This window comes from Paenibacillus aceti (assembly GCF_003614185.1).
GTDB lineage: Bacteria > Bacillota > Bacilli > Paenibacillales > Paenibacillaceae > Fontibacillus > Fontibacillus aceti.
Map to the genome: position 1 here is coordinate 4357482 of NZ_KZ987724.1, position 52500 is coordinate 4409981.

Consider the following 52500-nt stretch of genomic DNA (forward strand, 5'->3'; position numbering starts at 1 on the left):
TAAGGCTGGGCTGTGATGGGGAGGGAAAATTTACAGTACCGAAGGTCATGATCTCACACTGCCAAGAAAAGCCTCTAGCCAGGTGAAGGTGCCCGTACCGCAAACCGACACAGGTAGGCGAGAAGAGAATTCTAAGGCGCGCGGAAGAACTCTCGTTAAGGAACTCGGCAAAATGACCCCGTAACTTCGGGAGAAGGGGTGCCCCGGTAGTGTGAATAGCACGAGGGGGCCGCAGTGAAAAGGCCCAAGCGACTGTTTAGCAAAAACACAGGTCTGTGCGAAGCCGCAAGGCGAAGTATACGGGCTGACGCCTGCCCGGTGCTGGAAGGTTAAGGGGAGTGGTTAGGGGTAACCCGAAGCTATGAACCGAAGCCCCAGTAAACGGCGGCCGTAACTATAACGGTCCTAAGGTAGCGAAATTCCTTGTCAGGTAAATTCTGACCCGCACGAATGGCGTAACGACTTGGGCGCTGTCTCAACGAGAGATCCGGTGAAATTTTAATACCTGTGAAGATGCAGGTTACCCGCGACAAGACGGAAAGACCCCATGGAGCTTTACTGCAGCTTGATATTGGACTTTGATACGATTTGTACAGGATAGGTGGGAGCCTAGGAAGCCGGAGCGCCAGCTTCGGTGGAGGCGCCGTTGGGATACCACCCTGATCGTGTCGGAGTTCTAACCTAGTACCGTGACCCGGTACGGGGACAGTGTCAGGCGGGCAGTTTGACTGGGGCGGTCGCCTCCTAAAGAGTAACGGAGGCGCCCCAAGGTTCCCTCAGAATGGTTGGAAATCATTCGCAGAGTGCAAAGGCAAAAGGGAGCTTGACTGCGAGACTGACAAGTCGAGCAGGGACGAAAGTCGGGCTTAGTGATCCGGTGGTACCGCATGGAAGGGCCATCGCTCAACGGATAAAAGCTACCCTGGGGATAACAGGCTTATCTCCCCCAAGAGTCCACATCGACGGGGAGGTTTGGCACCTCGATGTCGGCTCATCGCATCCTGGGGCTGAAGTAGGTCCCAAGGGTTGGGCTGTTCGCCCATTAAAGCGGTACGCGAGCTGGGTTCAGAACGTCGTGAGACAGTTCGGTCCCTATCTGTCGTGGGCGTAGGAAATTTGAGAGGAGCTGTCCTTAGTACGAGAGGACCGGGATGGACGCACCGCTGGTGCACCAGTTGTTCCGCCAGGAGCATAGCTGGGTAGCTAAGTGCGGAAGGGATAAGCGCTGAAAGCATCTAAGCGTGAAGCCCCCCTCAAGATGAGATTTCCCAACTAGTAAGACCCCTTGAAGACGACGAGGTTGATAGGCCTGAGGTGGAAGTGCAGCAATGTATGGAGCTGACAGGTACTAATCGGTCGAGGGCTTATCCAAAAAACATCTAAATGCAAATGAAGTTTCGTATCCAGTTTTCAGGTGATCAAACATCTGAATGATTTTGAAGCGAGCTGTGATTCATAGCCAGCACAAAATCCCGTTTGGTGGCGATAGCGGAGGGGTTCCACACGTACCCATCCCGAACACGACCGTTAAGCCCTCTAGCGCCGATGGTACTTGGACCGAAGGGTCCTGGGAGAGTAGGAAGCTGCCAAGCGACAAGAGCCACTGCCGATAATCCGGTGGTGGTTCTTTTTGGTTGTCTCGTAACAGAAACGAGTAACGTTATTCTGGCCCCTATAGTAGCTTGAAGTCCAGATGTAGCTCAAGTAGCGATAAAGCTGCGACTAGAACGGAATTAGCCTTTTTTTGGAGTAAATAGCGGTCTGTTGTTTCGTTAGAGTCAAATCCCCGGCTGTATCCTCTAAAAGCCTGCAAAAATGCAGGAATTCCCCAATCTCCAATCTTAACTTTGCCCAAACGTGCTTACTCTCGGAGAAAGTGAATCGACGGAGGATCTTGGTTCGCATATCACAATAAAGATCCTTAGCTTTAAGCGGCCTTTTTTGTGAGACAGATACTATTCTGCACATAATACCTTGACTGTCATAGTAATGTGATATATATTGTATCTGAGGAGGTGATCCTTACATGAGTGAGAAAATGACGTCGGATTTGCTTCGCGGACACACGGATACGATCATACTTAACTTGCTCTTAAGCGGGGATAAATATGGGTATGAAATAACGAAGCTGATTTTTAAGAATTCCAATGAGCAATATGAACTGAAGGAAGCGACGATGTACTCCAGTCTGAAGCGATTAGAGCAGGACGGGGCGATTACTTCATACTGGGGAGAAGGCTCTCAAGGCGGACGGAGGAAGTATTACCATATTACTGATCGAGGCATACAGATCTATACAGAGAACAAGCATAATTGGGAATATGCGAAGTCAATTATTGATCGATTGATATAGAAAGGATGATTGGAAATGGATCAACAACTGCGTGATCATTTGAATACATTGTTTACTCCTTATGCCAATAGGGAGATGGTGGGAGAACTGAAGGAAGAGCTCTTCGTCAACTTGCAAGAGAAATATTCTGATTTGAAGTCGCAGGGGCTGGATGATCTAACAGCTTTTCAGAAGACGATCGCATCAATCGGCGATATTCAAGAAATATTAGATGGATCGGCGCCGCCGCTTGTGCATATGGATTTCTCCATGAAGAATCTCGCACAGGGAGATTTCAAGGATGTGGCTGTACTGGATGGGAAGTTCAACAGCAGCAATCTGCGAAAGGCTGACTTTAGCGGATCTAACTTAGTGAACAGCTCTTTTAAATCAAGTGATTGTCAGGAAGCCAACTTTGTTGGCGCGAATTTAAGCGGTGCGCTATTTAAAGGCACAAGCTTGAAGAGTGCTGACTTCCGCGAAAGTATCCTGGATAAGACCGAGTTCCGCAACAGCGATCTGAATCATGCAAACTTCGATTATCAGGTGCTCAAGGGGACTGTCTTCCAATACTGCTCTATGAAGCGTACCTCTTTCCGTGGAGCTACCTTTCATCAGGTTACTTTTCAATGCCAGCTGAAGCATACTGATTTTACGGGGGCGATTATGGATAAGCTCACATATGCTCTTTTGAAAGGCAGCAAAGCAGATCTCTCCAATGTGACAGTACGTTAAAAATTGACATTCACAGTTTATACGATAAAATCTAAGCAGAAGATTTCATCATAAATTTTACATCACCGTATCGAATGCGGTGATTTTTTCGTTTATTACTATGTAGGCTCTGTAATCGAGCAAGATAGGTCCTGAAAGATCATCAAACGGTGAGGAAGGTGTGGAGCGAGTGCGTCGAGGAATTGCGATGGAACGGGATCAGAAGGTTGAGGCTAAGGAAGCCTTTCCCGAGTGGATACAGGAGCATCAACAGGCACTGCAGAAATACTGCCGTTCTCTGACCGGCTCGGTCTGGGAAGGGGATGATCTTGCTCAGGAGACCTGGATGAAGGTATGGGCATATGTGCAGGTAAGATCAGCGGCACAACAGACCGATATATCGCGGGCTTTTCTATACCGCACGGCTCGAAATGCTTGGATTGACCAAGGGCGAAGAAAACGATTGGATATGGTCTCGATGCCGATGGAGCCGGAACAAATGCAAATGAATGGCTATCCGCGAGAAGACTCGTACCAGCCGCCTTATGATCATTCTGCTCTTCATCACATCATGGAGCGCTTGATCCAGGGATTCACCCCGGAGCAGAGAACGGTCTTCTTATTGATTGACGGTCTCAAGTTCACATCCAGAGAGGTATCGGGGATGCTGAATATGACAGAAGGCGCAGTAAAAGCTCTGCTGCATCGTTCCCGTGTTAAATTAAGAGCGCTGAAGCCCCTAGTGACCCCTGTGAGCCAAGATGATCCAAAGGGACCAACAAAGGGACCGCACCGTCCCTATCCTGCCTTACAGGTGGATGAGAGCACTGTCTATGCCTATATCAAGGCCTTCAGTGAACAGGATGCGCTCGCCTTGCTCCAGCTGATGAATGAAGGGAGCCATGACGTTCTTCCGGCTATTCAATATGTGCATAATGAGAATTCTAGCCAGGCGAACTCTGCTGAGATGAAGGCGACCGGATTGCTGAGCCATTATGACTTTATGTGCAGCATGGTGGCGTAAATATTGCTGGAGTTTCAGTGCGCGGTGTTTCGCCATATGAAGGCGGTCGACTACAGTGCGAGTCATGCAGGCATCACCTCTCCCCTCGAGAGGATTCCGCGGAATAATAAAGGAGGTCATTTAACATGAGTACAGTAATCCCCTATGTCATAGACCAGACAGCTCATGGCGAGCGGTCGTATGATATTTACTCCAGGCTGCTTAAGGATCGGATCATTTTCCTGGGCTCGGAGATTAATGATACAGTAGCGAATAGTATTGTGGCACAATTGCTATTTCTGGCGGCAGAGGACTCGGAGAAGGACATCTATTTCTATATAAATAGTCCTGGCGGATCGACTTCGGCGGGCTTCGCCATCTATGATACGATGCAGTATGTGAAGCCGGATGTGCAGACGATTTGCTCGGGAATGGCAGCTTCTTATGCAGCCATACTACTGTTAGCCGGAACCAAAGGAAAGAGGTTCGCGCTTCCGAACAGCGAGGTCATGATTCATCAGCCTCATGGAGGCGTACAGGGCCAGGCCAGCGACATAGCGATCAGTGCTAAGCGGATTATTAACATTCGTAGTCGGCTCAATCAAATCGCAGCAGAGCATACCGGACAGCCGCTGGAGCGGATCGAGAAGGATATGGACCGTGACTTCTTCATGACCGCAGAGGAAGCGAAAAGCTACGGGATTATAGACGATATTATTCAAGCACCGCAGAAATAAAAAAGCGCAACATCCTCAAAGAGGGGCTGTCTTAAAAGTCGGATTCTGACTTGAAGACGCCCTTTTTTAGTTTAAACATCGATATCTCTAATTTTGGAGTTATTGTGCGGAAAGGTTCTCTAATGCAGAATCAAATTGGAAGGTTTAGGGCAGTATTATGATCATAAAATGTTCAAATTTAACGATTCTGTGCACTGCTCGTGGACATGCGTATTTACTGGGTAGCCTAAGCCTTATTCCTGATACATTTTCTTGACAGCCTATAGGCGCTTTGCTAAGATTGCAATTAATATATTTTCGTAAGTACGAATTGGCCTTGATTTATAAGGGAATCCGTCGAATGGTAGCTCAAACTAAAGGAGGAAATTTCAAGGTGTGGGAGAGTAAATTTAACAAGGAAGGCTTAACATTTGATGACGTACTACTAATCCCTCGCAAGTCGGAAACATTGCCTAAGGAAGTGGATGTGTCGGCAAGACTTAGCGATAAGGTGAAGTTGAACGTGCCTTTGATCAGTGCAGGCATGGATACGGTCACTGAATCGGCTCTGGCAATTGCGATCGCACGCGAAGGTGGTATTGGTATTATTCATAAAAATATGCCGGTGGAGCAGCAGGCAGAGGAAGTAGATCGGGTGAAACGTTCGGAAAGTGGTGTTATTACGAACCCGTTCTCGCTGACAGCTGGCCATCTTGTCTCCGATGCAGAGGCTGTGATGAGTAAGTTCCGAATTTCCGGTGTACCGATTGTGGATGAAGAGCATAAGCTTGTTGGGATTTTAACGAACCGTGACTTGCGCTTCGTGCATGACTATAGCATTAAAATTAGTGAAGTCATGACCCACGAGAACCTGGTTACCGCACCTGTCGGCACGACCCTCCAAGAGGCAGAGGTTACTCTGCAGAAGCATAAGATTGAGAAGCTTCCATTGGTCGATGACAATAATGTTCTTAAAGGTCTTATTACTATTAAAGATATCGAGAAAGCTATCCAATTTCCGAATGCAGCGAAGGATTCTCAAGGCAGATTGCTAGTAGGCGCGGCTGTAGGGATTTCCAAAGATATGTTCGAACGGACGGAAGCATTGGTTAATGCCGGTGTTGATGCGATCGTGCTCGACTCTGCACATGGTCATCACATTAACATCCTCGAAGCGGTGGCTTCCCTCCGCAAGGAATATCCAGAGCTGACCATCATCGCTGGGAATGTGGCTACCGGTGAAGCGACCCGTGCCTTGATCGAAGCAGGCGCTTCTGTCGTTAAGGTCGGAATCGGACCAGGTTCCATCTGTACGACCCGGGTCATTGCCGGAATCGGTGTACCGCAAATTACAGCGATCTATGACTGTGCGACAGTGGCTCGTGAGTATGGTATTCCGATCATTGCCGATGGCGGTATCAAATACTCTGGTGAGATCACCAAGGCGCTTGCTGCAGGTGGACATGCCGTGATGCTGGGCAGCATGTTCGCAGGTACAGAAGAGAGCCCTGGCGACTCTGAGATTTACCAAGGACGCCGTTACAAAGTGTACAGAGGCATGGGTTCTTTGGCTGCGATGAAGCAAGGCAGCAAGGACCGTTACTTCCAGGATGACGACAAGAAGCTGGTACCGGAAGGAATCGAGGGCCGTGTAGCTTATAAGGGGCCGCTTGCGGATACAATCCATCAATTGATCGGCGGTCTTCGTTCAGGGATGGGCTACTGCGGTGTCAAGAATCTGGAAGAGCTTCGTAACGATACGGAATTCGTACGGATCACAGGCGCAGGACTTCGTGAGAGTCACCCACACGACATCCAAATTACGAAGGAAGCACCTAACTATTCCATTAGCTAATAGACCGGAAATACCCGATTATAGGCAGGCTTGGCGGAAATCGCTGGGCCTGTCTTTTTTTGCGGGGTACCCTGTGATAGAATAGATTAAGCAATAATCGAGATGATGAGGGGAGCTTAAGGGACATTGAAACTGAAAAGAAAACAACGTGCAATTTCGACTTCCAAACAACCTGTGAAACCGCATTTTATTCGTAAAAGTGCTGCTTCTATATTAGTTTTAAATATGTTGTGCTTCTCTCTAGTTCCAGCGATGGCGCTGGCTGAGGGCGGACAGACACAAACACAGCAAACAACGCAGAAGGATTCTGCTACGACGAAATCTACGGCTCCTGCAAAGGCGTCTGCACTGCCATCTGTGGAATCTCTCGACTTGAAAGTAGACTCAGCGATCCTGATGGATGCTGCGACAGGTCAAATTCTGCTTAATGTAAATGGAGACGAGGCGCTTCCGCCAGCTAGTATGACGAAGATGATGTCTGAATATATCGTGGCGGAGTATGTGAAGCAGGGCAAGATTAGCTGGGATGATGTCGTAGAAACGAAGAAGAATGCTTCTTTAACCAAAGGCTCGAGAATTTTTCTGGCCGAAGGGGATAAACATACTGTAAAAGAGTTATATGCAGCGATGGCGATTGGTTCGGCCAATGATGCAACGGTAGCTCTGGCAGAATATGTCGCTGGATCTGAGCAGGAGTTCGTACAATTAATGAATGATGAGGCTCAGCGTATGGGCATGACAACTGCACATTTCGCCAATTCCACAGGCCTTGATATCAAGGATATGCCGGAAGAATTCCGGACACCTGGCGATCAGGAGACGGTGATGTCGGCGAAGGATGCGGCCATTCTGGCTAGATATATCGTGACGGATCATCCTGATTTTAATGAATTCACTTCATTGCAAACCTTCCAATTTAGGGAGCGTGATAAGACACCGATTGTCAATCTGAATTGGATGCTTGAAGCGAATAAGAATGTTACGAACTTCAAGAAATATGCCTATGAAGGCTTGGATGGTCTGAAGACGGGGCACACGCAAAATGCGGGTAACTGTTTCACAGGTACCGCTATCCGTGACGGACGCCGCTTGATTAGTGTCGTCATGGGTACCGCCACCGACAAAGCCCGCTTCGTAGAGACGCGCAAGGTGCTGGATTATGGCTTTGATAACTTTGAGACGAAGCAAATTGTCGCTCCTAATGCGACGGTCACTGGATCAGAGACGATTACGGTGAAGAAAGCCAAGAACACCGAAGTTCCGCTGATCAGCAGCCAAGAGGTTGCCTTCGTTGTTCCGAAGGGAACAGATGCTAGCAAGGTTGAGGCGAAGGTGACAATGACGCCGGAGAGCGCTTCGCTTAAAGCCCCACTTCCTAAGGGGACGAAGGTAGGCTCCGTTACTTACAGTCTGAAACCGGATGGCATGAATCAGACGCTGGAGAAGACCGTTGATCTGGTTACGGCACAGGATGCAGAGAAGGCGAACTGGTTCAAGTTGTTCATGCGTGCTATAGGTGATTTCTTCAGCGATTTATTTAATGGGATCAAGAATTTATTTTAAAATAGGAATGAATTCCGAGTAAATGGGTTGTATATTTATGGCGACTGATGTAAAATAACAAGTTAGATTATTATCGGGAGGCGTGAATTATGGAGACTGGAACATCGAGAGTTAAAAGAGGTATGGCTGAGATGCAAAAGGGCGGCGTCATCATGGACGTCATGAACGCTGAGCAAGCCAAGGTTGCTGAAGCAGCTGGCGCAACTGCCGTTATGGCTTTGGAGCGGGTTCCTTCCGATATTCGTGCAGCCGGCGGCGTTGCCCGTATGGCTGATCCGACCATTGTTGAAGAAGTTATGAAGGTCGTATCTATTCCCGTGATGGCCAAGGCTCGGATCGGTCATTATGTCGAGGCTAAAGTTTTAGAGTCACTTGGGGTAGACTATCTGGATGAGAGTGAAGTTCTTACTCCGGCAGATGAAGTATTCCATATCGACAAGCGTGATTTCACCGTTCCATTTGTGTGCGGAGCGAAGGATTTGGGTGAAGCGCTGCGCCGGATCAGTGAAGGCGCATCGATGATCCGTACGAAGGGCGAACCAGGTACTGGTAACATTGTCGAAGCCGTTCGTCATATGCGTCTGATCAACAGCCAAATCCGCAAAGTACAGAACATGTCTAAGGACGAGCTGTATGCTGAAGCCAAGAATCTGGGAGTAGCTTATGACCTGTTGCTTGAGGTTCATGAAGCTGGCAAGCTTCCGGTTGTTAACTTCGCGGCTGGTGGAGTGGCCACTCCTGCGGATGCTGCTCTCATGATGCATCTTGGGGCAGATGGTGTGTTCGTCGGCTCCGGGATCTTCAAATCGGAGAATCCTGAGAAATTTGCCCGTGCGATTGTAGAAGCGACTACCCATTACACGGATTACAAATTGATCGCTGAAGTATCCAAAAATTTGGGTACGCCAATGAAGGGGATTGAAATCTCGAAATTATCCGCCGCTGAGCGTATGTCTGATCGCGGCTGGTAAGATGCAAGAAGAGGATAGACGCGGTTCTCATCAAGAATCGCGTCTATAGTCGATAGTTGTATAGAGAAAGAAGGTTTGGCCATGAAGGTAGGAGTATTGGCACTACAAGGTGCTGTATCGGAGCATATTCGCAGCATTGAGCTCGCGGGAGCAGAAGGTGTTGCTGTTAAGCACTCTGAGCAGCTTGAAGAACTGGATGGATTAATTATTCCAGGCGGCGAGAGTACGACAATCGGTAAATTGATGCGCAAGTATGGATTTATTGAAGCTATTCGGGCGTTCTCGGCGCAAGGTAAGCCGGTATTTGGCACTTGTGCCGGACTGATCGTAATGGCCAAAGAAATTGAAGGCGAAGAAGAAGCGCATCTCGGGTTGATGGATATGAAGGTCTCCCGCAATGCCTTTGGACGCCAGCGTGAGAGCTTCGAGACGGATCTTGATGTTAAGGGACTTCAAGAGCCACTTCGAGCGGTATTTATTCGCGCACCCTTAATTACCGAAGTGGGAGAAAATGTAGATATTCTGTCGACCTACAATGATGAAATTGTAGCAGCCCGGCAAGGAAATCTGCTCGTTTCTTCCTTCCATCCGGAATTGACGGATGATTATTCCCTGCACACTTATTTTACAGAGATGATTAAGACTACCCAGGCGGCCGTACAATAATGCTCTGATAGTAAAGACGCCTTGACTCCTTCCAAGGGTTAAGGTTGTTTTTTTGATCGATTCTTGTCTTTTAAGCGATCCCGGCGTGTATTGTTCAGCTAATAAATCGGCACGGCTGCTACGGGATGATTCTAGGAGGGACTATCCATGTTAGATGTTAAAATTTTGAGAAATGACTACGCTCGTGTCGAACAAGCACTTCAGAACCGGGGCAAATCCCTGGATATGATTGCGGGATTTTTACCGCTCGATGAGAAGCGTCGGGAATTGCTGCAAGAGAGTGAATCCTTGAAGAACCGTCGTAACACCGTGTCGGCAGAGGTTGCAAAGCGGAAGAAGAATAAAGAGGATGCGGACGAGCTGATCGCGGAAATGCGTGAGGTTGGAGATCGGATCAAGGCTCTGGATGAAGAAATTCGTGAGCTTGAAGAGAAGATCGATAACTTGATGATGAGCATTCCTAACATTCCTCATGAAAGCGTTCCGATCGGGGCATCTGAGGATGATAATGTGGAGGTGCGCCGCTGGAGCGAGCCTCGTGCATTTGACTTTGAACCGAAGCCGCATTGGGATATCGCTACGGATCTCGATATTCTGGATTTCGAAGCCGGTGCGAAGGTAACAGGTTCGCGCTTTACCTTCTACAAAGGACTTGGAGCCCGGTTAGAGCGTGCTCTAATCAACTTCATGATGGATCTGCACAGTAATGAGCATGGCTATGTGGAGATGCTACCTCCATATATCGTGAATCGCGATAGCCTGTTTGGTACAGGACAGCTGCCGAAGTTTGAAGAGGATGTGTTCAAGCTGACCGCAGAGGGTTATTATTTGATTCCGACGGCAGAGGTTCCGGTTACGAATTACCATCGTGAAGAGATCTTGAATGGAGAGGATCTGCCTAAGAAATATATCGCGTACAGCGCATGCTTCCGCTCCGAAGCGGGCGCAGCTGGTCGGGATACGCGCGGCTTGATCCGCCAGCATCAATTCAACAAGGTTGAGATGATCAAGGTCGTTCATCCAGAGACATCTTATGACGAGCTGGAGCAGATGACAGCGAATGCAGAGCGTGTGCTGCAGCTGCTTAACCTGCCATATCGCGTCCTGGCCCTCTGTACGGCGGATCTTGGCTTCACTGCTGCCAAGACCTATGATCTTGAGGTATGGCTGCCACAGAGCAATATGTACCGTGAGATTTCCTCCTGCTCGAACGTAGAGGACTTCCAGGCGCGCCGGGCTAACATCCGTTTCCGTCCTGAACCGAAGGCGAAGCCGGAATTCGCCCACACCCTGAATGGCTCTGGATTGGCTGTAGGACGCACAGTAGCGGCTATTCTGGAGAATTATCAGCAAGCGGATGGCAGTGTCGTGATTCCGGAAGTGCTTCGTCCGTACATGGGCGGCGTGGAGAGAATAACCAACAAAAAATAGCTTGATCAAGCTCTAAATTTATGTTAGAATCTGATTTGTTACGCGAATCAGATTCATACTTGGAGAGGTACCGAAGCGGTCATAACGGGGCGGTCTTGAAAACCGTTAGAGTGCAAGCTCACGTGGGTTCGAATCCCACCCTCTCCGCCATACTAATGACAGTTGACCTTGGTGATTACAAGGTTATATATACGGAAATACATGACGATGAGGATCGAAGGGTCCTCATTTTGTTGTATAAAGAGGCCCGTTTCTTCACAAGTTACAGGAGAGGCATAATATCAAGATAACTGGAGGAGCTAGACCTATGACCAAGCCTAAAGGATACACGACCCCAGGGACGCAGACGGAGCAGAATGAGCGTCGTCGTATAGAAGAGAGGGAGCATGATGGTCCAGAGCCGCTCTCCGGCTCCAAGAAGGTGAAGAACCGCAACCATGTCAGCCATCATAATCCACAGGGATAACGAGGATGACCCCAAAAAAACCGGCAATTTTTTGCCGGTTTTTTTGTTCTCCATTTGAAATATGCAAGACATGAGACAAAGAAAATGTCATAATATAAATAGGCTTTTGACCCTGTGAAATTAGAAAGGAATGTGATGCGTTTGAACTCTCTAAACCTCGATGCGATCTCTGAGAAGGCGGAATCTCAGTCGATAAGGCAGCATAAGCAGAGATCGGTGGGCAATATTCTAATGAGATCCGTCTTCATTATCATAGGTGCCATTATCGTCTCGGTAGCGCTGGAGCTATTCTTGGTTCCGAATAAGATTACCGATGGCGGAATAACCGGTATTTCTGTGATGTCCTCTCATTTATTTAAAATACCGCTAGGTGTATTCCTGTTTCTATTTAATCTCCCGTTTCTTATAGTTGGCTATAAGCAGATCGGTAAGACGTTTGCGTTTTCTACTTTACTCGGCATATCAGTCATGTCGCTTGGCACCACCTTACTTCATCCTGTAGCGCCTTTTGTAAGTGATACGCTGCTTGCGTTTGTATTCGGCGGCATTTTGCTCGGTTTGGGGACAGGTATCGTGATCCGCTTTGGGGGATCATTAGATGGAACGGAAATTGTCGCTATATTAATTTCGCGCAAGACGCCATTTTCAGTCGGCGAGATTATTATGTTTTTCAATTTCTTCATCCTGCTGAGTGCAGGCTTTGTATTTCGATGGGAAAGTGCACTATTCTCTTTGTTAGCTTATTATATTGCTTACAAATCGATTGATATCGTGGTGGACGGTCTGAATGAATCGAAGTCCGTCTGGATTATTAGTGATCAGATCGATGAGATCGGAGAGGCGATCTTGAACCGCTTAGGCCGGGGCGTTACTTATTTGTCTGGGGAAGGCGGATTTTCAGGAGATCCGAAACGGGTTATATTCTGTGTAATTACTCGCTTGGAAGAAGCGAAGCTTAAGGAAATCGTGAATCATTACGATGAGAATGCTTTTTTGGCTGTAGGAAATATCCATGACGTAAAAGGCGGACGCTTTAAGAAGAAAGCCATTCATTAATGGCTAAGATGGGTTAACAACTCGGTCCGGCCACGTTGGTTAATTATATGTTCAGATAGGCTGGCCGGAATTTGATCCGAGCCAGCCTGTCTGTATAAAATCATTTATGCCGCAGCTTCTTGAAGAATTGCTTAAGCAAGTCGGCGCATTCCTCTTCGAGTATGCCGGCTGTTAATTCTGTGCGGTGATTGAATCTAGGCTCCTGGAGCAGATTCATCAAGGTCCCGCCACAGCCTGCCTTGGGATCGGCGGCTCCATAGATCACATGGGGCACCCGGCATTGTACGATCGCACCAGCACACATGGGACAGGGCTCCAGCGTTACATACAGCCGACAGTGCAAGAGTCGCCAGGCATCGATAGATTCGCTGGCCGCCCGGATGGCGATCATCTCAGCATGGGCTGTTCCGTCTCGTGAGCTTTCCCGCAAATTGTATCCTCGACCTACAATTTCATCCCCACGAACAATAATTGCGCCGATGGGTACTTCTCCAATGGCTTCGGCCTTGCGCGCCTCAGCTATCGCTTCACGCATCCAGTATTCATGAGGATAATTCGATGCAGGGGGTTCGTGAGTGTGAGGTGTTGACATCGCTTGTTCAGCTCCATTTCATAGATGTTCTACTGAATTCTAATCAGTAATTTAAGGTTTTGTCCAACGAACAAATATTCGTTGTTAACATGTTGTGGATAACACTGTTCATAAGTAGCGGTTTATCCCCATTTTTATACACATATTAGACTTTTGAGCTGTGCATATGTTGATAACTTGTTCATAACTCTTATGAAGAGAAAGTAAAAACCGTTGAAATTAGATATTTTTTCTTAATTGTAGGTAAAGGAAATAGGAATTTCAACGTCTTTGCAAAATCTTACAATACGGTTATGATGAGAATAGTATGGTAGCCAGATTTCGACACTAACCTCAACGTCATGCCAAGAGGTGAGAAGATTTTTGTCCATTAAATCTAAATTATCTATAGTTATGTCACTTTTTGCTATAGCTATATTAACGGTTAACATCATCCTTAGTTTCCTGTCTGTTCGTGAGAATCTGCGCCGGGATAGCGAAGCTAATATGATGTTAATCGCTAAGCAAATTGCCTTGGCGGTAGAACAGTCGCGTTCCGTGAATGATTATGTGCGCAGAAGCAATATCGGCAGAGAGGACCAGAACGGAAGCTTCTTTGCCGGAATGCTGGACATGACAAGTCCGGAACGAATTGTACGCGAGTCACTGGGAGCAAATCAAGATCTGTTGGAGATCACTGGTTTCTTCCCTGATGAGTTCAGGGATCGTCATAGCCTCCTATTTGGCTCGTATGAGTATATGAATGATTCGGATATCTTCGAAGCGGTTTTGGAAGTGTCGGAGAAGGGGACGAGTCTGCTGCGGGACAGTTATATTGATGGACAGCGGGTGTTGGAGAGCTTCATCCCGATTCAACCTAATAATCAGCCTCCTTATGTCATCCGGATCATTTCCAGCTACGAGCCGATTTCTGCGGCGGTTACCAAGCAGGTGATTAATGAGATCTTTATCTCCATTATACTGCTGCAAATTGTCGTATTCGCTAGTTATATTATAGCCGGGGAATTGATTCGTCCAATTCAAGTTATATTGAAGAAGGTGAATCAGCTTTCATCCGGGGATTTCAAGATGAGAATTGCGTTCGGACGGAAGGATGAACTCGGTGTATTGGCGCGGCAAATTAATATGATGGCGGATAATCTGGGACATTATACAGAGGAATTGAAGCTTAAGAACGAAGAGAACCAGGTGATTAAAGAACGTCTCGAATCGATCATTAATCAGATGGCTGATGCGATTCATGTAACAGACCTGAACGGCAGGATACTAGAGGTAAATAAAGCATTCGAGAAGCTGTATGGTTGGGAGAGCAGTGAAATTGCCGGCACTGAGCTCGATTTCGTACCTGACTCCTGCAAGGAGGAGAGGGCAGCGTGGCTGAAGCAGCTGGAAGAGGGACGGCCTTACGTCCTTGTTGAGACAACCCGTATATGTAAGGATGGCAGACTGATCAATGTGAGTGTTAGCGTGTCACCTATATTGGATGAGGAGGGGGAGATCGTGTCTATTATTAGCATTTCAAGGGATATGACCGAGCATAATAAAATGGAAGAGCTACTGCGGCGTGCGGAGAAATTACGGACGGTCGGACAGCTGGCGGCGGGCGTAGCGCATGAAATACGCAATCCGTTGACGACACTACGAGGATTTCTGCAATTGCAGCAGCGGACGGGAAATGTAAATGAGACACATACCGATATTATGCTGTCGGAGCTGGAACGGATCAATATGATCGTCAGTGAATTTCTGATACTGGCCAAGCCGCAGGCTGTTCAGTTCGAGACAAGAGATGTCCGTTATACTGTTGGCGATGTGATTTCGCTGCTGGATAGTGAGGCGCACTTACATAATATTGAGTTTGAACACCATTTCTCCTCTTCCCCACTTCTGGTACACTGTGAAGAGAATCAATTGAAGCAGGTCTTCATCAATGTCTTGAAGAATGCGATGGAGGCGATGCCTGGAGGGGGCAAGATCATACTTCAGGTGAGTGAGGAAGGGGATCATAAGGTTGCCATTCGCGTCATTGACCAAGGAGAGGGAATATCGGAGGAACGGCTAGAGAAGCTGGGAGAGCCCTTCTATACAAGCAAAGAGAAAGGGACAGGCCTCGGACTTATGGTCAGTCAGCGTATCATTGAAGGCCATAAGGGAATGTTTGAGATTGATAGCGAACTAGGCAAAGGAACGATCGTGACAATCACTCTTCCACAGATTACGGAAGCGCATGAAGAGGCGGCTACGCCCACTACAGGAGAAATAGCATAACGGGGTGACCATACAATAGTGAGGATCAATAAATTTATCAGTGAGACAGGATATTGCTCCAGACGGGAAGCGGACAAGCTGGTTGAGTCCGGCAAGGTGACGATTAACGGGGAGACGGCCGTGCTGGGAAGCCAGGCGGAGCCGGGAGACGATGTCAGGATCAATGGGATTTCTCTGCAGGAGAAGCCGTCCAAGCAGGTTTATATTGCACTTAACAAGCCTGTTGGCATTACTAGTACAACAGAGCAGCATATCAAGGGCAATATCGTCGATTTTGTCGGGCATGAGGAGCGTATCTTTCCGATCGGACGGCTGGATAAGGACTCGGAAGGGTTAATATTGCTGACCAGCGATGGGGATATCGTGAATAGAATATTGCGGTCCGAAGGCAAGCATGAAAAAGAGTATATTGTGACGGTGAATCGTCCGATTACTCCCTCATTTCTAAAGGCGATGGGGGAAGGAGTGCGGATTCTTGGCACCATGACACTGCCTTGCCGGATTACCCGTATTTCCGATCGGACGTTCCGGATTATTCTTGTTGAAGGCAAGAATCGGCAGATTCGCCGCATGTGCAGCGCTCTCGGATATGAAGTGAAGAAGCTGCAGCGGATTCGCATTATGAATATCCAGCTTGGGTCATTGAAGGTCGGGGCTTGGCGTGATCTAACTGAGGCGGAGAAGATAGAGCTGGGGAAAATGCTGAATTATAAGCTTTAATGAAAATAAAGATGGAGTCCAGAATCAGATGATCTGGCTCCATCTTTATTTGTTATTCATGAGCAGAAGTAACAGCTTGCTTCTGATCAGGATCGATATATTTTCGAATAATCGATACTTCTACACGGCGATTCTGGGCTCTGCCAGATGAAGTATCGTTCGGGGATACAGGATGATATTCACCGTATCCAATCGCACTGAATTTCTTCGGATCCAGATGCGTATTCTGCATCAATATCTTCATGAAGTTCAATGCCCGGGCCGAGCTCAGATCCCAGTTGGAAGGGAACTCCTTATTCGAGATCGGTACATTGTCCGTATGACCTGAGACGATCACCTCATAGTCCGGGAATTCCTCCAGCATGGCGGAGATCGCTTCAGCCAGCTTCCTGGCATCCTGTCGCACTTCGGCTTCACCGGAAGCGAATAATGCCTTGTCACTGATCGTAATCATCAGCTGGGACTGATTGAGCTTCGTATCAAGATCATCCGTCAAGCCGTTCTGTTTGATATAAGTGTCCAATTGCTTCTTGAGCCCTTCCAGATTCTCCTGCTCTCTGCGCTTGAGCTCGCCGACACTGGCTTTGAAATCTTCCGGATTCTTCGGCATCTTGTTGGCGCCACTGGTACTAAATGACCCATCATCGAGAATACCCGTTCCGCCTTCAAATATACTGCCGCCAAGCGCATTGGTAAAGGCGTCACTGACCGCCTTGAACTTCTCTGCATTAACTGAGCTCATTCCGAACAGGACGATGAACATGGCCAGCAGAAGGGTCATAAGGTCAGAATAAGGGAGCAGCCAGCTCTCGTCAGAATGCTCTTCATGCTCCTGATTTCGTTTATTCCGTTTGCGCACCTTCACCCGCCCCCTTTTCTAGTAATTGTCCGCGTTCGGCAGGGGTTAAGAATACAGCAAGCTTTTGTTGAATAGCGATCGTAGATACCCCGGATTGAATAGACAACAGGCCTTCTACCATCATTAGTCGGATCTCTATTTCCTTCTTCGAGAGGCGTTTCAGTTTATTGGCAATCGGATGCCATAATACGTAACCGGTGAATATACCAAACACGGTTGCGATAAATGCGCCTGAGATCGCATGGGACAGTACATCGACGTCATTCATATCTGACAATGCAGCAATCAGACCGACAACGGCACCGAGTACCCCGAGGGTAGGAGCATACATCCCGGCTTGTGAGAAGATCTGAGCCCCTGCTTTATGTCGTTCTTCGGTAGCGGCGATATCCTCGGTCAGGACATCCTGTACAAATTCCTGATCATTGCCGTCAATGATCATCCGCATTCCGTTACGCAAGAAATCATCATTGATTTCTTCTACTTTGGCTTCCAGTGCGAGCAGTCCTTCACGACGGGTAATCGTAGCCCATTCCGTGAACATGGCGATAAGCTCGCCCTTCGTAATAATTTTTTGCTTCACGACCGTCATTTTGAGCAGCTTCGGAAATTTCTTCAGCTCGGCTAGCGGGAACGCCATGAACAGGGTCGCTGCTGTCCCCACGAAGATAATGACAAAGGCCGCGGGGTTAGAGACCAAGCTTTCGACCGGCGCGCCCTTAAGGATCATTCCCCAAATAAGTGCTACGAGTCCAAGAATAAGTCCAATAATCGTTGAGATTTCCATTGCACACCTCGTCCTTGAGATAATTATTCCATAATTCTGCCACCCGCATCCTTGCAGATCGGCATTTCTGATTCTATGGAAATGGCTTATCTTTTTTATCGACAGATTTCCCTTTTTTTTTAAGGGCGATTTTCCGGTATAATGGGACTACGATGGAATATTTGCTAGGATGAAGGGAGAAGAATGACAGTGGGCGTGAAGCATGGAAGAGATTATGAATTTATTTTGGCAGATCTCACGAAGGCGGTAGGCCGTATTTCAGATAGCTATATTTTCTTTGAAATGGAGGCAGCGGAATGGGAGGCGTTGTCTGGGGAAGAGCGGCTAGAGGTGCAGGAGGCGCTGGCGGAGGACTTGTTCTTTGCCCTCGGGACGGAGCCGGTGATTCCGGTGGGCAGCGCGGTAGTGATGTATGATGCGGAACATCATCGGATCAATTTTCTGATCGGTGAGGAAGAATTGGATTTCGTTACATTGATTTAATACTTATTCCCTGATTATGTTTATATAGTAAGTCATGTGTTAATATATTGGATAGCATGATCGGTAAAATAGAAGAATACAATAGAATGAATCTCATGTGCGGATGAGCATGCTTTTTATTGCTCTATAGATTAACCATTATGCGAGAATGGAATCGGATACTTTTCTCAGAACGAACGGGAGGTAGAAATTATAATGCCGTTTACACCGCAGGAAATAGAAGCGCATTTGGAGAAATTGGAAGGATGGGAACTGGAGGAAGGACGATGGATTGTTCGTAAATACATGTTCTCTAATTATATGAAGGGAATCGCTTTTGTCGATGAGGTGGCCGCGATTTCGGAGGCCTTTAATCATCATCCCTTTATCACCATTGACCATAAAACAGTGACGCTTCGGCTAACTTCATGGGAGGAAGGCGGAATAACGGCCGTTGACATCAAAGAGGCGCAGCAATATAACGAAGCTTTTGAGAAAGCCCGCTCTGTAGGTTGACGTTAACTGAGGGGTCGGGCTAAGCTGGTCTGCACTGAAATATGAAGCCGCTTTAACAGAAGAGAACGCCTACCAGGATGAATCCCTGGCAGGCGTTCTTGCTGCATACGGCTATTTCTGCTCCGCAAGCCATAAGGCTACGTTAGCAATCTCTTCGTCCTTGAGCCTATCCTTGAAGGCAGGCATTTGGCCTGTGCCTTTCCTGATGATGCCGTAGAGCTGATCCGATGACATGGTAGCTCCGATTTTCTGTAAATTCGGACCAACTTGACCTTGCAGTTGTTCGCCGTGACAGCTGATGCAATTCGCCTTAAGCGTAGCTTCAGCTTGATCTACGGTGAGTGTGACTTCAGGCATGGTCGGTTTCGCTTCTTTTGCCACTTCATCTTTACCAGGCAGGGTAAAAATCAAAATGATGGCCATAATGCAAGCCACGCCGAGTAATCCGCTCATGATCCATTTCTGCACTTCGAATCGCCCCTTTATGTAAGCTATCCATTCCATTATAACGGAACATTGCACTTGATCATAGCATTTGTGACAAAAAAAGTAATGATAATTTATCTTGTTATTGAAATTATATGCAGATTATCACAGACAGTGACGAGATTAACTGTTATCCGTTCCGTTATCCTCAGGGAGTCCGCGAAATACCATGCAATAATAAGGCTTGGAGATACCGCCGGGCGTCATCTTCTCATACAGGTCGGTAATCACGAAGCCGGATTTCTGATAGGCGCGGATGGCCCGCTTATTCCAGGTCAGCACCTCAAGATCCACTTCATTATCAGGCTTGCGCCGGAGCGCCTCCTCCACGATGGCGATCACAAAGGCTTTCCCGTAGCCATGACCGCATAAATCTGGCCGCATCCCGACTCCAATACGTGTGACTCCTTTGAGTGGGAAGTATTGAGCGAAGCCAGCGAGCTCGCCGTTCTCATCCAATAGGGAGGCGTATTGCTCGGCACGAAGCGTAGGATTGCCGAATTCTACATCAAGCGCTTTCATCTGCTCCCAAGGGAGCCAGCTATATACATCATAGGGAGAGTCGTAACGCCATGTACAGATATCTGCACCATGGTCTTCATCCATAGGTACGATTCGAAATTTTGGAATATACTTTTCCATATTTACGCCTCCTTGCTTATTCCGTGATCGGATGCCTATCTATACCTTACCTTTTTAAACTCACTCTAACGGGAATTTCCTTCCTTGTAAAGGTGTTATGGTAATTTTTGAACAATTTGCTTATTTGGGATGCTTCCGGGATTGGAGATAAAAAAAGCAATTGATCCCCTCCCGGAATCAATTGCATATTCTATAATATAAATGATGATGAATGAATGAAATGAAAGTTAAATGGTTTAACGCTGGAGATTAAGCTTGTGCATACAATGAATAGCTGTTTTGGTTAAGAACTCGTTTGGCGCCGACATAGCGCGCCTTGTAATAGCTGTTGTTCAGGCTATCGATCCTTACGCCCTTGGATGAGGATGAATGAGCGAATTCACCATTGCCAAGGTAGATGCCAACATGAGAGACGCCTTTGCCCGTCGTATTAAAGAAGACGAGATCGCCTGGCTTCAGCTCGCTCTTGCTTACGGCAGAGCCTTGCTTGAATTGGTCTGTAGACACACGGGGCAGATTTACGCCCATTTTCTGATATACATACTTAGTGAAGCCTGAGCAATCGAAGCCGCTTGTACTGATTCCGCCGGTTCTATAAGGTGTACCGTACACGGAGTCAACAACACTGGTTAAGGTGGTGCTTGCAAAAGCACTGCCGGATTGCATTGTGAAGAAGATCGCCAAACTTGCGGCGGCTGCCATGATCGTTTTTCTCAAGATGTAAACTCCTTCCAAGGCCTGCGAGGTTAGCTTGTGGATTCGGTTGAAGGTTCCCTATGGCGCATATCAGCCGCCAATTCACCCTGAATGGTTCCCCCGTTTCCCGGGTGCTGAGGAATTCGGCTGTTCTAAGTTGCTGCACCCATTAGTTAAGATAGTTACAATAAAGATTACAAACTTGTTACTATTACATTGGTCATTCTACCAGAGCTGACCGGCTTTGACAAGCTTGTCGAAAGATTTGGTAGAGAAGTCTATGTTTAAAACCAGGTCTTAATAGGCATAATGGTCTAGCTACACTCGGACAATAAGAAAATCCGCGGTTATGATTTCGATTGAAATCGCCGCGGATTCAGCAGTCGTTATTATTCTACATCGTCGTGATCGGTAACATCTTCGGTAACTTCTTCGTATTTGTCAGAGCTCATTACACGCTTAGCTCCCACGTAACGATCTACATAATATTTCTCGCTTAATTTGCTAATGACTACACCTTTGGAAGAAGAGGCGTGTGCGAACTTGCCATCACCTACATAGACACCAACATGGGATACGCCCTTGCCTGAAGTGTTGAAGAACACCAGGTCGCCAGCGATCAGATTGTCTTTGTCTACGGCTTCGCCCATCTTGTATTGGGAGCTTGATTGGTGAGGAAGCTTAACTCCCATCTTGGAGAATACGTACATTGTAAATCCCGAGCAGTCAAACCCAGAAGTCGATGTACCACCGGACACGTATTTCGTACCTAACGCTCCATCAACAGCAGATTCCAACTTAGAGTCCGCGAAAGCGCTACCAGTTCCGATGGAGAAAAGTAAAGCAACACCAAGAGCTAATGTAGTTATCTGCTTTTTCAAGAAAATACTCCTTCCGATTGCCTACGAGGTTAGCTTAAGGATTCGGTTGAAGGTCCCCTATGATCCCTCTCTAGCGAGATCAATTCACCCAAAGTGGTTCCCCCGTTCCCCTTCAAGGGAATTCGGCCATGATTTCATAAAATAATTGTTATAATTACACTTGCTATTGCTATTACTTGACTAATTATGACAATAATAATTACAAAACTGTTACTGAATTTGTGCTGTTGTTATTGTAACAAGATAAGTATATTTTGGCAATGCCTAATTCACAAGATTCAGAGAGAAAAATGCAGAAAAAGGCCCCCGTTTTTGGCGGAAGCCTTGTCGTATAAGGGATTGCAGTGGTGAAAAAAATTTAACCTTTCTGTGACTTCATTTCCCATAATTGAAATTGAGAGGTTACTTCCCAAACTCGGAAGAAACTCCGTATGAAAGGATAGCTTTGCTGCAGGATGAGAGCCAGGATTCCGGTCCAGATCCATGACACAGAGCCGAAGATAAGGAACAGTGCGAGTACGATCCCGCCGAGAATGAGAGAGATTGCAGCCCCTTGGAGCATATATCGGATGCCTATTAATATAGAGCTCCATACCCCCCGTTTGAAGAGATATCCGAATTGTGCGAACAGAAGGCACTGGTCTATGAACCAGCAATAGAGAAGCCACGCGAGCAAATAGGCGGATATTCTAACGATTATCGATATCTGGATAGCCCCGGAATGCAATAAGTATGGTAACAGGCTCTGTATATGAGGGAGAACCCAGTATAAAGGAAGACTGATCAATATTAGCTCAATGAACAGGAAGATGGAGACGGGCTTCCAGAATTCCCTCATTCCGCGGAATAGGGGGAGCCCGCTCTTGCGTTCTTCTTTTGGCGTCAGACCATACAGGATACCCGCTTGAAGCAGGGGCGTGATGAGCAGCCGGATCAGCGTCATGCCCAGCAGCAACCATAAATAGAAGCGAAAATCCGCGCCATGCTTCAATTCATATTGCCCCTCCAGCAGGAATAGGGGCTGGCTAAGCGGGTTAGGCGGAGGGTCCGGGTATCTGACCAGAACCTCCATCACTACCGAATTCACAAGCCTATATAAAAATAGTCCCCAGAGCAGCTGATACAGAAACAGAATGATGATAGAGGGAAGCTGTTTTTTTACAAGGCTCCAACCACTACGTATATAGATCATACTTTTCCCCCTCAAAGTTTTGTTATATAAAGTTTTGTTATATATGAAGTAGTTCAAAAAACTCTGCTGAGCTTGCCATCTACCATATAAGTGAGCCGAGTACGATTTCGAGCAGCTTGACTACGGTAAGGGTGGAACGGGTACTCAGAGGCTCCTGGACTTCAGCTTTTAAATAATTGTTGATATGCTTATTCTCCAAGGCGAGGGTATACTCGGGATCGATTTGTACCCAATCCACAGGAGCTTTATATTGGACCTTAATCTGCAAGGTATCGTTATCCACATTCCAGTCCTTCCGTAAGGAATGACCGTCTTTGAAGGTAAGTAGTATCGTGATTTTAGGGTAGTTAGCCCCTTTGCGATGGATGTCGACGACTGATTCATAGGCCGCTCCTTCGCTTGAAGCTACAGGATGGACCTGAATGCGATCTACTGAGAAATCGGCCATTTGGTCACTATATACATATTGATTGAAGTATTCCTTCCATGACCGCCCGGTTACTTGCTCAACGACCCGCTGAAAATCTGTGGTTGTGGGATGCTTGAAGCGATACTTCAAACTATAGCTGTACATAATCCGCCGCATCGTCTTGGCGCCTACTTGCTTCTCGATATCGATCAGGACCAGCTTGCCTCTATAATAGGCATTCTGTGCATATGCATCGCTAGATCCATATTTCCAGGCGGGCTGGGTTAGCGAGGCAGGAGAAGTAATGATCGATGCCTGAACCGGAAGCGGCGGGTTAATGGTGAATTCCTGCGCCATCAGCTTATCTTCGGCATAAGAGGCGAATCCTTCATCCAGCCAGGCTTCCTCGAATTCATTGCTAGCGATCATGCCGTAGAAATATTGGTGAGCAATCTCATGAATAATCGTGCGCTCCAGCTCATTATAATCAGGCGAATCGCTCTTGGCTCCGAAGGAAGTAACCAGCGTCGGATACTCCATGCCACCTGCGCCGTTTGCGTCAGCGGGAGGCACGACAATAGATAATGTAGAGTAAGGATAACGTCCATACCATTTACTGAAGTTCGCCAGGGCTACCTTGGCGGCATAGAAATAGCGTTCCTTCAAATCTTTATGGAGCGGGTCAAGGTATAGCTTGATTCTCACACCGGGGACCGTGTCGGAGGAGAAGGGCTCCTCGGCGTAGATGAAATTGGGTGAAGCTGCCCAGGCAAAGTCATGTACGTCGTCTGCATAGTAATGTACGAGCTTGCGTCCATTCTGGTCGCGGGTGGATTTGGTTGGGAAGCCGGTAGCGGCGACCGTATAGTCCTCCGGCACATCGATCATGACGCTATATATACCGAAGTCGGAATAGAATTCCGAGCTGCCGTGATATTGATGCAGATTCCAGCCTTCTGTGGCTCGTCCCCTTGTGCCAGCAGGCTCGTACACGCTCAGCTTGGGGAACCATTGCCCCGCCATGACGAAATCACCGGCTTTACCCATGCGAGCGAATACCTTAGGTAGCTTCACCGTGAATTTAATCTTCAAGGTTACGGTCTCTCCACTATGAACAGAGATCGGCAGGCGTACTCTGGCGAGCGTTCTGTCCTTGGGATTGCCGTCATCCGGCTGGATATATTGAACGCGATGCAGCAGGGAGATACCATCGGTTGTCCGAATTTCAGTCAACTCCATAGCTCCCCAGCCATCCTTAGGCATCGCATCACTGCGCAGCTTGCCCCCTGATTCCTTCATAAATGTAGTCTCACTGGACTCGAAGGCATTCGGATATAAATGAAGGTAGAGCTCGTTGACCGCTTTTTTGCCGGGATGCGTCCATGTTAATGTCTCCGATCCTGACAGCGTACCTTCCTGCTCGTCTAGCTTAACGTTGATATGATATTCAGTTATCCGGTTGCTAAGCACCTCTGCGGTTGGCTGCTGAATGCTCTCGCTTTGCGGCGCGGAGGATGCATGCTCAATTCCGGATATTTGCCCGGGCTTGGTCTTTTCCGAGACGGAGGAGACCGGGGTGACCGCGGTTTGTTGATAGTAATACCGGACTGTTCCGGCGATGAGGCATAGGGCTACGAAAGAAAGGCCAAAGGTCAAAATTCTTCGGATCATACAATGGATACCTCCCGTTGACAAGCATCTACAGCATGTATATGTTTGCATTTGGGAGATTATTAGCTAAAATTAAATTAAAGTGAAGAAGCCATTCTTACTGCATCTTGGCGGCGGTGTTCGCTTTTGACATAACCGAGCATGAACGAATATGGGGAATTGGAGGATATCATGGATCAATCACAAAAGACGGGTAAGAAGATTTTCTCCCTGAATATTATTAGCAATGAAGATAAGAGCAAGCACAAAGGCTTCGGGGCCGGTTCCATCGATCTGAACAGTATGTCGCCAGTCATCATTGATGGAGATGAGACGTATATCGATATCGGAGCCATGCATGCGAAGAGCAAGGTAGAGCGGGGCATTAAATTCTCGACGAATCGGGAGGATGTGCCGAATGGACGTCAGGTATGGATCGTCTGGGTGGCGGTAGACCGGACGGCGGAAGGGCAATTCTATGGCGGGATGACGGCCTGTGAGATGCTCATCGATAAGGAAGCACGCCGCGGCTGGAAGATTCTTGCCGACCATGTCAACAAGATGGACTATGCTTTGAAGCGGAGAGTCATTCTGGACGGTCTGTCGGCTGAACATAAGGCTGCGCTTAAGCAATTGCTGGTAGAGACGAATGCCGAGTGGTGGGAGAAAACTCCGGAAGAGCTGAAGGCTGAGCTGGAGGCATAGAAGTACCTAACCTCTATATTTTGAAAATAAAGCACCCCATAGAGACAGATGTTGGCGCGGGCCAGTATCTATTCTATGGGGTGCTATTTGGATCTAGCTTATTCGTCTTTGCCGAGCAGGACGGTGAGTCCCAGCAGAGTCACGACGATAGTAGCTCCCATATCCGACATAACGGCGATCCAGAGCGTCAGCCATCCCGGTATGGTCAGCAAGAGAGCGATCAACTTCAAGGTCAGGGAAATGCCGATATTCCATTTAATGACCTGGCTGGCCTGTCTTGCAATCTTAATGGCGTTAGGCAATTTGCCGAGATGGTCCTGCATCAGCACGATATCTGCGGTCTCTACCGCGCTATCTGTCCCTTTGCCCATGGCGATGCCTAATTGAGCAGCGGCCAATGCTGGCGCGTCATTGATGCCGTCACCGACCATAGCGACGTTCCAGCGTCCGGCCATTTCCTTCACCTGCTGTACCTTCTGCTCAGGCAGCAGCCCGGCATGCCAATCGGTGACACCCGTCCTCTGAGCCACTGACCGGGCCGAGAAGGAATGGTCTCCAGTCAGCATGACCGTGTGCTCAATTCCGTAGCGGTGCAGCTTGGCGATAACATCAGCACTCTCCGGTCGGAGTTGATCGGCAAGTCCGAACATACCGAGCACCTGGCTCTGTCCAGCGACGATGACGACCGTTAGCCCTTCTTGCTTGAGCTCCTTCAGCTCGGCTTGAACCTGGCTGCGGGTCTGTTCGCTTATGGTGATCTGTTCCAGTATTTCCTCACTGCCGGCCCAATAGCGGGCGCCCTCGATGTCTGCCGCAAGTCCGACTCCTGGAAGGGTAATCAGCCCGGTGACAGAAGGGAGGCTGGCCTTCTCGATGCCTTGAGCAGCTACTTTGCGCACGATGGCTTCCGCGAGCGGATGCAGGGATCCGGCCTCAAGGGCGCCAGCGATGGCGTGGAAGCGTTCCGGTTCATATACGACTTCACGGATGACAGCCGGTCGGCCTTCGGTTAGAGTCCCGGTCTTATCGAAGGCGATCGCATTGATCTTACCGAGTTGCTCCAGATGCACGCCGCCTTTGACGAGCACACCATTCCGGGCGCTTCTTGTCATCCCGCTGACGAGAGCGATTGGAGACGAGAGTACGAGCGCACATGGACAGCCGACGATCAGGATCGCCAAGCCCTCATAGACCCATTTCATCCAAGGCTGACCAAGCAGTAATGGAGGAATAAGTACGACGAGTGCAGCGATGATCATAATGGCTGGGGTGTAGTATTTGGCAAATTTATCGATGAATAATTCAGTAGGTGTCTTCGTATCTTGAGCTTCCTGTACCAGATGCATGATCTTGGCCAAGGAAGAATCCTCATATGCTTTAGTAATCGTAATCTTCAACAAGCCTTCGCTATTCACGCTGCCGCCGAATACATTCGCACCTGGCTTCTTCGATACAGGTATCGATTCACCTGTAATTGCCGCTTCGTTCACAGCGCTATGCCCTTCAAGAACTGTACCATCAGATGGGATCTTCTCTCCGGGACGAACCAGCACGACATCACCGACCTGTAAACTGGCGATCGGAACGATGACCTCTTCACTTCCGCGAATCAGAACCGCTTGCTTCGGTGCGGCATCCAGCAATGCCTCCATGGATTTGCGCGCTCGGCTCATGCCGTAGCCTTCCAGAATTTCATTTAGGCCGAACAGAATCGCAACCAGGGTCGCTTCCTTCCACTCACCGATAATGACGGCGCCGACCAGAGCAACAGTCATTAGCGTATCCATATTGAATCTAAAGCGCGTTAAGTTACGAAGTCCGCGCAGGAAGGTTGGATAACCACTGAGCACGATGGCGACCAGGTACATGCCCACCAGGACGCTCTTTGGTAGAATACTGCCTAATGCGAAGGTCAAAATATAGATAACTGCCGAAGTACCCAGGAACCATTTCTCTCGCTGACTCTCGCCATGGCTGTGACCGTGACTGTGGTCATGTCCGTGGCTATGGCCGTGATCATGACTATGTCCATGGTTATGATCTCCGGCGTGGTCATGATCATGTGAATGGGTATGTCCATGACCAGGATTGCCAGTTATTCCGGCATCTAAGGCACTGGAAGCCTCGGCTTCAGCCCTGCTTGTTTCCGGATGGATCAGGGAAGCACCGTCACTCTTCAGAATTTTCTCTACCTTATTGAGGTTAATCCCCGGCCTCATGACCAGGCGTCCGCTATTGTACATCAGAGTAGCATCATGCCCATGTTCAAGCTTGCGGATTTGGTCTTGCATCTCGCGGGCACAGTTGGCACAGGATAAACCTTGAACTCGATATTCGACTTTTGGCTCAGAAGCGAGTGCTTCCTGACGTTCATTAGCTCTACTCATGATCGTTCCTCTCCTTATGGTGCTCCAGCGTCATCGTAATTAGCGTCTGGATATGATGGTCCTTCAAAGAATAGAAGACATGCTTGCCATCCTTGCGGGATTTGGTGATATTCATCTGCCTTAATTGACGTAGGTGATGGGATGCTGTAGCGACAGAGCTTCCTAGAATAACAGCGATGTCACATACACATAGCTCCTGATCCTGCAGCAGGAAAGCGATTTTCATGCGGTTGGGATCGGATAAGGCCTTGAAAATCTGCGTCATGCCCTCGATTTCTTCATTGTTCAGGGTTCGCCGCAGCACCTCCGTTCTGTTGGGGTCTCCACAAACATGCTCCTGAGTCTCGTCGGTAATGTTATCGGTCATTCTTTTCCCTCCAAAGTGGATAAGTAGTCGTTTATTGCCTTATATTCAAACGTTTATTTGATTGTTTGAATATAGTATACATCCGACACTCATAATATTCAAATGAATATTTGAATGTTTGGGCAATTTATTGGTTGTGAGCGGAATAAAAGGGCAGGCCAGCCGATGAAGCTGGCTGGCCTGAGCATATGTGAATGCGAGAGAATTCAGCTTTTATCAGAGTTCATCCACCAGCGCTTCAGATGTCTCCACCACGATTTGCTCTCTGGCTTCTCTTGGACAGGGATCGGTTCTGGTGTCGGGTCTTCACTGATATGATCGGTGCAGAATTCCTGCGGCTCTGTTCCCTGAATGAAGACCTCCAGCTTCCTGTCGGGACAATCGGCGGTGGCCAGCTTGCCGGTATCGGGATCGATATAGATACTGACGACGCTATCGGGAATCGGGAAGATCTTCGGAGGCACCTTCTCCAGCGCCTTCTCCGTGAATTTAGCGAAGATCGGCGCTGCCTTTCGCGATTCGGCGGTGCCAAGTGTCTTGCCCTTGTCATAGCCTACCCAGACCGCTGTAGATAGCTCGGGCGTGAAGCCGACGAGCCAGGCATCCGTGCTGGTCGTACCTGTCTTCCCGGCGACAGGCCGTTTAATATCCGCAGATACCCGGTTGCCGGTCCCGCCTGTCTCGAACACACTCTCCATCAATTGGGTGAGTACGTAGGCAGCTGCAGGCTCTACGATCTGCTCTTCTTTGGGATCGGGAGCCTCGTATAGCACTTTGCCGTCTTCATCGGTTATTTTCAATACAGCGACTGGTTTAACGCTCTTGCCCTGGTTGCCGATCACAGCGAACGCGGTAGCCATCTCGAACGGACTGATGGGCGAAGTGCCGAGCGCCAGGGAAGGAACCGCCTGTAAAGGGCTGGTAATGCCCATTTTCCGCGCTAGCTCGATCACTTGATCTGCGCCGACCTTGAGGATCGTGTTGACGGCATATATATTGTCGGATGCGGCGATAGCCTGGCGCATATCGATCTCGCCCAAATACTTGCTGCCGAAATTTTTGGGACTGTAGGTTTTACGATTATCATCATAATGGAATAGGGTCGGCTGACTGTTGAACTGGCTGGCGCTCGTCATTTTCTGAGAGGCCAGTGCCGATAGATACATAATTGGCTTGAAGCTCGATCCGGGCTGTCTGGTTGTCGCGAATACATGGTTGTATTGGCTCCGAGTGTAATTCGCCCCGCCGACGAGCGCTCTGATCTGGCCATTTCGCGGATCGATGGAGATTAGGGCAGCTTCCAGATCTGCGGAATTGCCCAGCTCGGATTTAACCGCAGCCTCTGCTGCTTGTTGGGCCTCCAGGTCAAGGGTCGTATATATTCTAAGTCCACCATGCTCCAGAACGCTCTCGTCGAAGCCCAGTTCATTGACGATCACGCTCCGCACATAATCGCGGAAATAAGGGGCGATGCTCAGGGTGGTCCGCTCCTGCCGGGTCTGAAAAGACAGCAGCTCATCATAGGCTTTATCGGCCTCCTGCTGCGAGATTTCACCGGTGGATACCATCGCGGAGAGCACTATTTTCTGCCGATCCTTGGCATTTTTCATATGATTATAGGGCGAGTAATAGGTGGGTCCCTTCGGAACCCCAGCCAGAATAGCGCTCTCCGCCAGATCGAGATCCTTGGCAGGCTTGCCGAAGTACATTTGTGCAGCGGCCTCGATCCCATAAGCCCCATGACCGTAATAGATTTCGTTCAGATACATTTGCAGAATTTCCTGCTTGCTGTACTTCATTTCTAATTGTGCGGTGTACATAGCTTCTTTCACTTTACGCGACCAGGTGCGTTCATGGGACAGGTACAGATTGCGGGCGAGCTGCTGTGTCAATGTGCTGGCCCCCTGAACCTTCTCCATCTCTTTTAAATTAATAAATAAGGCTCTCGCCATTCCTCTAATATCAAATCCAATATGGTTATAGAATTGTCGGTCCTCGGTAGCGAGCGTAGCCCGGATCAGCCAGGGTGAAATCTCCGACAGCTTGACGGTCGAACGGTTACGTCCTGCATCCGAGAAGACGGCGATCGTCTCGCCGTTTCGGCTGTAGATCTCAGAGCTCTGTTCAGAATAGGAGAGCGGGAGATCAGATTGGTAAAGATATAGCCATAGGACACCGACAGAAATCACGCCGATCAGTCCGGTGAATAGCGTGAGCTTGAGTATCCATCTTTTTTTGTGACGTGGTTTACGCCGATTTCCGCTGCGTACGAGCCTTTGCACGACTGTACGCCTCCCTCCTGCTCTTATGTTAAGAAGAGTCTGATGATTTGAACATGAATTCATACATCCTTAGTATGGGAAAGTTTGGGGGAGATATTCATGGGCGAGGGCTGTAGGGGTGTAGTACATATTTTTTACTGCGGGAAAACTGTTGCAATTTCACTTTGATTTAATATAATCATTCTTATGTTTGGTGCAATATATTAGGAAGTGAAACTTTGCGAGTAGTCGAGAAGTGAATCTAGAGGCCCCCGAAAATCCGCTCGTGGGTGTAATATGGCGGCTAAACAACTATTCTGTTGGAAGGAATGATGTACGATGGAATTGTGGTTTACGGAGAAACAAACTCCCGTCTTTGGCATTACCGCAAAAATTAAGGAAACATTAGTGACAGAGAAGACGGATTTTCAGGATTTGTCGATTATCGATACCGAAGAGTTCGGGCGTATGCTCGTGCTGGACGGGATGGTCATGACAACAGTTAAGGATGAGTTTGTTTATCATGAGATGGTCGCTCATCCGGCACTCTTCACGCATCCGAATCCGAAGCGTGTACTGGTAGTAGGGGGCGGTGACGGCGGCGTGATCCGCGAGGTGCTGAAGCACCCGGAGGTGGAGAAGGCTGTCCTCGTAGATATCGATGGCAAAGTTATTGAATATTCGAAGAAATTCTTGCCGGAGATTGCCGGAGAACTGGACAACCCGCGGGTTGAGGTGCAAGTTAACGACGGATACATGCATATCGTTGAGAGCAAGAATAAATATGATGTGATTATGGTGGATTCCACAGAGCCGGTAGGCCCGGCCGTGCAATTGTTCGAGCGTGGATTCTATCAAGGAATCTATGAGGCGTTGAAGGAAGATGGTATCTTCGTGGCGCAGACGGACAATCCTTGGTTCAAGGCAGATCTGATTCAGCAGGTGAACCGGGATGTGAAGGAGATCTTCCCGATCGTTCGCGTGTACGGAGCTAATATTCCGACCTATCCGAGCGGCCTATGGACCTTTACGATAGGCAGTAAAACCTATGATCCGCTGCAAGTAGATGAGACGAAAATTCCTAAGATCGATACGAAATACTACACGCCGCGTCTGCATAAGGCTGCGTTCGTGCTGCCTAAATTCGTAGAGGATCTTGTAAAATAGGGGGAGCCGAACATGAGATTAGATCAAGCTTATTCTGGTAACGTGTTTATTTGCAGTTCAGATGATTACGCCGCGTCCAAAGCGGTCATTTATGGGATGCCGATGGATTATACGGTCAGCTTCCGTCCGGGCTCCCGGTTCGGCCCAGCCCGTATTCGCGAAGCCTCCGTCGGCTTGGAGGAATACAGCCCTTATCTGGACAAGAGCATTCTGGATCTGGCTTATTTCGATGCCGGAGATTTGCTGCTGCCCTTCGGGAATGCATCCCGCAGTCTAGAGGTTATCGGGGAGTATGTGCGCGGTCTGCTGGCCGATGACAAATTCCCGGTCGGTCTCGGCGGGGAGCATCTTGTTACTTGGCCGGTCATTCAGGCGATGTATGAGAAGTACCCCGATTTGGCCTTGATTCATATCGATGCCCATGCTGATCTGCGCGAACAGTATGAAGGCGAGGTGCTCTCGCATTCGACTCCAATCCGCAAGGCGGCAGCGCTGATGGGCGGGGAGAATGTATATCAATTCGGCATTCGCTCCGGTTCGAAGGAGGAATTCCTGTTCGGACGCGAGCATACCAATTTCTATCCATTCGACGTAGCCGCTCCGCTTAAGGGCGCTCTCCCTAAGCTGGGACACCGTCCGGTCTATGTAACGATCGACATCGATGTGCTCGATCCTTCATGTGCACCAGGGACGGGAACGGCTGAGGCAGGTGGCATCACTTCTCGCGAGCTGCTGGAGGCGGTCCATATGATCGCTGGCTCTGATGTTCAAGTAGTCGGCTGTGATCTGGTCGAGGTAGCACCGATCTATGATCCGACTGAACAGACGCCAATTGTGGCAGCCAAGCTAATCCGTGAAATGCTGCTCGGTTTTGTAAAATAATTGGCTGCGCGACTTATGACGTATAATGGAACCTGCCGGGAGGGAAGCCCCTGGTGGGTTTCTCTTTTTTTGTTCCAAACCTAGTTTCGTTGCAATTTGAGCAGCAGCAATCTGCAACTATTTGAAGCATTATTGCGGTTTTCGAGCCTGTTGGGTGGGGCGGATGTACCTAGTTTCAATCCTACTCCCTCCCATATTCTTGTTAATTCAGGCAGGATGATGCTGCCGAAATATTGCCGGTGCTGATTGAATTGCGGGGATGAACTGGATATAGTAGTACAGTGAGAAACAATGTAATATATAGAATGGAGATTTGTGTTATGACCGATAAGAGCGGAGCCAGAATTGTGATCAAGAGTCGCCAGGGGCAGGAGGAGACCATTCAGGAGCTTGCTGGTGAGGTCTTGGTTCGCGGCGACGTTATCTATATTCGATATGAAGAAGCGGAGAAGGGGCCGACAGGCGGAACTACTCGTGCTCTTGTTAAAATCTCGGGGGATGAGATCAAGATTATGCGTCATGGAGAGGTCGAGTCCGAGCAGACCTTCCGTTCTGGACATAAGCTACCCGGGTTCTATTTCTCGCCTTTCACGAAATTCCATCTTTCCACGGTAACGCATCGGTTGGAATCCCGGCTTGCAGGTGCTTTCGGGCAAGTGGTCTGGGAATACGATCTATATGTTCACGATGAGCTATCCGGGAATTTTAATATTAGTCTACTTATTCAGGAGGAAGCGTAAGATGACACTTAATCCATTGGAACAGGTCAATCAAACTTTAAAAGAAGCGATACTGGAGGCGGTCGTGGCCTCGGGTCTGGCGGCGCGCGAGGAAATACCAGCGATTGTGCTGGAGGTGCCGAAGGATAAGGCACATGGGGACTTGGCAACGAATGCGGCCATGCAATTAACCCGTATTGCCAAGCGCAATCCGCGTCAAATCGCCGAAGCGATTATCGAGCATTTGGATCATGCTAGGGCAGGGGTGGTGAAGGCGGAGATCGCGGGTCCCGGCTTTATCAATTTCACACTGAGCAAGAGCTATCTGTTCCCGATTATCGAGCAGGTCTGCCGTCAGGGCGAGAATTATGGCCGCACGGATAAAGGGGCAGGACAGAAGGTTCAGGTCGAATTCGTCAGCGCTAACCCGACGGGCAGCCTGCATCTTGGACATGCCCGCGGTGCAGCCGTAGGCGATGCGCTCTGTAATGTGCTTGATTACGCCGGCTATCAAGTAACGCGCGAATACTATATTAACGATGCAGGCAATCAGGTTGTCAATCTTTGCAAATCGATCGAAGCGAGATACCTGCAGGAGCTGGGACAGGCTGCGGAGATGCCGGAGGACGGCTATTATGGCGAAGATATTAAAGGCTTCGCTAAAGAGCTGGTTGCCGAACAAGGCGAGGCATTGATGTCGATGACTCCAGAGGAACGTGAGCAGTTCCTGCGTAAATTTGGACTAAATAAAGAGTTGGACAAGATCAAGCGTGATTTGGGACGCTTCCGGGTCAGCTTCGATGAATGGTTCAGTGAGACATCCCTCTATGCTGATGGACAGGTTGAGGCCGCATTAAGTGAGCTTCGTTCCAAAGGGATGACCTATGAGCAGGATGGAGCAACCTGGCTGAAGACGACGCCATATGGCGATGATAAGGATCGCGTGCTCGTTAAGAATGATGGAACCTATACTTATCTGACTCCAGATATCGCTTATCACCGCAATAAATATGATCGCGGCTATGACCGGATGATCAATATTTGGGGGGCGGATCACCATGGCTATATCCCGCGGGTCAAAGCGGCGATGCAGGCGCTGGGTAAAGATCCTGAGAAACTGACGGTGCTGATCGCGCAAATGGTCAGCCTGTTCCAGGATGGCGAGAAAGTGAAGATGTCCAAGCGTACCGGTAAGGCGGTAACGATGGTCGACTTGATGGATGAGGTCGGTGTGGACGCGATTCGCTATTTCTTCACGATGCGCAGCATGGACTCCCATTTGGATTTTGATATGGACCTGGCTATCTCCACTTCGAACGAGAACCCGGTCTATTATGTGCAGTATGCGCATGCGCGGATTTGCAGCATCTTCCGTCAGGCTGAGGAACAGGGGATAGAACTCCCACGGCCGGAGAATGTCGATTTGAGCAAGCTGACAGCGGAGCATGAATATGATCTGCTGCGCAAGGTCGGTGAACTTCCCGAGGAGATCGCCATCGCTGCCGATAATTTCGCTCCTCATCGTCTCGTTCGTTATGTATACGAACTGGCGGCGCTGCTTCACAGCTATTATAGAGCAGAGCGCGTGATCACCGAGGATCGCGAGCAGACCGCAGCCCGGATGGCCTTGCTCGGAGCCGTGCGGACTACACTGGCTAATGTGCTTCGCTTGATCGGAGTGTCCGCTCCAGAACGGATGTAACATATAGAAGGCGATGTTGACTTGAGTGGAGGTCAGCATCGCCGTTTTATTATGTGTTGCCGCAAGATCATTATGAAGTAGTCTTGCCGCGACTCCTGGTGCGGAACAATCGTGATGCATTCAGCTCTCCGGCTGTGGGCTTCGATCTCGCTGTGTGGGCTGCTACGGGACGAGCAGCGCGGCGCAGCTTCCGCTTGATCTCTGCTAGCTTCATACCGGGACGGGCGGCCAGCAGCAGCGCGACAGCGCCGCTGACATGGGAAGTAGCCATCGATGTGCCGTTCATCTCATGATAGCCTCCGCCTAGCCAACAAGAGGTGATCTTCTCACCGGGAGCATAGATGTCGATATAAGGGCCGTAATTGCTGAAGGAAGCGATGCGTCCATCCTTTCCGGTAGCTCCGACGGAAATGGTGTTCGGATATCGCGCCGGGTAATCAATATTACGGCTCTTTTTGTCGTTTCCTGAGGAGGCCACGACGATAATCCCTGCCGCGTGGGCTTTGCTGATGATATTCTGCAGGGATTGGCTCTTGTTCTTCATCCCGAAGCTCATGTTAATAATGTGCATGCGGTTTCTGATGCACCAGTCGATCCCGAGAATGATGTCGGAGACATAGGCGGAGCCATTGTGATCGAATGCTTTGACGGGATAGACGATAGAACGGGGGGCTACGCCCATCATCCCTCTGGAGCCCCCAGAGGCAGCGATCGTGCCGGCAATATGGGTGCCGTGGCCATTGTCGTCATAGGGGAGCATCCCCCGGTTAAGCAGATTGATCCCTCTGCCCAGGCTATATCTGAGGTCGGGATGACTATAGTCGGCACCTGTATCAATGACGCCGATACGGATTTGATTACCAGTGGAGACGGACCAGGCATCTTGCGCGCCGATGCGCTTCACTCCCCATGGTTGGGGCTGTCTCTTCTCTTTGCCCGAGGAAGTGGAATGAACGCGAATTCGGGAATCTTCTTCTAGCGTAAAACCGAATCTCGTGTCGACGCTTCCGTTAATTTGGGATAAAGGGCAGAAAAAAGCCTGAAGCAACGGAGAGATGCGTACTCTCCGCAAGGCCGGAAATTGGCGTTTGTAACCCTGCAGCTGGCGTAAGCATTCTTTATATTGAAACCTGTTGGCGAAGCGGAGGATATACCGTCCGCTAGTTCCGGAGGTGTCTACGTGCTCGCTCAGATAACGCAGGAATTTGGAGTAGTCCATTGGTTAGCCCCTCCTGACGAAGCGTGTTGCAGTATATTATGATGGCGCCTCAGGACTCGAATGGGGAAGGGGCCCTGTTTCATGGAAATGGGCAGTTGCAAAAAAAACGAGCCGATGAAGGACTATTTTCTAACTTAGGCTCAGGCGCGTCGTGTCAATGCTGCGATCAGTACCATAGGATAAAGCGAAGGCCCTCTGCGGCCTTCAGGGCCATCGGGGAGGGGATAGGGATCTCCTTTTCGAACGGATACAGTCAGCTGGCGGGGGGATAACCTCCGCCTCTTTTTTATGCCGATGGTCACTTTTTAAACACATTTTAAAACTTGCAATTTGACTTTAAATAAGGTTTACTATTTTGTGATATGGATAAGTTAGAGTAAGAAATCGATATTTTGAGCTCGATTTTTTGTGAACTTTGCGTGAGAGGATGTGTCCGTAACGTGAGTAATTCGCTCAATTTGAAAATTGACCCGGAGAAGGCACAAGAGATCCCTATGGTGGACCTGGCCTTTATGGTTCTGAAGGCGGCTAATACGCCGTATTATTATCGTGACCTGATGAAAGAGGTTGCCAAGATTCGTGGAATGTCTGAGGAAGAGATCGGCGATGTCATCGCACAACTGTACACGGAGATTAATATTGACGGCCGTTTCGCTTGTGTCGGCACCAATCTGTGGGGCCTGAAGCGCTGGTATCCGCTTGAGAAATCCGAGGATGCCGTCTCCAGCGGGAAACGTCCGCGTATTATTAATGATGAAGATGATGATCTAGATGATTTTGTTGAAGAGGAAGAGGAAGGATATACCCCTGAAGATGGCGAGGATTTTGACGCAGTCGACGAGGATTCTGAGGATGATCTGTTCGCGGATGACGACGAAGACGATGAAGAAGTCGAGGGTGTAGAAGACGACTCGCTTCTGGACGAAGAAGATCTGGAGGAAGAAGACGAAGATCTGGCAGAAGATGAGTTGGAGGAAGAGGAATTTAGCGAAGAGGACTAAGAGAGAAAACTTCAAATATTTTACCTATCTCCTTTACTTGACAGGGGCTAAGGTAACGAGTAAACTATTGCATGGGCTTATGATTCAACCATTAAATAATGTATTTTATATAAAAGTGCCCCGACTTTGTTCGGGTGTCACTTTTTTGTTTTTTTATGCCCATTTGGCTATGTTTTTAAGCTGAATGGGTTACGCTATATTGATCTATAGTCGCCAGAGATTGACAGTAATGATTTACAAATTTAGGAGGTTTTTGGACTGTGACAAAATATATTTTCGTGACAGGTGGGGTCGTTTCTTCTTTAGGGAAAGGGATTACGGCTGCATCGCTGGGAAGACTGCTCAAGAACAGAGGATTGAAAGTAACGATTCAGAAATTTGATCCATATATCAATGTGGACCCGGGAACAATGAGCCCTTATCAGCATGGCGAGGTATTCGTTACTGATGACGGCGCCGAGACGGACCTTGATTTAGGCCATTATGAACGGTTTATTGATATTAACCTGTCGAAGAACAGCAATGTAACGACAGGTAAGATTTATTCCTCTGTTATTGGCAAGGAACGCCGCGGCGAGTATTTGGGCGGCACTGTACAGGTTATCCCGCATATCACGAATGAGATCAAGGAACGGGTGTTCCGCGCCGGCCGTGAAGCTGGCTCGGACGTAGTCATTACCGAAATCGGGGGAACCGTTGGCGATATCGAGAGCTTGCCATTCCTGGAAGCTATCCGTCAGATCAAGAGCGAAATTGGCCGTGAGAATGTAATGTATATCCATGTTACACTGATCCCTTATATTAAGGCAGCTGGTGAAGTCAAGACCAAGCCGACCCAGCATAGTGTCAAAGAATTGCGCAGCATCGGGATTCAGCCGAATGTCATCGTCTGCCGCACAGAGCATGAACTGTCCGAGGATATGAAGGCGAAGATCGCTCTGTTCTGCGATATTGATCCGAGTGCGGTTGTTGAATGCCGCGATGCTGATACCTTGTACGAAGTGCCTTTGAACTTGCGCGAAGAGGGCCTGGATGAGATCGTAGTCAATCATTTGAAGCTGACCACCCCTGCTCCAGATATGAGCGAATGGGAGAAGCTAGTTGACCGCATCAGCAAGCTGGAGAAGAAGGTAGAAATTGCGATCGTAGGGAAATATGTTGCCCTGCATGATGCTTATTTGAGCGTTGTAGAATCCCTCTCCCATGCCGGATTTGATGCGAACGCTGATGTATCAGTCCGTTGGGTCAATGCGGAAGAGGTTACTGCGGATAATGTAGCCGAAATGCTGAAGGGCGTAGGCGGTATTCTCGTACCGGGCGGATTCGGCGACCGGGGGATCGAGGGCAAGATTACAACGATCCGTTATGCGCGTGAGAACAATATTCCGTTCTTCGGAATTTGCCTGGGTATGCAGGTAGCTGTGATCGAATATGCCCGTGCGCTTGCTGGATTTGAAGGAGCTAACAGCTCTGAGATCAATCCGTCCACCGAATTCCCGGTAATCGACCTGCTTCCAGAACAGAAGGATATCGAGGATCTGGGCGGTACGATGCGCTTGGGATTGTACCCATGTAAATTACAGGAGGGCTCCCTGGCTATGCAATGCTATGATGATGAGCTTGTCTATGAGAGACATCGCCATCGCTATGAATTCAATAATGCTTATCGTGAAACGCTTGAAGAAGCGGGGCTTAGAATTTCCGGTACTTCTCCGGACGGCAGACTGGTTGAGATTGTGGAGCTTCCAAGCCATCCTTGGTTCCTGGCCGTGCAATTCCATCCGGAATTCACTTCCCGTCCGAATCGTCCGCAGCCGTTGTTCCGTGAATTCGTGAAGGCTGCCATTAAACATTTATCTTAATCGTTTTACCTTTGTTTAACCCGGTTTAACCCATTGATTCCATACGATCCACCTGGCCAAAATTCGCAACCGATGATTTTTATAGTATCTTTTTTCCAATTTAGAAGGGAAATTCATATTTGAAGCGAATATAGCCAAACAGAACGAAATGGGTGGATCGTAGGAGGTCTGTTTTGTGGATGATAAGAAGGTATTGATTGTTGATGATCAGAATGGTATCCGCATCTTGCTGATGGAAGTCTTCAGCAGTGAGGGATACACGACGTTTCAAGCACCAAATGGCAAAATAGCCTTGGAGATTGTACGTGCTGAGTCGCCAGACCTGGTTCTGCTAGACATGAAGATTCCGGGAATGGACGGACTTGAGATTCTGAAGCATATCAAGGAGGCTAACCCTGAGATCAAGGTGATCATGATGACGGCCTATGGCGAACTCGACATGATCAAGGAAGCGACTGAGCTCGGCGCACTAATGCACTTCACCAAACCTTTTGACATCGATGAGATTCGTACGGCAGTGAATATGCACCTGAAGGGCGGAGCCGTCCTTTAGGAATCGGAAGGAACCTCGGGGGAGACTGGAGCGGGGTTCCTTCTGCTATTCCGTCCAACTACACCATTATTTACATGATTATTTCCGTATTTTATACACAAAAGCATGAATAGTATTTTTGCCCCGATGTGGTATAATAAAGCATGTGTGAATGTCGGCTAGAAATCTAGATAATCCAACATCCTTAGGAGGATTGAAACCATGCCATTAGTATCAATGACTGACATGTTGAACAAAGCGCTTGAGGGTAAGTATGCGGTAGGTCAATTTAACATCAACAACCTCGAGTGGACTCAAGGAATTCTCGCTGCTGCCGAAGAAGAGAAATCTCCGGTAATTCTGGGTGTATCCGAAGGTGCAGCTCGTCATATGAGCGGCTTCTATACCGTTGTTAAGATGGTAGAAGGCCTTATTCATGACATGAAAATTACGGTTCCAGTTGCGATCCATCTGGACCATGGTTCCAGCTTTGATAAATGTAAAGAAGCCATCGATGCTGGCTTTACTTCCGTTATGATCGACGGTTCCCATCATCCAATTGACGAGAACATCGCTATGACGAAGAAAGTAGTAGAATATGCTCATGCTAAAGGCGTGTCTGTCGAAGCTGAAGTAGGTACAGTTGGCGGACAAGAGGATGACGTGATCGGCGGCATCCAATATGCGGACACTCAAGAGTGCATTCGTATCGTTAATGAAGCAGGCATCGATACTCTTGCTCCTGCTCTTGGTTCTGTGCATGGACCTTACCATGGCGAGCCTAACCTTGGCTTCAAGGAAATGGAAGAAATCCGTGATGCAGTGAAGCTTCCGCTCGTTCTTCATGGCGGTACAGGCATTCCTACACATGATATCCAAAGAGCAATCTCTCTCGGTACTTCGAAGATCAATGTAAATACTGAGAACCAAATTTCCTTCACGAAGAAGGTTCGTGAAGTTCTGGCTGCAAAACCGGACGTATACGATCCTCGTAAATATATGGTTCCAGGCCGTGACGAAATCAAAGCTACGGTGGTTGGCAAGATCCGTGAATTCGGTTCTAGCAACAAAGCGTAACTTTCGCTCTAAATAGAGCAGCTTCGGCACTGTAATTGCTGTAATTATAGATAGCCTTTTGTTTACAAATAGGACAGCCTTTGACATGAAGGCTGTCCGGTCATATATATGGAAGTGAAGAGTACACCGCCTTGTCGGTGTCTTTCCATTTCCACTACTTATTATGTGGGGGCGATATTGTCGTCTCGCTTGCAAATACGTGGGGGGACCCTTAAACTTATGGAGAAATTAATGATTAGCGGCGGACGCCCGTTGCGCGGTACGGTTTCGATCAGCGGGGCCAAGAACAGTGCGATTGCTTTGATTCCGGCTGCGTTGTTGGCAGAATCCGAAGTCGTGTTGGACAACTTGCCGCATTTAAGTGATGTTGCGGTCTATTCAGCAATTTTGGAGGAGCTAGGTGCCCGCGTATCGTGGGAAGGGAATCATATGAAGATAGACCCTTCTAATGTAGTATCCATTCCCATGCCTAATGGACCTGTTAAGAAGCTCCGGGCTTCCTATTACTTAATGGGTGCTTTACTTGGAAGATTTCATGAGGCAACGATCGGTTTGCCAGGAGGCTGTAACTTTGAGCCTCGCCCAATTGATCAGCATATCAAAGGATTTGAGGCGCTTGGCGCTACGGTCACGAATGAACACGGTTCCATACATTTATACGCCAAAGAGCTGCGAGGAGCCAAGATTTATTTGGATGTCAGCAGCGTAGGTGCGACCATTAATATTATGCTGGCGGCCACTCGGGCCAAAGGCTCTACAATTATCGAAAATGCGGCCAAAGAGCCTGAAATTATAGATGTAGCTACTTTGTTGAATTCCATGGGTGCAAGTATTAAGGGGGCCGGAACGGAGACGATCCGGATTGAGGGCGTGACCAAGCTGAAGGGCTGCCGTCACTCTATTATTCCAGACCGTATTCAAGCGGGGACATATATGATTGCGGCGGCGGCTACGCGCGGTGACGTAGTAATCGATGGAGTTATACCCAAGCATCTGGAGGCACTTACTGCTAAATTGATAGAGATGGGTGTAGGTGTAGAAGAATTAGATGAGTCCATCCGCGTTACCGGCTCTGATAAATATGAGCATGTAGACGTCAAAGCACTTGTATATCCGGGCTTTCCTACAGATTTACAGTCGCCGATGACGAGTTTGCTTACACAGGCCGAGGGGGTCAGTGTACTGAGCGATTTCGTATACAGTAATCGGTTCAAGCATGTGCCGGAGCTGGTGCGAATGGGAGCTAAGATCCGCGTAGAGGGCCGCTCGGCGGTGATCGAGGGCGGGCCGCTTAATGCGGCGAAGGTGAAGGCTTCAGATTTACGTGCCGGTGCTGCCTTGGTGATCGCCGGACTAACAGTTAGAGAGGGAATTACCGAAGTATCAGGTGTAGAGTATATCGACCGCGGCTATGATAATCTGGTCACGAATCTCCGCTCTCTAGGGGCTGATGTGTGGCGGCAGGTGGAATAAGTCCTGCCTGCCCCTGCATAAGTTTCCTGTAAACAGGAGATAATATACTATGGCTTAACGAACAATGCTCTCATAGATTTAATCAAAGATATGATAGTAAATGATTAAAATTGAATAGGTGGTTTTTACATGGATCTTCAAATTGCCGACTTGGAAGGGATGAAGCTGACGGAGCTGTACAAGCTGGCCAAACAGTATCAGATTCCTTATTACGGCCAATTAAAAAAGAAAGAATTGATTTTTGCTATTTTAAGAGCTCAGGCAGAGCAGAGCGGACTCATGTTCATGGAAGGTGTGCTTGAGATTCTGCCGGAAGGCTACGGTTTTCTTCGGCCGATTAACTATTTGCCGAGTACGGAGGATATATATATATCCGCCTCACAGATTCGTAAGTTCGACTTGAGAACGGGTGATCTGGTCTCTGGTAAATGTAGAGCACCGAAGGAGAACGAACGTTATTTTGGGTTGCTGCAGGTAAATGCCGTTAATGGTGAGAATCCTAACATCGCTGCCGAGCGCTTGCATTTTCCGGCACTTACTCCACTCTACCCACAGGAAAAAATCGTACTTGAAACATCCCCAACCCATTTATCCACTCGAATTATGGATTTGCTCGCTCCCGTTGGTCTTGGCCAGCGTGGTTTGATCGTTGCGCCGCCGAAAGCCGGGAAAACATTATTGCTTAAAGAAATTGCCCACAGCATTTCCACGAATTATCCAGAGGTTGAGCTATTCGTACTTTTGATCGATGAACGTCCAGAGGAAGTCACGGACATGCAGCGCTCGGTGAAGGGTGAAGTGATCGCTTCAACTTTTGACGAGTTGCCTGAGAATCATATCAAAGTGGCTGAATTAGTGCTGCAGCGCGCTTTACGGTTGGTGGAGCATAAGAAGGATGTCGTTATTTTATTGGATAGTATTACTCGGTTGGCACGGGCTTATAACCTCGTTGTACCGCCATCAGGCCGGACATTAAGCGGAGGTATCGATCCTGCGGCCTTCCATCGTCCTAAGCGCTTCTTCGGCTCAGCTCGTAATGTGGAAGAAGGGGGTAGCCTGACTATCCTGGCAACTGCGCTGGTAGATACCGGCTCCCGTATGGATGATATTATCTATGAGGAATTTAAAGGGACAGGCAATATGGAGCTGCATCTTGACCGCAAGCTGGCGGAGAGAAGGATATTCCCGGCGATCGATATTCGCCGCTCCGGTACACGGCGTGAAGAGGTGCTGCTGAGTAAGGAAGAGCTGGATACGATCTGGGCGATCCGTAAGAATATGAATGATTCTTATGATTTCGTAGAAGGATTCCTGAAGAAATTGCGTGATTCTAAGACCAATCAAGAGTTCCTCGCTTCATTTGATGTGTCGGCGAACAATACATCGTCTGGAGGGACAAGCGCCCGTCGTTCCGTGCGCAGTGGAGCTCAAGCGTCTGGCTCAGGGTCCAATTCTGGGTCCTAGCAACAGATTTTCTGAAGAGGAGAACATCATGTATTTAGTATATGCTGATTCACAAGGACAGGTATATGATCATCCGTCATTGTATGGCCTGGCTCGCAGCGCCGATATGATCGTTGAGATTATGGAGGATGAATTGATTCCGCTGCCAGAAGGGGCTACATTAGTAGGTCTTCCATGTACACGCCCGATTGGCATGGACCCCGATACCGGGGAAATGATGCCAGTTCAGGGGGATGTACAAGCGGTGGGGGCTTTGCTGCCGCAAGGTTATACGAGACTATGTCTGCCTGGCTATGTGAAGACAGATCAAGAGTACAAGCTTCCGCTATTTGGCTATTCGGCGGTAGTGTGGCAGGATGGGCAGTTCTACGTGACGGCCCGGCAATCAGACGATCCTGAGAAATGGAATCCGCTGAATTGTGATCCGCTTACGCTGAAGGATAATGTGAAGGCGCTAAAATCGAAGTACCCTGATAATCGTCTCTATGAGCATCTCTCAAATTGTGCTCTGGGATATGAGTGCTTGACGGCCTCCAATACTTTTCTGAATCGTTGGGAAGGGGCGGTGCCGGTCTCCTATTCCTGTAATGCTGGCTGCTTTGGCTGTATTTCAGAGCAGCCGGATGATAGCGGATTTGTCTCCCCGCAGACACGGATGAATTTCCGCCCGCGAGTAGATGAATTGGTGGAGATTATGCTAGAGCACCTGAAGACCCCGGAATCGATTATTAGCTTCGGACAGGGCTGTGAAGGAGAACCGTCCACACAGGCCAAGCTGATCATTGAGGCGATCCGTGAAGTTCGGCGCCAGACGGATATGGGGTATATTAACATTAACACCAATGCGGGGTTGTCCGATCATATCCGCGGCATCGTCGATGCCGGACTTGATCTGATGCGCGTTAGTACGATCAGCGCGCTGGATGATCATTATAATGCATACTATAGGCCGCGCGGTTATACACTAGCCAATGTGGAGAAGTCGCTTAAATATGCGGCTGATCAAGGGGTGTATACTTCGATTAACTATTTGATCTTCCCTGGAGTAACCGACCGGGAGGAAGAGATCGAGGCGATGGTCGAACTCGCCCGCCGTACGGACTTGAAGCTGATCCAGCTGCGGAATTTGAATATTGATCCCGAGAGCTATTTAGAGCTTATCCCAGAAGCTAAGGGTGAAGTTCTTGGGATGAAGCAAGCGATTGAGATCTTCCAGGCGGAGCTTCCTGATGTTGTCATCGGCTCCTATACCCATGTGCCTCCAGCGGAATTAGCCCGTGTGAAGGTCAGATGGTAATTCACATTTATTGTGATTGCATAGTGTTCTGCGGCGTGCTATAATTTTTTTGTTGCCATTATAACTCTGTACACGCATGAGGTGCAGGGCGGAAAGAGGTGAAAGTCATGAACGAAGCGATTCAACCAAAATATCACGTGACTACGGTAACTTGCGCTTGCGGTAATACGTTTGAAACGGGTTCCGTAAAACAAGATCTGCGTGTTGAAATTTGCTCCAACTGCCATCCATTCTTCACAGGTAAACAAAAATTTGTGGATGCTGGTGGTCGTGTGGATAAATTCAAAAAGAAATACGGCTTGTAAGAGTGAAGCTGCTTAGCAGCGAATTGCATAAATGCAAAATCCCCTGTCTATTATGGACGGGGGATTTTTTTATCGCATTTTTTATCGTATATTTTTTATCGTATAAGATTATGATTTGAATTCAACGGTATCATAGAATGTATTCCATTCATTCTTGCTGATAATACCAAGCCGCCAGATGGCGATCCCCTTCAGATTATAGCGTTTAGCAAGTCCGATCAAGGTGCTGATAGAGTTCTCATCTTCATTATCCATATTCAAGCCAAGAATCAGCTTGGATGGATCAGTTTCCTTCAGGGCCAGCGTGATCGCCTCGTTCACCTTATCGACAGGCTCTGGGCGCTTGGAGCTGCCGCCCTCATAATTGTAAGCCATGATGACGAGTTCATCGGCCAGTTGACCGAGCGCCTTATAATCGTATCCTTTATAGGAAGAGTTAAGCGGATGCAGGGCCAAGGATAGCTTCAGGTCTGCTGCCTTCGTAGCCGCGGCGAGTTCCTTGACGAAGGCGTTGAAGGATGCACGGGTTAATTCCTTGTCCGTCGTCAGTCCCAACCCTTCGAAATCAAGCATGATTCCCTGGAATGGATAGTCTGTTGCCGCTTTGACCATATCAGCTATCGCCTGTTCTCTATAGGATTGATCCTCAATGATCTTCGTCAGCTCTCCCTTTGCGTCACTGGAATAGACCATTAAGTAAGGGGTCGTATTCGCTTCGGCCGCATTGCGGACCAGAACTTCAGGAGTTATATCGCCTGCTGCTGGAGGAAGCTGGAACACTTTCCCGTTCGTGGTGAACTTTCCACTCTCATCGATTCTGCTCCAGCCATAAGAGATGGCGCTGAAGTCAGGGACCGCTTCTACATCAGAGAAGGAAGAGATCGCATAGAAGCCCAGTGTATACATCTTCTTCGGTGGTGAAGTAAGTGAGACTGTACGGGTGGCCTGATCCCAGCCTACTTTAGCTCCGAATTGCTGACTGAAGAAGCTGAGTGGAATCAATGTGCTGCCCTTCTGTGATATAGGTGCTACATCAAGCTTGACAGCAGAGCCATTTACAATGGCTTCCGACTGATTCAGTGTCAGCTTAACGTCGATCTTCTGCTCGCCTTCCCCTTTTACCGCCGTAATTGTCTTCTCTGCCTGATTCCAGGTAACCTCAATACCCAACGCCTGGGAGATAGGGCGGAAAGGCACCATAGTCGTTCCTTTGATCATGACAATTTCACCAGGGATCGACAGTGGGTAATTGTCGAGCATAATCTTAATCGGAACCGCCGCGTCCGCTTTTGCTGGATACGAGCCTGATAGACCTGCCGCGAAAATAGATACTGCTAATATAAGTGATCCGAACCTTTTCAGTTTCAACCTAAGTTCCTCCTTTTACCCCATTTCAATGAAAGATACACTCTATAAATATATCAATAATTTCCTGGAATTGATAGTTTCATAGATAGAGCTTATGGGCATCGAACCTAAGGTTAGAGCTGGGGGAAGAGCCAAGTTTTGCTCCCAGGTTGCAATTTAGAAACTCATGAGATATACTTAATTTCACCGTGCTAGATGGGGAGGTAGCGGTGCCCTGTAACTCGCAATCCGCTATAGCGAGATTGAATTCCTGTTAGAGGTCTTGTCGATGTGAGGTCTGGTCTTTATGGCAGACGTTGACGGACGGGTCCTCCGCAATGAGTACCTGTGAACCTGGTCAGGTCCGGAAGGAAGCAGCCATAAGCAGTTTCACTCATGTGCCGGAGGAGTGCCTGTCTCGAGTCATGCTGTAAAGGTGCCGCTTGGATCGCAATGATCGATAACAGGTGCACGGCTACATATTTAATAAGAATACATCTTTGTCTTGGGACAGAGATGTTTTTTTATGGGTTGTTTTTGTGGATTAGTTATATGGATTAGAATAGAAGTTTTTCTGTCCACTTGAGTATAGTATAATAAGGGGGCGGCCATGAGCCGCTCTAGGGAAAGAAAGAAGGTGCCGCAATGGAGCATATTGCGTTGTACCGTGCTTGGCGGCCGCAGTCGTTTCAAGACATGGTAGGACAACAGCATATTATCCGTACACTGCAGAATGCGATTCGTGAGCAGCGTCTGTCGCATGCTTATTTATTCAGCGGACCGCGCGGAACGGGGAAGACAACCACTGCGAAGGTCCTGGCCAAGGCAGTTAACTGCGAGAAGGGTCCTGCAGCCGAGCCTTGTAATGAGTGTGAAGCATGCCGGAGGATCACCGCAGGCGCTGTCATGGATGTGCTTGAAATTGACGCCGCTTCCAACCGGGGGGTCGAAGAAATTCGCGATCTGCGCGAGAAAGTGAAGTACGCCCCGACGGAAGTGCGGCAGAAAGTTTATATCATTGATGAAGTTCATATGCTTACAACCGAAGCATTTAATGCGCTGCTGAAGACATTGGAGGAGCCACCTCCACATGTGATGTTCATTCTGGCTACGACTGAGCCGCACCGGCTCCCGGCGACGGTTATTTCCCGTTGTCAACGGTTCGACTTCCGTCGCGTCTCGATTGAGGAGCAATCCGGACGGCTGAAGATGATCTGTGAGCAGGAAGGAATCACGGCGGAAGACGAAGCGATTCAATATATTTGCCGCTTGTCGGAAGGTGGGATGCGGGATGCTCTGAGTATTCTCGATCAGATCGCTTCATTCACAGACGGGCAGGTCTCTTATGAGCAGGTGCTGAGCCTTACTGGCGGGATTCCCTCGAAGCAGTTCTCCCAGCTTGCCCAGACTCTGCTCGATGGTGACGTGGGCAGTATGATGCAAATGATCGAGGATCTTATGCAGGAGGGCAAGAGCGCCGATAAATGCATGGAGAATCTGATGTATTATTTCCGCGATCTGCTGATGATCAAGACGGTTCCTCAGGCGGACAAGCTGACGGAGCGTGTACTTGATCCCGAAGATTACAGAGAGATGGCGCATGCTTTCTCAAGGCCGCAGCTATTCCGGATTATCGAGACGCTGAATCATTACCAGACGGAGATGAAGTATTCACAGCAGCCACAGATGCTATTCGAGGTGGCGCTGTTGAAGCTGTGCAGCATTCCGCAGCAGGAGCATACTTCGGCAGACAGACCTGCAGCCTCGGCAGCGGGCGTGGATTCCGGTGAGATCACGCAGCTTAAGAGACAGGTGACTGAGCTGGAGAAGAAGCTGGAGAAGGCTTTGCAGGGCGGATTGACCGCCTCTGGCGGAGGCGGGACGCAGGCATCCGGCCAAGGCGGCTCCAGTCGATCCTCGAAAGGGGGAGCGCCGCGAGTCTCCAGAGCAGCGAAAATCCCGTCTGGACTGGAGAAGTATGTTGCCCAGAAGGATAGCTCTGATACCTCAATGATTCAGAGCAAGTGGCATCAGGTGCTGCAGGCCGTGAAGGATGAGAAGGTTACGATCCATGCCTGGTTCATGAATGGTGAGCCGGTATCTGTGCTGGAAGACTCCATTCTGGTCGCGTTCAAGAATGATATTCACCGTGAGACGACCGAGAAACCGATGAATAAAGGGGTTATCGAGCAGGTATTCGAGCGTCTGTTGGGCCAGCCGTATCGTCTGGTTACTATGATGCTTAAGGATTGGAATGAGGCGATCCAGGGGGGAACGGTTGCAGCAGAGAAGCCTTTTGAGCTGGAGCATGAGGAAGAGCAAGGCGGCGGAGGCAAGGAACCGTGGGTTGATGAGGCGCTGCAGATGTTCGGAGAAGATCTCGTCGTGATTAAAGAATAACTTTTTGGTATGATTAACAAACATAAATAAATCACTTATTTTCATTGAAGGAGATGTGGCTTACGTGAATAATATGAACCAAATGATGAAGCAAGTTAAGAAAATGCAGGAGCAAATGCTGAAGGCGCAAGAGGAATTAGGCAATAAAACCATCGAGGGCAGTGCAGGCGGCGGTGTCGTAACAGCGCAAGTGAATGGACATAAGAAAGTGCTGGCTATTAACATCAAACCGGAGGCTGTAGATCCGGATGACGTTGAAATGCTGCAAGACCTTGTGCTTACTGCAGTGAATGATGCTCTTAACAAAGCGGAAGAGCTAGCTAATCAGGATATGGGCAAATTTACCGGCGGCATGAAAATTCCTGGCTTATTCTAATCCAGATTGAAGGAGAAAACTCCCATTGTATTATCCCGAACCGATCGCGAAGCTGATCGATGCTTTCACACATCTGCCGGGTATCGGTCCGAAGACCGCTGCCAGGCTGGCTTTTCATGTGCTGCGCATGGAAGAGGATGACGTTATTGATTTCGCTAAGGCTCTTGTCAGTGTGAAGAGGAATCTTCACTACTGCTCTGTCTGCTGCAATATTACGGACACGGATCCGTGTCGGATCTGTCAGGATAAGACCCGCGACCCTTCTGTCATTTGCGTCGTCCAGGATTCTAAGGATCTGGTGGCGATGGAGAGGACGAAGGAGTTCGACGGCTATTATCATGTGCTTCAGGGGGCGATATCTCCGATGGAGGGCCTTGGCCCGGATGATATCCGCCTGAAGGAGCTGTTAAACCGTCTGAGTGATGAGCGGGTGAAGGAACTGATCCTTGCGACGAATCCGAATATTGAGGGTGAGGCCACGGCTATGTACATTTCGCGGCTGGTGAAGCCTTTCGAGATTCGGGTTACGCGGATTGCCCACGGATTGCCGGTCGGCGGCGACCTCGAGTATGCGGATGAAGTGACTCTATCCAAAGCGCTTGAAGGCCGGAGAGAGCTAAGCTGATAATTGCATAATTGTAAAGAACCTTAATTCAGAAGGATATCTTTTGGATTAGGGTTCTTTTGTTTTTGGTTCTAAGTTTGTCCGCTCCTTGATACACATGAAATAAACGTAGACGGAAGGGGCGGAATGATGATGATCCAGAGGAAGATGATGCTCGAGGGTCTGTTGAATTTTCATTTAAGGCCAGATCAGGAGGACGAATATAAGAGGATGCTCTATCAGGAGGTGAATAAGGCTCGAAAGGAATGGGAGCAGGCTTATATGGCCTTCCAGCAGGCGGTAGGCGAGGCTAATGTAGATGTGGCGATTTATACGCTAGAGGCGGCGGAGAGAAGGTATCAGATTGAACTTAAGCGGGCCAAGCAGGCGGATGTGAAGTGGGATGCTTTTCGACAGGGCTCTTATTTTGACTAACTCAACTTTCGCAGCTTAATTTCGGCAGGTAGGCCTTGATGTAATTAGGCAAACCAGCGATCCATTGCTGGAGTTGTGTCTGGATGAGTATTGTGATCTTCTTACTGGCCTTCTTGGCGATATCCTCAAGCAATTCAATAAGTTGTGTTAAGGCGACTGCCCAATCTAGTTGACTTACTTCGTCGCACAGCAAATGAAATAAGCCGCCCAGCGTGCGGTTGTCAGTGCTTTGTCGGTGTTGCCATGCCAGCAAAATGTAACGTGAAAAGACAATCGTCGTATGACTAATCAGCAGGTCATAAGAACGGCCCTGAAACTCCTTTTGTAGACGCAGCAAGGATTTGGCGCACTTGAAAAACACTTCAATATCCCAACGAATTCCGTAAATCCGGATAATTTCTTCTTCGGGGATCGAGAGATCGGTGCATAGAATCGCAAGCCATTCCTTCTTCTTCGAGCGGTGGCGGACAAATACCATCATAACCGGAATCCCTGGGGATAACTCGGTACGGATGGAACGTAAGATTCCCTTGTTTTTTCCTTGGACAGGGGTTGCTCTAAAGTAAAGCTCTTGCAAAGTTAATCGGCTTCCGCCAACAAGATAACGCTTCTTGTCATCTTTAACCATGCCGATCACATCCAGACCGCGATCAAGTATCGATTGGATCAATGGGGCATGAGTGAACCAACTATCCATGAGGACGTATGAAGCCTGCACACCCGCTGAAAGCGCCCGATCAATCATCGCCGGAATGACTTCAGGAGCAGGAAGCAAAGCTTCAACTCGCCGCTTGTAGCCGGACGTACGCTTATCAATCTCTTGCATGATGCCGTTCACTTGAGACTTCATCGAAGCAAGCAAGGAGAAGTCCACCGGAATGAACGTATGGCCATCTGACCAACCTAGAGTAAGCATACGAAATCCCTTATAGTAGCACCCCGTTGCATGGTCTTTAAATCGGGAAAGCAGTTCAACCGCTTTGCTGCGATTGCGCTCGAACATGGAGTCGTCAACTACAAATACGGATACGCGATCTTCTCCCGTTAGCGGTTGAATTTTCTCAATTGTAGAGGAACTGAGCAACGACAGAAACCGCCGCCATGCATAGCCGCTGTGATTCAGGAAGCGATAGACCGCATCTTTGCCAGGAAAGGATGCACCTTTCTCGCTTTCCAGTAGACGAAACCAGTTCTTGTGGTGGAACAAAAGGACAAAGACAAGCTGGAATAAAAACGAACAGGTATAACCGAATTTCTTTTTAAAGCCCGCTGTTCTTAGGTGTTGCAGTACTTTTAGTTCTTTAAAGGCTGGTTTAATTTCATTTGGAAGTTGATTCTGCTGTACGTTTTGTTCTATCATGTAGAGGACACCTCTTCTGCGTGGTAGTGATTGCTTAGGACACTCTCACTTTACCAAACGAAGCGGTGTTTTTCTATTTTTACAACTTCCATATTGAATCGACATTCTACCCAGTAACACCATGTAATAAGGCTAGTTTTCGCTCTGCGAAAGTTGAGTGACTAATTATTGAACAATGTCTATGGGAGGGTGGATGAGATCATGAGAATTGCTCTGACAGGAGTGCTGATCGGTTCATTGATTTTACTGCTGTATATCGTTGTATCTCGCAAGCTTGGTTTGGCCTGGATGACCCGGTTAGGGCTGCATATTGTATTGGCGGCGCTGGGAATTTATGTTGTGAATTTCTCTGGACTGCTGACGGAAGCCTACATACCATTGAACCCGGTTACGATTAGTACAGCGCTTGTACTTGGACTGCCTGGGGTAGCGCTTCTGTTAGGTTTGAAATTAGCCTTAATATAATGGTTGACGAGCACTTGAATTCTGTGTTAAAGTATAAATCGCTTCTTTGATAGGCCAAGCCGTTTTGAAAACTTCAAGCAAATAAAAGTTCAAAAAACTTCTTGACACTTACAAGGCAGCCATGATATATTATAAAGGTCGCTGCTGAGAACGAAAGCGA

Annotated in this window: 48 protein-coding genes, 1 tRNA gene, 1 rRNA gene, 1 other RNA gene, 2 riboswitches and 2 other annotated features; of the genes, 36 read left to right on the forward strand and 15 right to left on the reverse strand. The window is 48.6% G+C overall.

What is annotated here, in order from left to right; translation table 11 throughout:
* Positions 1-139 precede the first annotated feature (139 nt).
* Positions 140-490, forward strand: a sequence feature (23S ribosomal RNA rRNA prediction is too short).
* Positions 491-499: 9 nt separating this feature from the next.
* Positions 500-1360 (forward strand) — a sequence feature (23S ribosomal RNA rRNA prediction is too short).
* A 115-nt stretch (positions 1361-1475) separates the two neighbouring features.
* The 13 genes from rrf to BFJ94_RS19665 all read left to right on the forward strand — a co-directional run bounded on the left by rrf (position 1476) and on the right by BFJ94_RS19665 (position 12773).
* Positions 1476-1592 (forward strand): 5S ribosomal RNA (gene rrf / locus BFJ94_RS19605).
* Between the two features lie 434 nt (positions 1593-2026).
* Positions 2027-2353 (forward strand): PadR family transcriptional regulator, encoded by a 327-nt coding sequence (locus BFJ94_RS19610; protein WP_120464162.1) that lies wholly within the window; start codon positions 2027-2029, stop codon positions 2351-2353.
* 15 nt (positions 2354-2368) lie between these two features.
* Complete coding sequence (locus BFJ94_RS19615; protein WP_120464163.1) at positions 2369-3067, forward strand: pentapeptide repeat-containing protein; 699 nt, start codon at positions 2369-2371, stop codon at positions 3065-3067.
* 169 nt (positions 3068-3236) lie between these two features.
* Positions 3237-4070, forward strand: coding sequence for an RNA polymerase sigma factor (locus BFJ94_RS19620; RefSeq protein WP_120464164.1), 834 nt, complete (start codon positions 3237-3239; stop codon positions 4068-4070).
* Between the two features lie 125 nt (positions 4071-4195).
* Entirely contained in the window at positions 4196-4786 is a 591-nt protein-coding gene (gene clpP / locus BFJ94_RS19625) for an ATP-dependent Clp endopeptidase proteolytic subunit ClpP (RefSeq protein ID WP_120464165.1), read from the forward strand.
* Between the two features lie 373 nt (positions 4787-5159).
* Positions 5160-6620 (forward strand): IMP dehydrogenase, encoded by a 1461-nt coding sequence (guaB, locus tag BFJ94_RS19630; protein WP_120464166.1) that lies wholly within the window; start codon positions 5160-5162, stop codon positions 6618-6620.
* A 126-nt stretch (positions 6621-6746) separates the two neighbouring features.
* Positions 6747-8183, forward strand: a complete 1437-nt coding sequence (locus tag BFJ94_RS19635) for a D-alanyl-D-alanine carboxypeptidase family protein (protein WP_439116396.1) — start codon at positions 6747-6749, stop codon at positions 8181-8183.
* A gap of 89 nt (positions 8184-8272) precedes the next feature.
* On the forward strand, positions 8273-9154 hold the full coding sequence (gene pdxS / locus BFJ94_RS19640) for a pyridoxal 5'-phosphate synthase lyase subunit PdxS (RefSeq protein WP_120464167.1): 882 nt from the start codon (positions 8273-8275) through the stop codon (positions 9152-9154).
* Positions 9155-9235: 81 nt separating this feature from the next.
* Positions 9236-9820 carry a pyridoxal 5'-phosphate synthase glutaminase subunit PdxT gene (gene pdxT / locus BFJ94_RS19645; RefSeq protein WP_120464168.1) on the forward strand — a complete coding sequence of 195 codons (585 nt, stop codon included), beginning with the start codon at positions 9236-9238 and terminating at the stop codon, positions 9818-9820.
* A 147-nt stretch (positions 9821-9967) separates the two neighbouring features.
* Positions 9968-11251 carry a serine--tRNA ligase gene (gene serS, locus BFJ94_RS19650; protein WP_120464169.1) on the forward strand — a complete coding sequence of 428 codons (1284 nt, stop codon included), beginning with the start codon at positions 9968-9970 and terminating at the stop codon, positions 11249-11251.
* A gap of 61 nt (positions 11252-11312) precedes the next feature.
* Positions 11313-11401, forward strand: a tRNA-Ser gene (locus BFJ94_RS19655).
* A gap of 157 nt (positions 11402-11558) precedes the next feature.
* Positions 11559-11717, forward strand: coding sequence for a small acid-soluble spore protein P (locus BFJ94_RS19660; protein ID WP_120464170.1), 159 nt, complete (start codon positions 11559-11561; stop codon positions 11715-11717).
* A 231-nt stretch (positions 11718-11948) separates the two neighbouring features.
* Positions 11949-12773, forward strand: a complete 825-nt coding sequence (locus BFJ94_RS19665) for a YitT family protein (protein WP_229717184.1) — start codon at positions 11949-11951, stop codon at positions 12771-12773.
* 100 nt (positions 12774-12873) lie between these two features.
* Here the strand turns inward: BFJ94_RS19665 and tadA are convergent, their stop codons facing one another.
* Positions 12874-13365, reverse strand: coding sequence for a tRNA adenosine(34) deaminase TadA (gene tadA / locus BFJ94_RS19670; RefSeq protein ID WP_120464172.1), 492 nt, complete (start codon positions 13363-13365; stop codon positions 12874-12876).
* A gap of 363 nt (positions 13366-13728) precedes the next feature.
* Between tadA and BFJ94_RS19675 the strand changes: the two genes are divergently transcribed.
* Both BFJ94_RS19675 and rluF read left to right on the forward strand, forming a co-directional pair.
* A complete protein-coding gene (locus tag BFJ94_RS19675) occupies positions 13729-15633 on the forward strand; it encodes a PAS domain S-box protein (protein ID WP_120464173.1) in 1905 nt (634 codons plus the stop codon).
* 18 nt (positions 15634-15651) lie between these two features.
* Positions 15652-16353, forward strand: a complete 702-nt coding sequence (rluF, locus tag BFJ94_RS19680) for a 23S rRNA pseudouridine(2604) synthase RluF (RefSeq protein WP_120464174.1) — start codon at positions 15652-15654, stop codon at positions 16351-16353.
* A 52-nt stretch (positions 16354-16405) separates the two neighbouring features.
* On the opposite strand, the gene BFJ94_RS19685 is transcribed toward rluF, so the two are convergent.
* Together BFJ94_RS19685 and motA are read right to left on the reverse strand one after the other, a co-directional pair.
* Positions 16406-17212, reverse strand: coding sequence for a flagellar motor protein MotB (locus BFJ94_RS19685; protein ID WP_120464175.1), 807 nt, complete (start codon positions 17210-17212; stop codon positions 16406-16408).
* The gene (motA, locus tag BFJ94_RS19690; RefSeq protein ID WP_120464176.1) at positions 17196-17999 is read right to left on the reverse strand and encodes a flagellar motor stator protein MotA; all 804 of its coding nucleotides are present in this window, start codon (positions 17997-17999) and stop codon (positions 17196-17198) included. The genes BFJ94_RS19685 and motA overlap by 17 nt, the downstream gene beginning before the upstream one ends.
* Before the next feature lie 189 nt (positions 18000-18188).
* On the opposite strand from motA, the gene BFJ94_RS19695 reads away from it, so the two are divergent.
* Both BFJ94_RS19695 and BFJ94_RS19700 read left to right on the forward strand, forming a co-directional pair.
* Entirely contained in the window at positions 18189-18482 is a 294-nt protein-coding gene (locus tag BFJ94_RS19695; protein ID WP_120465328.1) for a hypothetical protein, read from the forward strand.
* A 195-nt stretch (positions 18483-18677) separates the two neighbouring features.
* Entirely contained in the window at positions 18678-18977 is a 300-nt protein-coding gene (locus BFJ94_RS19700) for a 4a-hydroxytetrahydrobiopterin dehydratase (protein ID WP_120464177.1), read from the forward strand.
* 111 nt (positions 18978-19088) lie between these two features.
* On the opposite strand, the gene BFJ94_RS19705 is transcribed toward BFJ94_RS19700, so the two are convergent.
* From BFJ94_RS19705 to BFJ94_RS19730, 6 genes are all read right to left on the reverse strand, one after another.
* On the reverse strand, positions 19089-19445 hold the full coding sequence (locus tag BFJ94_RS19705; protein WP_120464178.1) for a c-type cytochrome: 357 nt from the start codon (positions 19443-19445) through the stop codon (positions 19089-19091).
* A 141-nt stretch (positions 19446-19586) separates the two neighbouring features.
* Positions 19587-20105: a GNAT family N-acetyltransferase gene (locus tag BFJ94_RS19710; protein ID WP_120464179.1), complete on the reverse strand. Its 519-nt coding sequence runs from the start codon at positions 20103-20105 to the stop codon at positions 19587-19589.
* A 249-nt stretch (positions 20106-20354) separates the two neighbouring features.
* Positions 20355-20822 carry a C40 family peptidase gene (locus BFJ94_RS19715; RefSeq protein WP_120464180.1) on the reverse strand — a complete coding sequence of 156 codons (468 nt, stop codon included), beginning with the start codon at positions 20820-20822 and terminating at the stop codon, positions 20355-20357.
* A 3-nt stretch (positions 20823-20825) separates the two neighbouring features.
* Positions 20826-20960: riboswitch (cyclic di-AMP (ydaO/yuaA leader) on the reverse strand.
* Between the two features lie 230 nt (positions 20961-21190).
* Complete coding sequence (locus BFJ94_RS19720) at positions 21191-21682, reverse strand: C40 family peptidase (RefSeq protein ID WP_120464181.1); 492 nt, start codon at positions 21680-21682, stop codon at positions 21191-21193.
* A 2-nt stretch (positions 21683-21684) separates the two neighbouring features.
* Positions 21685-21820, reverse strand: a riboswitch (cyclic di-AMP (ydaO/yuaA leader).
* 220 nt (positions 21821-22040) lie between these two features.
* Complete coding sequence (locus BFJ94_RS19725) at positions 22041-22874, reverse strand: hypothetical protein (RefSeq protein WP_120464182.1); 834 nt, start codon at positions 22872-22874, stop codon at positions 22041-22043.
* Between the two features lie 79 nt (positions 22875-22953).
* Positions 22954-24954, reverse strand: coding sequence for a M1 family metallopeptidase (locus BFJ94_RS19730; protein ID WP_120464183.1), 2001 nt, complete (start codon positions 24952-24954; stop codon positions 22954-22956).
* Positions 24955-25125: 171 nt separating this feature from the next.
* Here BFJ94_RS19730 and BFJ94_RS19735 point away from each other — a divergent pair, with 171 nt between their 5' ends.
* Positions 25126-25638, forward strand: coding sequence for a YwhD family protein (locus BFJ94_RS19735; RefSeq protein ID WP_120464184.1), 513 nt, complete (start codon positions 25126-25128; stop codon positions 25636-25638).
* 98 nt (positions 25639-25736) lie between these two features.
* Here the strand turns inward: BFJ94_RS19735 and BFJ94_RS19740 are convergent, their stop codons facing one another.
* The 3 genes from BFJ94_RS19740 to BFJ94_RS19750 all read right to left on the reverse strand — a co-directional run bounded on the left by BFJ94_RS19740 (position 25737) and on the right by BFJ94_RS19750 (position 30674).
* A complete protein-coding gene (locus tag BFJ94_RS19740) occupies positions 25737-28025 on the reverse strand; it encodes a heavy metal translocating P-type ATPase (protein WP_120464185.1) in 2289 nt (762 codons plus the stop codon).
* Complete coding sequence (locus BFJ94_RS19745; protein WP_120464186.1) at positions 28018-28392, reverse strand: ArsR/SmtB family transcription factor; 375 nt, start codon at positions 28390-28392, stop codon at positions 28018-28020. The genes BFJ94_RS19740 and BFJ94_RS19745 overlap by 8 nt, the downstream gene beginning before the upstream one ends.
* Positions 28393-28598: 206 nt before the next feature.
* The gene (locus BFJ94_RS19750) at positions 28599-30674 is read right to left on the reverse strand and encodes a transglycosylase domain-containing protein (RefSeq protein ID WP_229717181.1); all 2076 of its coding nucleotides are present in this window, start codon (positions 30672-30674) and stop codon (positions 28599-28601) included.
* Positions 30675-30992: 318 nt separating this feature from the next.
* On the opposite strand from BFJ94_RS19750, the gene speE reads away from it, so the two are divergent.
* The 4 genes from speE to argS all read left to right on the forward strand — a co-directional run bounded on the left by speE (position 30993) and on the right by argS (position 35123).
* Positions 30993-31820, forward strand: coding sequence for a polyamine aminopropyltransferase (speE, locus tag BFJ94_RS19755; protein ID WP_120464188.1), 828 nt, complete (start codon positions 30993-30995; stop codon positions 31818-31820).
* Positions 31821-31832: 12 nt separating this feature from the next.
* On the forward strand, positions 31833-32702 hold the full coding sequence (gene speB, locus BFJ94_RS19760; protein WP_120464189.1) for an agmatinase: 870 nt from the start codon (positions 31833-31835) through the stop codon (positions 32700-32702).
* 320 nt (positions 32703-33022) lie between these two features.
* The gene (locus BFJ94_RS19765; protein ID WP_120464190.1) at positions 33023-33442 is read left to right on the forward strand and encodes a YwiB family protein; all 420 of its coding nucleotides are present in this window, start codon (positions 33023-33025) and stop codon (positions 33440-33442) included.
* Position 33443: 1 nt separating this feature from the next.
* Positions 33444-35123: an arginine--tRNA ligase gene (gene argS / locus BFJ94_RS19770; protein WP_120464191.1), complete on the forward strand. Its 1680-nt coding sequence runs from the start codon at positions 33444-33446 to the stop codon at positions 35121-35123.
* Between the two features lie 70 nt (positions 35124-35193).
* On the opposite strand, the gene BFJ94_RS19775 is transcribed toward argS, so the two are convergent.
* On the reverse strand, positions 35194-36342 hold the full coding sequence (locus BFJ94_RS19775; protein ID WP_120464192.1) for a S8 family peptidase: 1149 nt from the start codon (positions 36340-36342) through the stop codon (positions 35194-35196).
* Positions 36343-36782: 440 nt separating this feature from the next.
* Between BFJ94_RS19775 and rpoE the strand changes: the two genes are divergently transcribed.
* The 8 genes from rpoE (at position 36783) to rpmE (ending at position 45353) form a co-directional block, all read left to right on the forward strand.
* Complete coding sequence (rpoE, locus tag BFJ94_RS19780) at positions 36783-37343, forward strand: DNA-directed RNA polymerase subunit delta (RefSeq protein WP_120464193.1); 561 nt, start codon at positions 36783-36785, stop codon at positions 37341-37343.
* 260 nt (positions 37344-37603) lie between these two features.
* Positions 37604-39205, forward strand: coding sequence for a CTP synthase (gene pyrG / locus BFJ94_RS19785; protein ID WP_120464194.1), 1602 nt, complete (start codon positions 37604-37606; stop codon positions 39203-39205).
* A 175-nt stretch (positions 39206-39380) separates the two neighbouring features.
* On the forward strand, positions 39381-39758 hold the full coding sequence (locus BFJ94_RS19790) for a response regulator (protein WP_120464195.1): 378 nt from the start codon (positions 39381-39383) through the stop codon (positions 39756-39758).
* A 201-nt stretch (positions 39759-39959) separates the two neighbouring features.
* Complete coding sequence (fba, locus tag BFJ94_RS19795; protein ID WP_120464196.1) at positions 39960-40814, forward strand: class II fructose-1,6-bisphosphate aldolase; 855 nt, start codon at positions 39960-39962, stop codon at positions 40812-40814.
* Between the two features lie 219 nt (positions 40815-41033).
* A complete protein-coding gene (gene murA / locus BFJ94_RS19800) occupies positions 41034-42287 on the forward strand; it encodes a UDP-N-acetylglucosamine 1-carboxyvinyltransferase (protein ID WP_120464197.1) in 1254 nt (417 codons plus the stop codon).
* 129 nt (positions 42288-42416) lie between these two features.
* On the forward strand, positions 42417-43751 hold the full coding sequence (rho, locus tag BFJ94_RS19805; RefSeq protein WP_120464198.1) for a transcription termination factor Rho: 1335 nt from the start codon (positions 42417-42419) through the stop codon (positions 43749-43751).
* Positions 43752-43779: 28 nt separating this feature from the next.
* Positions 43780-45048: a radical SAM family protein gene (locus tag BFJ94_RS19810; RefSeq protein WP_120464199.1), complete on the forward strand. Its 1269-nt coding sequence runs from the start codon at positions 43780-43782 to the stop codon at positions 45046-45048.
* 107 nt (positions 45049-45155) lie between these two features.
* Positions 45156-45353, forward strand: a complete 198-nt coding sequence (gene rpmE / locus BFJ94_RS19815) for a 50S ribosomal protein L31 (protein ID WP_068778087.1) — start codon at positions 45156-45158, stop codon at positions 45351-45353.
* A 108-nt stretch (positions 45354-45461) separates the two neighbouring features.
* On the opposite strand, the gene BFJ94_RS19820 is transcribed toward rpmE, so the two are convergent.
* Positions 45462-46715, reverse strand: coding sequence for a stalk domain-containing protein (locus tag BFJ94_RS19820; RefSeq protein WP_120465329.1), 1254 nt, complete (start codon positions 46713-46715; stop codon positions 45462-45464).
* Positions 46716-46907: 192 nt separating this feature from the next.
* On the opposite strand from BFJ94_RS19820, the gene ffs reads away from it, so the two are divergent.
* The 5 genes from ffs to BFJ94_RS19845 all read left to right on the forward strand — a co-directional run bounded on the left by ffs (position 46908) and on the right by BFJ94_RS19845 (position 50515).
* An RNA gene (gene ffs, locus BFJ94_RS19825) (signal recognition particle sRNA large type) lies at positions 46908-47175 on the forward strand.
* Between the two features lie 170 nt (positions 47176-47345).
* Positions 47346-49100 (forward strand): DNA polymerase III subunit gamma/tau, encoded by a 1755-nt coding sequence (gene dnaX, locus BFJ94_RS19830; protein WP_120464200.1) that lies wholly within the window; start codon positions 47346-47348, stop codon positions 49098-49100.
* Positions 49101-49164: 64 nt separating this feature from the next.
* Positions 49165-49476, forward strand: coding sequence for a YbaB/EbfC family nucleoid-associated protein (locus tag BFJ94_RS19835; protein ID WP_120464201.1), 312 nt, complete (start codon positions 49165-49167; stop codon positions 49474-49476).
* A 25-nt stretch (positions 49477-49501) separates the two neighbouring features.
* Positions 49502-50101 carry a recombination mediator RecR gene (gene recR, locus BFJ94_RS19840; RefSeq protein WP_120464202.1) on the forward strand — a complete coding sequence of 200 codons (600 nt, stop codon included), beginning with the start codon at positions 49502-49504 and terminating at the stop codon, positions 50099-50101.
* Between the two features lie 126 nt (positions 50102-50227).
* A complete protein-coding gene (locus tag BFJ94_RS19845; protein WP_229717183.1) occupies positions 50228-50515 on the forward strand; it encodes a DUF2508 family protein in 288 nt (95 codons plus the stop codon).
* Between the two features lies 1 nt (position 50516).
* On the opposite strand, the gene BFJ94_RS19850 is transcribed toward BFJ94_RS19845, so the two are convergent.
* A complete protein-coding gene (locus BFJ94_RS19850; RefSeq protein ID WP_120460909.1) occupies positions 50517-51875 on the reverse strand; it encodes an IS4 family transposase in 1359 nt (452 codons plus the stop codon).
* 201 nt (positions 51876-52076) lie between these two features.
* On the opposite strand from BFJ94_RS19850, the gene BFJ94_RS19855 reads away from it, so the two are divergent.
* On the forward strand, positions 52077-52340 hold the full coding sequence (locus BFJ94_RS19855; protein WP_120464203.1) for a pro-sigmaK processing inhibitor BofA family protein: 264 nt from the start codon (positions 52077-52079) through the stop codon (positions 52338-52340).
* Positions 52341-52500: the final 160 nt, after the last annotated feature.

What these genes read in the sequence shown, in the direction of transcription:
- BFJ94_RS19810 (WP_120464199.1), top strand. Translation starts at nt 43,780, where the DNA reads ATGTATTTAGTATATGCTGATTCACAAGGACAGGTATATGATCATCCG.
- fba (WP_120464196.1), top strand. Translation starts at nt 39,960, where the DNA reads ATGCCATTAGTATCAATGACTGACATGTTGAACAAAGCGCTTGAGGGT.
- BFJ94_RS19725 (WP_120464182.1), bottom strand. Translation starts at nt 22,874, where the DNA reads ATGATCTATATACGTAGTGGTTGGAGCCTTGTAAAAAAACAGCTTCCC.
- BFJ94_RS19745 (WP_120464186.1), bottom strand. Translation starts at nt 28,392, where the DNA reads ATGACCGATAACATTACCGACGAGACTCAGGAGCATGTTTGTGGAGAC.
- BFJ94_RS19615 (WP_120464163.1), top strand. Translation starts at nt 2,369, where the DNA reads ATGGATCAACAACTGCGTGATCATTTGAATACATTGTTTACTCCTTAT.
- BFJ94_RS19730 (WP_120464183.1), bottom strand. Translation starts at nt 24,954, where the DNA reads ATGATCCGAAGAATTTTGACCTTTGGCCTTTCTTTCGTAGCCCTATGC.
- BFJ94_RS19735 (WP_120464184.1), top strand. Translation starts at nt 25,126, where the DNA reads ATGGATCAATCACAAAAGACGGGTAAGAAGATTTTCTCCCTGAATATT.
- pdxS (WP_120464167.1), top strand. Translation starts at nt 8,273, where the DNA reads ATGGAGACTGGAACATCGAGAGTTAAAAGAGGTATGGCTGAGATGCAA.
- pdxT (WP_120464168.1), top strand. Translation starts at nt 9,236, where the DNA reads ATGAAGGTAGGAGTATTGGCACTACAAGGTGCTGTATCGGAGCATATT.
- BFJ94_RS19710 (WP_120464179.1), bottom strand. Translation starts at nt 20,105, where the DNA reads ATGGAAAAGTATATTCCAAAATTTCGAATCGTACCTATGGATGAAGAC.
- serS (WP_120464169.1), top strand. Translation starts at nt 9,968, where the DNA reads ATGTTAGATGTTAAAATTTTGAGAAATGACTACGCTCGTGTCGAACAA.
- BFJ94_RS19765 (WP_120464190.1), top strand. Translation starts at nt 33,023, where the DNA reads ATGACCGATAAGAGCGGAGCCAGAATTGTGATCAAGAGTCGCCAGGGG.
- rho (WP_120464198.1), top strand. Translation starts at nt 42,417, where the DNA reads ATGGATCTTCAAATTGCCGACTTGGAAGGGATGAAGCTGACGGAGCTG.
- BFJ94_RS19665 (WP_229717184.1), top strand. Translation starts at nt 11,949, where the DNA reads ATGAGATCCGTCTTCATTATCATAGGTGCCATTATCGTCTCGGTAGCG.
- BFJ94_RS19775 (WP_120464192.1), bottom strand. Translation starts at nt 36,342, where the DNA reads ATGGACTACTCCAAATTCCTGCGTTATCTGAGCGAGCACGTAGACACC.
- BFJ94_RS19660 (WP_120464170.1), top strand. Translation starts at nt 11,559, where the DNA reads ATGACCAAGCCTAAAGGATACACGACCCCAGGGACGCAGACGGAGCAG.
- rpmE (WP_068778087.1), top strand. Translation starts at nt 45,156, where the DNA reads ATGAACGAAGCGATTCAACCAAAATATCACGTGACTACGGTAACTTGC.
- BFJ94_RS19700 (WP_120464177.1), top strand. Translation starts at nt 18,678, where the DNA reads ATGCCGTTTACACCGCAGGAAATAGAAGCGCATTTGGAGAAATTGGAA.
- clpP (WP_120464165.1), top strand. Translation starts at nt 4,196, where the DNA reads ATGAGTACAGTAATCCCCTATGTCATAGACCAGACAGCTCATGGCGAG.
- motA (WP_120464176.1), bottom strand. Translation starts at nt 17,999, where the DNA reads ATGGAAATCTCAACGATTATTGGACTTATTCTTGGACTCGTAGCACTT.
- tadA (WP_120464172.1), bottom strand. Translation starts at nt 13,365, where the DNA reads ATGTCAACACCTCACACTCACGAACCCCCTGCATCGAATTATCCTCAT.
- BFJ94_RS19850 (WP_120460909.1), bottom strand. Translation starts at nt 51,875, where the DNA reads ATGATAGAACAAAACGTACAGCAGAATCAACTTCCAAATGAAATTAAA.
- BFJ94_RS19845 (WP_229717183.1), top strand. Translation starts at nt 50,228, where the DNA reads ATGATGATGATCCAGAGGAAGATGATGCTCGAGGGTCTGTTGAATTTT.
- BFJ94_RS19855 (WP_120464203.1), top strand. Translation starts at nt 52,077, where the DNA reads ATGAGAATTGCTCTGACAGGAGTGCTGATCGGTTCATTGATTTTACTG.
- BFJ94_RS19740 (WP_120464185.1), bottom strand. Translation starts at nt 28,025, where the DNA reads ATGAGTAGAGCTAATGAACGTCAGGAAGCACTCGCTTCTGAGCCAAAA.
- dnaX (WP_120464200.1), top strand. Translation starts at nt 47,346, where the DNA reads ATGGAGCATATTGCGTTGTACCGTGCTTGGCGGCCGCAGTCGTTTCAA.
- murA (WP_120464197.1), top strand. Translation starts at nt 41,034, where the DNA reads ATGGAGAAATTAATGATTAGCGGCGGACGCCCGTTGCGCGGTACGGTT.
- argS (WP_120464191.1), top strand. Translation starts at nt 33,444, where the DNA reads ATGACACTTAATCCATTGGAACAGGTCAATCAAACTTTAAAAGAAGCG.
- speB (WP_120464189.1), top strand. Translation starts at nt 31,833, where the DNA reads ATGAGATTAGATCAAGCTTATTCTGGTAACGTGTTTATTTGCAGTTCA.
- BFJ94_RS19610 (WP_120464162.1), top strand. Translation starts at nt 2,027, where the DNA reads ATGAGTGAGAAAATGACGTCGGATTTGCTTCGCGGACACACGGATACG.
- speE (WP_120464188.1), top strand. Translation starts at nt 30,993, where the DNA reads ATGGAATTGTGGTTTACGGAGAAACAAACTCCCGTCTTTGGCATTACC.